We start from the raw sequence: 57,671 nt of genomic DNA on the forward strand, positions 1-57,671 counted from the left end.
TTACCAAATGCCCTGGGATTCGTCCCCGCTTCGTTAGTATAAGCGTTACTGAACACTGAAGTTACATTCGCAGCATCCTGAGTCGGCGCTGGTGCAGCCTCAGTTGGTTCAGTGGCCGTACCACCGCCGCCGCCACTGTAAAGCCTGAGATCATCAATGTAATAGGTCTCCGTAGTATTGGTGTTCAGTTCAAAGAACAGGATAATCCTGTCATACTTGCCACTCTCTGCAGCATCAAAATCAAAGGTAAGCTCCTCCCAGGCACTAGCTACCGTAGTAACTGCACCTATCTCAGTATTGATGCCTGCATCGGTCTTGTCCTCCAGTTTCAAAAGGACATTAGTGCCGGCAGTAGGCGCCCATACTTTCAACTTAAATCCTGAGTTGGTATTGAAATCAAACTTGGAATCAAAAACCAATTGGTTGTTGGCAAAAAGTGCTGAACCATTACGGTCAATCTGACCTACCTGACAAGACGGATTCACCGTATTTTCAAAATCAGGGTTCGCTACGTAACTATAGTTCGCATCATATGATTCAATTAAAGTCCCTGGATCAGTCTGGAAGGTGATATTGAGATCTGTAGCATTAAGGGACTGTTCTGTTTCAGCAGTACAGGTAGCTCCACCTGCTCCTCCATATAGCCTGAGGTCATCTATATAATAGGTAGATCCATCATTGGTATTAATATTAAAGAATAAGACAATTTTATCGAACTTATCACTGTCACCAGGAGCAAAATCAAAGGTCAGTTCTTCCCATGCATTGGCCGTAGTGGTTTCCACTCCGATCTCAACAAAGGTGTTACTGTTTGACTTGTCTTCCAGTTTTAAAAGTACAGGAGTACCCACAGCAGGCGCCCATACCTTGAGTTTAAAGCCTTCATTGGCGTTAAAATCAAGCTTAGCGTCCAGCTCAATCTGGTTGTTGGCAAATGGTAAATCAGGATTCCTTACAATTTGACCTACAAAACAAGATGAATTTACATCATTTCCTGTATCCGGATTGGCGATACGTGAAAAGGTTGTACCATCCTCAACAATGGCACTTCCAGGATCTGTCTCAAAATTCAGGTTGAAATCCGCTGCACTGAGGGACTGCCCTGTTTCTTCTGTACAATCTCCAGGCTCAGGCGGATCTACTACATCAACCGTTACTTCTACCTCATCCGTTGCCATATCAGACGCTCCTGAGGCATTGATTGCCTTAAGGGTTACTGTGTAGGTCCCGGAGGATCCGTATTTCTTCACAGGATTTATCTCAATAGAAGTAGTTCCGTCCCCGAAGTCCCATTCATATTTGGTTGCGTCTTCAGAGGTATTGATGAATTTTACCAGTCCGGTACCATCTTCAACGGTATAGGTGAAATTTGAAAATACCGTAGGTAATAAGCTTTCTACCTCTTCACATGCCCAGAATGCCAGGACAAGGATCAAGGATAACTTGCTTGCTGTTTTTAATAGTTGTTTCATAATATTTGATGTTAGTCTAGTCCGTTATATTTATAAACCCTCACATAATCCACGAGCATGCTTTGGGGGAAAACTGTTTCTGCATTAGGTGGTCCGTCGAAATTGCCTCCCACGGCCAAATTCAGGAGCATATAGAAAGGTCCCTTATCAAAAACCCAGGGGCCATCTATCTCCTCATCTTCAGGGGTGAATTGCTTGAACAATACATCGTCCACATAGAAATTGACGTATTGTGGTCCCCATTCCACGCCATAGACGTGAAATTCAGTATCCACGCGCTCGTTAACCAGGTCGTACTCCTTGAATGCCGGGTCATCGCCAAAATACCCATCTCTCGGGTTCTGAAGGCAGTTCAGATACGCATTATAGGCATCTGGCCCTTCAGTTGAAGGCGGCTCAACACATACATCAGGCGGACCGTGCAGCGCGGCACTAATTATTGAAGGCGTCCTTCCTTTATTCTCCATGATATCAATCTCACCAGCGCCAGGCCAGGGATTCGTATCAATATCTGCGCCGAGCATCCAGAAGGCCGGCCACATGCCCTGCCCGTAAGGCAATCGCATACGTGCTTCGAAGCGTCCGTACTGCTGTTCAAACTTTCCTTTGGTGGTCATGCGTGCAGAAGTATAGGAAGCTCCTTCGAATTGCTCTCTTTTTGCAGTGATTATTAAATATCCGTTACTAACGGTAGCGTTTTCGGGTCGGTAATACTGTAATTCATTATTACCCCAACCGTCTTCGTTAGGCCCTCTGCCTTGTTCCAATATCCATTTTCCAGGATTTGGTGGCCCGTCAACGTCAAACTCCTCGGCAAAGGTCAATTCAGTGAAATTCACCACTGTCTGGGTGCTTTCCGTTGCACATCCCATTCCAAGAAGGACAAGAACCAAAAACAGGGCTCGTTGGCTGAGCAAACTAAGTTTTTCCAATTTCATTTGATTTCCTTTTTTCATGGTTAATTTTTATCTGTAGAAATAAATATTGTCTAAGGTGAAGTTTGGACCGCCAACTAAAATCAGAGCTCCCAGATTATCCTTTTGAGAGGCTATGTCCCCTCCCAGCGGAATATCAAAGGAAGTCCATTCTCCAGGGGTTAGCCCCGTTAAAGTTGTCCTGAAATCCTTATCGTCTCCTATAGGGTTACCAGTATTAACATCTGTCTCAATTGTTTGATTAGCGCCAATATCCCTAATTTGAAGTCCTACTTCGGTTCCCGCCTCCTGTACAAATACATCAACATGTAAAGTAGTTAAGGCAGAAGCATCTATGGTATTATCGAAAATTATCCCCGTAAAATTGTTATTGAAGTAGGTTGCTACATTATCCCCATTGATGGTTAAAATTGTTGTTTCCGTAGTGGAACCTCCAAAACCTGGTGTAAAATTACTTTCCGTAGCATTGGCATACGCATCACTAAATATGGATTTCACGTCTTCGGCATCCCGGGCCGGAGGGGTTGGTGCAAAGGAAAACTCCCCTACTGTCAGTTCCAGGGAACCATTTGCCCTTACTCCTGCAAGGGTGGCTGTGATCTCTGTAACACCTTCTCCAATGGCGCTGATAATTCCAATCTCTGAAACCGATGCAACACTTGTATTGGAAGAAGTAAAGTCGAAATAAGCAGGTGCAGCAAAGACAGTTTCATTAACTCCATTGGCCAGGTTAAAGGTCTGTGTGGTGCCAGATATCTGCCTTTCGGTACCTACCAAATTCACACCTGTCCCGTCCACGCCATTGAAAATGGCAGGCTGGGGTTGGGCAATTGTACCTAATTTTTCAAATTTCAATTCATCGATCCAGAAGGTATAGCCATCACCATTGGCATCTGGCCCTTCCGCATACCAGAACATACCGGTTTCATCTACCAGTTTGCTCGGATCAGGGATGGGAATAATATATTTGGTCCACCCTGTACTGATCCTCAGGTCAAATTTGGTTACCAGGTATTTGCTTCCTGTTTCACGGTACGGGCTTTGCTCAAAGTCGTTACCAAAGCCAATAGCGCTGATGGTCTCAGCTTTGGAAGCTTTAGCCCAGAAGGTGAGTGCATCGTAGCCCGTAAGATCGCGTCCGCCATAATCGGGGAATATTGCCCCGGCAAAACCAAGGGATGTCCCCGGGTCAAAAGCATTGGGCACGTCAAAGCGCATAGAAGCCTCCCCTGAGTATTTCACATCCGTATCTACACTGAATGCATCAAATTTAGAACCTGCAAATGGAAGGTATTCCAGGCCGGCGCTAAAACCATCTATAAAGATATCCGGGTTATTGCCAAATTTGGCAAATTGTGCATCGTCACCGAAATCAAAGTCTCGCTCACAACCTACGCCTACAACAATAATCAGGCTGAGGAACAATGCGAGTCTTGAATATATTCGTTTTTCGTTTTTCATTTCTCTATTTTTTATTTCCCAATATTGATATGTACATAGGTTCTGATCTCCCATTCGTTACCGAATCCGAAACCAACAGGACTAATTATAGGATCTGTTGCGAATTCTTCTGCCTCATTTGGCAGGTAGCGGTTAGAATTTTCATCAAGTGTCCTCCAGGTACCACGTATACCTACCTGAGTGCTAGGCAGGATAAACCAGTCTGGTTTTCCAATGGTAGTAGAAATATCCAGCATCAACTGTACCGGGAAAGTCAGGTTAAAGTCCCTGTGGTAGTCAAATGGTCCCCAGTCGTTAATCTTGAAAGCATGCTGTACTTTAATGTTTTTATAGATCATCCTGATATCTGCACCAAGTCGCTCAAGTGTCCTTTCATCACTACCCGTAGACTGGGCATTTCCGAAATACATATTGGCAATCAGTCCAAAATCAGGCCCTAGCTTGGAAACGATCCTGGCATGGGTTTCCCAAAGGTCTTTGGCGGGCACCGAATTTGGGAAGGCAAACAACGTACGATCGCCCAGGAATCCGATGTGGGCATCCATTGCCGTTGGATGGTGCCTGAATACAAACCCCGCACTAACAGCCAGTGGGGCATCTTCCGCCCTGTCGTTATCCCATTCGTACATCCAGGTTCCGGGAGTTGGGTCCCAGGTAAGCAATAGCTCACCACCCATCATTTCACGGTTAGCCCTTACAGAGAATGGATCGTCCAGGATATTCCTCAAACGGCCCGGTCCCTGCACGTCATTAGGCATAGGCCCAACAATGGGTTTCTGCCACATGAAGTTGGGTGCGATTTGCACATTTCCGAATTGATAGGTAAAACCACTGAGGAAATTAGTCTGGTTACCACTTCCGGTATCCTTTAACTTCCAGCCGGTAAACGTTTTGGTCTGATCGTAACCACCACCGGCTACAAGGCCCATAACGGCACCCTGGGCATACCAGTTGAATTTCCCTTTAGAGTAGGTGATTTTAGCCTTACCACCCCAGTTATCGCGGGTATCTACTTTATCCGTAAATACCAGGTATTTTGTGTTGGTATCTGAAATTGGCTGGGTAGGAACAAAGTCGGGGTTATCCTCAGTGAACTGGAATTCACGCCCGTTGAGGGGTTCACCACCCCAGATTCCACCAACTTCAATCCCCAAATTGCCAAACTCTCGTTCTACATGGATGGTAGCCCGTCGTGTTCTGGGCATAGGCACCGCCAGTGAGGAAACAATAGTTCCAAAATCGTCAATATCCTCATGGAAGACACCGGTAATATTGTACTTTCCGAGTTCCCTTCTATATTTAACCAGCACTGCCGGGTTGGCTCCCCACCACAATTGAGGCCCGAAGGCAACTTTGAGCCCTTTGAAGACCCGTTTACCGTCTATTTCAAAACCACTGATCTCACCGTTATAGATGTCCAGGTTAGGTCCGTAGTTGGCTTCCGGATAGAGTCCGAAGAAGTCTCCTTCGTACCCCCAGTGATAGTGGCCTGTACGATAGAAGCCCCTCAAATCAAAACTTTTCGCTTTCCAATCGAAGGAGGCATTATAGACCTGAACCCGGGATACATCCGTAAGATCCAGAACTCCTTCATCAGTATTTACAGAAACGGTACGGCCCCTGTTTTCGTAGAATATTTCGTCTATGGGGTTAGTGGCAACATTACCCAGGATGTTCACATTTACATTGGCCCGCATATTCGCGGCTGGTTCACCTTCCACACCTACAAAATATGACTGCATATGATCGAAGCCAAGTTCACTAGGGAATTGTACTTCATCGGGATCCGCATTCTCCGGTGTGGTTATCAGGCTTCCTCCTGTATTGAATGTGGTAAACCTGGCCTGCAGGTTGCTAACCCTTACCATGCCTGTCTGCTCGCCTACCAGGGCCGCCTTATCCCCGCGGGCCTTAAGCACGGCATCCATCAGGTTGATGTTGCTGAAATAATTTTCAACAAAGTCTGCGGTCATTCCTTCAGCATAAGGGTCTAACTGATGAGCTTCTTTTAGCGCATAGTATGCGGCCCTGGGGAATAGCTGGTACAAACCGCGTGGATCTGTCTGCCCTTTGGCACAGATACCAAACCATTCCTCATTCATATTGTTCTCACCAGGGGCTAAATCAATAGCATAACCGCCATTGGCCCAGGAGGCGTTGTTGTCGTGCACATCTGCCCCTTCCCGGTCATTAAAACCATACTTCCACCAACCATCACTGAATTGGAAAGTGAAACCTCCGATGGAATTCTCTGCTTTGCCCAAACCGGCTGCATTGGCATAGATTTCCTTCCAGTTCCCTACCATATAATAGGCCTGGGACTTCTGGTCTTCAGAATTACTTATAGCATTGAAGGCATCTGCTCCAAATTCCGTAAACATTAAAGGCATGTCCAGTTTTTCCTTAACCACATCAAACATGTCGGTAAAGGAGACACCTCTGTAGGTATTGGTTCCATAGACGTCAACATCCTTGCATTCCTCGGCGATAATGTCAATAAAAAGAACATCACCGTTACAAATGGCTACCGGGTGGTTGCTGTCCATCCCTTTCATGAGTTTGGCAGCCTCGTTCATAAGCCTGTACATAGGGCGGCCACGTTTCTCTCCAATGAATTGCCTCTCCTGGTCGTCATCCGGAAAATCCTCGGTTTCAGCCCCGGCCCAGAAAAGTCCGTAGTTATTTTCATTCCCGAGCAGATACATTAAAAGTCCAGGGGTGTTTTTATAGTCCTTTACCAGGTTCTGCACTTCAGATAATAGAAATTCCTGGGTTTTCGGGTTGGAATAATCGGTGATCTCAATCCAAACTCCATCTATAGTGAGTCCATAGCGCCCGAAAGAGTGATTGAGCAAGGTATAGATGCCATAGTTTTCGTAAATATACCTGATCCATCTGGCAGGGACTCCGGTATATTGACGTATTACGTTTACGCCCATGTTTTTCAGCAGGGACATTTCAATATCCAGCCCGGCCTTGATAACATCATCTGATTTGTTCCAGAATCCTGCATTAACCGTGTTGGTGCCGATGGGAATATAATCCCAGTTCATACCATTGATCATAAATTCCTGCCCATTGACAATCAGTTTATGTCCATCCGAATTTTTTTGAACAGACACCTGATCTACCTGGGCAAATAATCCTGTACCAATGAAGAGAATTACTAAACTCAGCAATGTTTTTTTCATAGTATCTTAGTTTAAATTGAGCATTAGTTAGTTAATATGGCGCTCATCAATCAGAACCTTAGAAAACAGGGCGAATAGCACGAACCAGGGCTGGTCCATGAAATAACGAAAAGGTTGTAGTTGTGAAGCCATAGTTTTTGCTGCAGTGTTAAAGGTATCCTAATTGATTGTCAATTTCTCAAAAATGACCCCTACAAAAACTATACATGGCAAAATACTCGCTAATAATTGTCAAATTAATAAATACAGGGGCTTCAGGGTTGCCGGGGTTTTAGTTTAAAGGAGATGAGACGGGCAACCAATACTGATTGTATAGGTAATGTTGAGGTTGATTATGCCGGGTGAATAGGTAACTACAGTTGAAGAATGTAGTTTACCAGATTTTCGTCGTGATTTAAGTCCATCTTTTTTCTAAGGCGATAGCGCTTAATCTCCACACTTCTTGTTGAAATATGCAATAATTGAGCAATTTCTTTTGAAGAAAGGTTAAGCCTCAGGTAGGAACAAAGTCGGATGTCGTTTGGTGTTAAGTTGGGGTGAACACTTTTGAGCTTTCCCAGAAATTCACGATCTGCATTATTAAAGGCTTCCTGAAATAATTCCCAATCGTCGTCATGAGTGAGATTACGGTTAATTATTTCGATTAACTGGCGGGCATTCTCTTTACTATCAGATTCCAGCAATTGTTCCTTCACACGAGTTAAGAGCTCATTCTTTTTGATAATGCTCATGGTAGAAGCAGCCAGTTCATTGCTTTTATTTTTAAAGTCTTCTTTAAGCTGTTCATTCTTAAGTCGGACAATCTCGCGGTCCTTTTGAAGTTTTAGCAGCTTCATCTCCCGTTTATTGTCTTTCTCTAATTTTTTTTGTTGTCTTCGAAAATACAGAATATAGGTCCGGTGTATGAACAGTAAAAGAAGTATACCAACAATGGAATATATAACTAACATGTAATTCAATAAGTACCAGGGCCTGTTGATTCGGAATTCGTAAGTGGCTGTATTGGCGGACAGGTTATTCCCGATCCTCGCCCTTACCTTAAAGGTGTAATCTCCATAGGGCAGGTTTTCAAATGAGGCCATAGCCTCCTCTGACCAGGCAGACCATTCGGGGTACATACCCAGCAATTGATATTGGTATTTGGGCCTAATATATTTGGAGTACTCAGCCACATAAAAACTAAATGCAACATAATTATCTTCAGGGTCAAATTCTCCAGTGTTATTTGGGTTTACTGTTGTCGCGCCTGAGAAACCAGTCCTTCCGTTACCCTTTTTCACGCCTTCAATAACCACATTAAAATTACCTTCATCCTCATAGCTAATATCTGCGGTCAGGTATCCCGAACTTGTTCCGAACAGGAAGTTCCCGGTCTCGTTGGGCATGGCAATCACACTTTCATACCCCATAATACCATTTCTGTCCTTATCCGCCAGGGGTATGGTGTTAATAATGGGCGTATTCCCGAAACTATCCATAGCAATATATTGGATACCGGATTTAGTAAATACCCATAAAAGGTCATTTCCCTCATCTACGTTGAGTTTGCCGGATACATAGGTATCCTTTGTATAAGCCTTGCTAAGAAGACTGTCTCTGGAAAAGGTGCCGGTGTCAAAGTCATATGCAAAAATCCCGGCAGAGCAACCATAAATCAACTGATCCTGATATTTGACCATGCCTGAATTGTGGCAGATAAGTGTTGTATCTGTGGTTACCTCACTGGCCGTTCTGTATTGTTCATCCACCTTCACCCGGAATACACCTTTGTATTCGTGGTTTACGAAGACCTCCCCTTTAAACGCCTCAAAATACCTGGAAGAATTATCAAAACCCTCAATCTTATTCCTCAGCCCCCAATTGTCCCCTGATTTACTCAATACATACAAACCATCGTAATTGCCCTGAAGCAAAAGTCCCCGCTCTCCGGGTATACGGCCAACTTTCCAGGTTCCCGGAATTTGCAGGATACGCCTTGCCCGGTCACCTTCCACAACAAAAGTCCCGGTATGGTGCCCGCAAAAGAGGGTGCCATCAATCATATTTAGCGACCATACCTGTCCCTGTGTGCCAGGGATAAGCTGAAACTCCCCCTGAGCATGTAGATTACGGTAGAATAATCCCTGGTTGGTGCCCAAGTAAAGAATATCTTCCTTAACAGCAGCCGCGTATATACTACCTACAACCCCCCGGTTATCACGAAATACCCGGAAAGGAGATTTAAGGTTTACATAGGCAATTCCGTTATCCAGGCCCAGCCATAAGTTTTGGTCCATATCCTGAAAAAGTGCCAGAACAGTATTGTTGCGTAGTCCCTTTATCTCGTCAATTTTGTAAACTACTCTACCCCTGTCGTCAAGTATAAGCAAACCATTGGAGATAGTTCCCAGGGCTATATGCCCGTCTTCCATTTGCAGGGCACTATAAATGCTGATCTCATCGAAAAGGGATTCATCTGGCGTACTCCATTTTTCCAGCGAACTCCCTGCCATCTGATAGAAACCGTTGTTACGAGTTAATAAAATGACATTCTCCTCGATTTCAAATAAGGAAACTATTTCGTCCTGTTGAACTGGCTCATCATCATGCAGGAGTATCTCATCTCCGTTTTCTACTTTATAGAGCCCCTGCCCCATTTTCTGGAAGTAAACCTGCTGACCTATGGCAAATACTTTGGGAATTCTGCTTTCGGAATCAATTATGGAAAAGGTAGCGCTTGATTTATTGTAGACATAGATACGGTTGAGGGACTGAAACAAAAGGTAGCCGTTAACCGGAAGGATAGTCCAGAACTCCTCGTCTTCAACCAATTGATTTTTTATGGAGTGGGAAAGGCTTTTATACTGTAATATCCCGAAATCATCCGGTTCCCAGTATCCGAATTCCATATAGCAACCAGTGTATATGCGATTATCATCTACATAGACCGAGCGCATTATGGAACCATTGGGAGAGGGGTATGAAATCCATTTAGCTCCGTTGTAAACCAGCAACCCTTCATTGTTGGCTACAAAAATTCGCTTGTCTGCAGCCTGAGAGATGGCCCAGTTCTGATTTTCCGCAGCGTAATCGGCAGGTGCAAAGTTCTGGACAGGAGGAAGTTCCTGTGCCTCAATGCCTGTAAAACAAATCAGGACTATGAACAGGGATCTGAAGAATATTTTCATAGCATGCCACCAGGGTAAGTTTAAAATCCCGGTAATTCAATGGGAAGTTAAGAAAAAGCAGCTAAAGTAAGGCTATAGAGTACCCTAATGGCCTGTATTCCGGATGTAGCACCATATCAGATTTCAAAAGTCAGGCCCATACTTAGCAAGGAAGAATACTCGCTGTCTCCGGCAGGTGTCAGGCTATTCAGGAAATAGTTGAACAAACCGGAAAATTTCAATTTTTTGGTAATGGGAACCTCGGCCTTGAATTGCTGCAATATTCTATAATTATTGAAATCACGATATAAAGGTTGATAATAAATGGTATTGGTAAGGTCGAGGCGATTATCGGCAAGGCTGATCGAAACTGACAGGTAGGAACTGTTACGGTGGTTGTATAGCTTCAGGCCAAAATCATCGCTTTCTTCAACCTCATACATATAGGAATTCCCCATGTACGCTTTTATATCGTCCGTGGAAATAAATTTCAAGCGAATGCCAGCCCCCAGGAGGTTGCGGGAATTGATAGAGAGCAGTTCATTGTTCTGACTCTGCACAAAACCTTCCAGTCTCACTAAATCCGAAAGTTTCTGGTTGTATCGGACGTGAAAGAACCAGGAGTTCTGAAAATCCTGGGCCCTACTGCGGGCAAGGTTAAAATTGCCTATAAAATAAAGGATCCCTTTGTAGTTTTTAGTTTTCCACTGGGTAGATAAACCACTGCCAACCTGAAGGAGGTAGGCACCATCATTGTCGGAGTAACTGAACCAAAGGTCCGACTTCAAGACAAAGCGCAGTGAATCGGTCTGCATGCGCCTGGATTCAATGTTGACCAGCTGGCTTAATAGAATTGAATGCCATAAAAAGGCAAGTAAAAATAGGAATGTGCTCAGGGTTGGTTTCAAAATCAGTTTTGTTTTGATTGGCTGGAATTAAAGGTATTGTTTTTCCCTCATTTTCCCCGCAGGCCTTTACAAAAACCGGAAAAACAGGAATATTGGGTGACTTAAGTTACACAGTCAAAGGTATTTATATGAATATGATAATTGTCATGAAAATCACACAAATATGGGCTTAATTTCGAGCACAATTAAACAACAGAAGTAATATCCATGGAAACACTTACACCCGTAAAAGCCCGAGTATTTAAATTCGGAAACAAACAAGCAGACGGAAATGGAACAATGCGCAATCTCCTGGGAGGAAAGGGCGCAAACCTGGCAGAAATGAGCGCCATAGGCATTCCGGTGCCCCCTGGCTTTACAATAACCACAGAAGTATGTACAGAGTACAACGATCTTGGAAAGGAGACCGTAGTAGGCTACCTTAAAGATGAGGTCACGGAAGCCGTCCGGGAGATAGAAATGCAGATGGGAACTAAATGGGGCGATACCAACAACCCCCTTTTATTATCCGTAAGGTCGGGAGCCCGGGTATCCATGCCGGGAATGATGGACACCGTACTCAATCTGGGATTAAATGACGAGGCCGTAATTGGTCTGGCCAAAAAAACAGGAAATGAACGTTTTGCGTGGGATTCCTACCGCAGGTTTATTCAGATGTATGCCGGTGTGGTAATGGGGATGAAACCAGAATCCAAGGATGATGTGGATCCCTTTGAAGAAGTCATCGATAACCTCAAAGAGAAACGACATATTGAACTGGACACCCAATTTACCGTTCAGGATTTGCAGGATCTTGTATTCGACTTTAAAGACATCATAAACAAACGCACGGGCAGGCAATTCCCAACAGATCCCTGGGAGCAACTCTGGGGTGCTGTAACAGCCGTATTTGATAGCTGGAATGGGGCACGGGCGTTGTATTATCGAAAGATCCATGGGTATCCGGCCGACTGGGGAACTGCGGTGAATGTACAGGCCATGGTATTTGGCAATATGGGGAATGACTCCGCCACAGGTGTATGCTTTACCCGGGATGCGGGAAGTGGTGAGAACGTATTTAACGGGGAATACCTGATCAACGCCCAGGGCGAAGATGTGGTAGCCGGAGTACGTACACCTCAGCAAATTACCAAACTTGGATCCCAGCGTTGGGCAGAACTGGCGCAGGTATCTGAGGCCGACAGGAAAAAGGAATATCCTTCCCTGGAAGAGATCATGCCTGAAATGTATCAGGAACTGGATGGGTATCAAAAGACCCTGGAGGCCCATTACCGGGATATGCAGGATATGGAATTTACCATTCAGAAAGGTAAATTATGGATACTGCAGACCCGTAACGGGAAGCGCACAGGGGCTGCCATGGTGAAAATTGCCGTGGATTTAATGAAAGAAGGCGTTATCAGCGAGACTGAAGCTCTGATGCGCATGGAGCCTAATAAACTGGATGAGTTGTTGCACCCTGTTTTCGATACGAAAACCATAAACCAGGAAGATATTATTGCACAGGGGTTACCAGCCTCTCCCGGAGCGGCAACCGGTCAGGTTGTATTTTTTGCCGACGAGGCTGGCAAGTACAAAAATACGATCCTTGCCCGTATCGAAACTTCCCCTGAGGACCTTGAAGGGATTAACATCGCCAAGGGTATCCTTACCGCCAGGGGCGGTATGACCTCCCACGCGGCGGTTGTTGCTAGAGGACTGGGGAAATGCTGTGTATCCGGTGCCGGTGCAGTAAAGATCGATTACAAGAACAGGAAATTTGAAGTAGACGGTCGCGTATTCCAGGAAGGCGACTGGATCTCTCTGAACGGATCAACAGGTAACATCATTGACGGCAAAGTACCTACCAAGGAACCCGAACTCAGCGGTGAATTTGGCGAAATCATGGCGTTGGCAGATAAATACCGAAAAATGCAGGTAAGGACCAATGCAGATACCCCTAAAGATTCTAAAGTGGCCAGGACATTTGGCGCGGAAGGTATTGGGTTAACCCGAACCGAGCATATGTTCTTTGAAGGAGATCGTATTGTTGCTATGCGTGAAATGATCCTCGCCAGTACGGAAAAAGGTAGAAAAAAGGCATTAACTAAATTACTGCCCATGCAGCGGGGAGATTTTGAGGCCATTTTCGAGGCTATGGAAGGCTTGCCCGTAACGATACGATTACTGGATCCACCCTTGCACGAGTTTATACCTCACCAATTAGCGGCTCAAAAGGAAGTAGCAGATCAGCTGCATATTTCTGTGGCTGCGGTAACCAGCAAGGTGGCTGAGTTGCACGAATTTAACCCGATGATGGGACACAGGGGATGCCGACTGGGGAATACCTACCCGGAAATTACAGAAATGCAGGCCACAGCCATAATTGAGGCAGCGCTGAACCTTAAGAAAAGAGGCGTAAAGGCAAGACCTGAAATTATGGTGCCCCTTGTAGGTACGGTAAGCGAATTCCTGGAGCAAAAACGAATAATTCAGGAGACCGCGGAACAGGTTTTTGCCAAGCGAAAAGACCGCATTGATTATTCTATAGGAACCATGATTGAAATCCCACGTGCAGCGCTTATTGCAGATAAGATCGCAGCGCATGCCGATTTCTTCTCCTTTGGAACCAATGACCTTACCCAGATGACCTACGGTTATTCACGGGATGATGCCGGCAAGTTCCTGGGCATATACCAGAACAAGGGCTTGCTTACTTCTGATCCGTTTGAGATCCTGGATCAGGAAGGCGTTGGACAACTGGTCACCATGGGTGCTGAGCGCGGAAGGGCTACCAAGCCAAACCTCAAGGTAGGTATTTGCGGGGAGCACGGTGGAGAACCCAACTCCGTGGCTTTCTGTCACCGAAACAAGCTGAATTATGTAAGCTGTTCACCTTTCAGAGTACCTATTGCACGTGTAGCAGCGGCGCAGGCGGCTATTGCAGAGGAACAGGCTTAGGGCTTCGTTTTTGTAGGAATTTTACAGGGGCATTAATACATTTCGGTGTATTTTTGCCCCTGTATTGTTAGGTATATGTGGGAAATCTTTCATAAAAAGCGTTATCTGGCCGACTATCTCGGAGGATTTGTGGATATGCATAACCATATCCTTCCGGGAATAGATGACGGGGCAAAGACGGTGGAGGATTCCTTAAAACTTATCAGGGGATTTCAGGAATTGGGAATCAACCGGTTTATTGCTACCCCGCATATCATGCAGGATTATTATCCCAATACACCTGCTACAATTAAGAGCTCCAGGAACCTCCTGGCGAACCAGTTGCTTGCCAATAAAATGATCGATGTAGTATTGGAAGCTGCTGCCGAGCATATGCTGGACAGTAATTTTGAGAATCTTTTGAAGGAAGGGGAAGTAATGCCAGTCAGGAATAAGTATCTGCTGGTAGAAATGTCCTTCTACCAGGAAACCCGGAATGTTGAAACGGACCTGGCCGCTGTTTTTGACGCCGGTTACATTCCAATCATGGCGCATCCTGAACGTTATTCATATTTGCACACGGACTTAAAAAATTACGAAGTATACAAACGAAACGGGGTGTTATTCCAGGTAAACCTCTTGTCGCTAGCGGGCCAATACGGTAAGCGCATACAGGAGAAGGCAAAAGAACTTGCGGAAGCCGGTTATGTGGACTTCCTGGGCTCGGACGTACACCATGTACAACAGTTGGATGTGATTAAGGAAACGAAGTTATCCCGGGAAGAGTTATCCTTGTACCTGCCCTTACTAGAGCAAACAATCGCAAACTTCTATTAAGAAGCTTTACGAAATTGCCACCATTTTTTCTTCTTGTTATATCCATATCCATAACTGCCTCCATAACCGAGATCCGCAGCCTTAACATTGTTAACAATAAAGGCAAGATTAGTAATTTTTCCCTCTTTCTTAACTTTAATAGGATAGTCAATCACTCGCTTCTCGGTATAAGCAGCCTTGGTAACATATAATGTCTGATCGGCATACTTAGCTATGGAAATAGTGTCGGCTACCAGCATCATAGGTGCTGAATCAATAATAATATAGTCGTACTTTTCAGAAACCTTATCAAATAAGTACCCAAGGCGTTCACTTAGGATAAGTTCTGCTGGGTTTGGCGGTATTTTACCCGAGAATATCACATCAACAGAAATCCCTTCTATCTCGTGGCTGCTGACAATTTCATTCAAGCCTATTGATTTGTTGTGAAGGTATTCCGTTAATCCCTTATTTTGGGATCCCATTTCCCTATCTGCCTCTTTTTTCAGCTTTCCATAAAAATTTCCCAAACTGGGGTTTCGTATATCGGCCCCAATTAAAAGGACCTTTTTGTTCGAGGTGGCTATGATTAAAGCCAGGTTAGACGCAATCAGGGTTTTGCCTTCACCCGATATGCTGGAAGTAATCAAAACGGTTTTTCCAGTGGTCTTTTTAAGTTTATCCGAAAGCACATAATCTAGGTTAGTTCGCAATATCCGGATAGCCTCGGCAAAGGTTGAACGGTCTTTTAACCTTACCAGCTTGCGGTCTTTTTTACCTAGTTTTGGGAGTTCACCTAAAATCGGCACATCCCCAACAATGCGCTCCAGGTCAATCTTACTGTGAATTTTAGTATCGAGGAGGTCATTTATGTAAATAATTCCAAAAGGTATAAGCATTCCAAGAAAAATAGCGGCTAAATAGATCAGTTTTGGATCAAGACCTACGGTCCCTCCCAGGGAATATGCCGAGTCAATCACTATAATATTGGGCTCCGTAGAGGCAAAGGCAATTTGTGACTCCTCACGTTTTTGTAATAAATACAGGTAAAGCGCCTCTTTGGTTTCCTGCCTTCTTGTTATATCTCGTAACGTCCTTTCATTCCTGGGAGCTGAATACAGGCGTGAATTAATGGTAGCCATTCGCTGGCTAAGGCTATTTGCCTGCAAATTCAGGTTGTTCGTTGCGCTATTCAGGCTGGATTCGATGTTCTGCCTTAGGGTTTGCAGGGACTGGTCCAGGCTACGGACCATTGGATTGCTCTCACTGGAACTTTCCAGTATCCTCCTTCGCTGCTCCACTAGTGAGTTATAGGTTGTGGTAGCCTCAGCGATACCTCCTCCCAATTCTTCCAATGTGGGCAAAATGTCATTTCCCTGTGAAGTTTCCACGATGCCTTTTAAGGAACGGGCCATTTCCAGCTGAATTTGCACGCCCTGTAACTGACTTTCCACCTCTACCCCCTCAGACATATTCAGGGCGGATTGAGAACCGATATCCGTGACCCGCCTGTCCGATTTAAAATCCTCGGCTGTGGAATCAACCGCTGAAAGATCTGAATAAATGCTAATGATTCGCTGGTCTATAAAATCAGAAGTACGATCAGCTGTAATTCTCTTAGCATTTATCGTGCTGACGTTATGTACCCGAACCAGTTCATTAATGATATCTTTTCCTTTTTGAAGAACTGGATCTGCTAAAAAGACGTCCAATACACTCGATCCTGGCTGTACTGGTAAGATTTGCATGCGATTACGATAGGAATAGGCCGTAAAGAAAACCGAACGCAATTCAACACGGTATCGATTACCATATAAGGAGGAATAATCACTGTAGTTAGGAGTAATTACCATGCCTCCAACGGGGGTCTCCACACTGGAACCAAACTTATAAACTTTGTAATCTCCATCATATTTATTAGCTAATCCAAAGGTTTCGTTTGAGGATATCCTAATAAAAAAAGTATAATTGGACTGATTTATTATTGAATCCGGGGCTATAAAATTTACGGTAAAAGGCCTGTTTTTATAAATTTCGGAGTCGATTACCTGGCCAAGTCCAAATACTTTTAAATTTAGTCCCAAGTTCTTTACAACTTCCATGAAATTTCCTTGAGAACTTAGTCCAAGGATTTCATCTTCAATAGCATAGCTACCTTCATCTGAAAGAATATCCAGGTCGCTAAAAACATCAAACTCAGAAGACTCATTATTCCGGACTTTTATAGATGCCTGTGCCAAATATTGAGGCACATCATAACGAACAATTATATAAGCTGTTATTAGCCCAATAATTGGGGTAATAATGAACCATTTAGTTTGACGCGTATAATTTCTAAGTGATTCTTTAAATTGGGTAGTGAACGAAAACTCTTTTCTTGTTTCTTCCATTAAAAGCTAGCTTATAACGCCTATCTAGTTAACAATAAAGTTGTAGTAACTAATAGTGAAACAATAGATAAAGTTAAAGAAGTTCTTCCATCCAAACTATATTCGGATACAGCTGAAGGATTTTGTTCCACATATACCACATCATTCTGTGTTAAATAGTACACTGGAGAATCCATGGCCTGTTTAGAAGTTAGGTCGATTTTGTTATATACCTTGGTTCCATTATAATCACGAATAACCATTATATTTTCCCTTATCCCTTTTATACTTAAGTCCCCAGCCAAGCCCAAGGCTTCCAATATGGTTATTTGCTCTCCAATGACACGATAGGTCCCCGGTGCGGCCACTGCTCCCAATATCGTTACAGTAAAATTCCTTAAACGGATATTAATTATCGGATCCTTTAGGTATACAGCCAATTCCTTTTGTAAGTATTGTTTTAATTCCTCAGGTGAGAGTCCAACAACCCTGATCTTACCTAAAACAGGAAAATCAATAAATCCTTTTTCATCTACCAAATAGTTTATCTGGCTTTCATCTCCTGCGACACTGCCACTCCCCTCAATTCTTCGGAACAGATTAAAGGGTATACTGGCTTCCGGATTGAGGGTAGTGACAATAATACTGATTTCATCATCTACCTTAAACTTGGGAACAAAGGAAGTTTTGCTCATAATGGTTTCAGAATTCCGGGCATCCTGGAAATAATGAACCCTTTTTTTACCCGCACAGGAGGACAGCACTACCATGACAACAGTTATTGTAACTATCCTTTTAATAAGAGTGACTAATCGCATATGCCAAACAATGATTTAGAAATAAGTAACTACAAGTCTTGAACGGATTTTAATTCCGGCTTTAATGATTTGTAGGAAATATTTTGACGGTCCAATTTACAAAATTGTGAATTATTGGATATAAATTCTGGAACGATCTCTTTCATTAGTGAAACTGTCGCATCGGAGAAAAACATATTGTTGATACAGAGCTCATCTATTTTAGTGCGAATAGTAACATAGTCCAAATCCCGAGATTTGGATATCATTATCTTCTTATGGTGGGTAGGAAGGGTATTTTCACCACTTGCTAAAAGCTCTTCATATAACTTTTCCCCGGGTCTCAAGCCGGTTATCTTAATATCAACATCTTCCGGGTATCGCAAGCCAGAGAGGTGTATCATATTCCGGGCCAGGTCAAAGATCTTAACCGATTCGCCCATGTCAAATACAAAGATCTCTCCACCAGCGCCCATAACAGCCGCTTCCAATACCAGGTGGGAAGCCTCCGGAATAGTCATAAAATATCGTGTGATGTCCTTATGGGTTACCGTTAATGGGCCACCCATTTCTATCTGTTTCCGGAACAGCGGGATCACGGAACCATTAGACCCTAATACGTTTCCAAACCGGGTTATGATAAACTTGGTCTTGCTGGATTGCTGCATGCAGCTAATGTACATTTCGGCAATGCGCTTGGTTGCTCCCATGATATTCGTAGGATTTACGGCCTTGTCTGTGGAGACAAAAACAAAACGCTCTGCATTATGACGGTCGGCCAGATCAGAAATGACCTTAGTACCATTTATATTGATCTTTACAGCTTCATAGGAATTGTATTCCATCAGCGGCACGTGCTTATAGGCAGCAGCATGGAAAATGATCTGGGGACGGTATTCCTGGAACAAATTGTTCATACGGTTTTTGTCTCGCACATCACCCACAATGGCCACAAAATTAGTGTAGCCGGAACGTTTTAATTCCTGCTGCAAATCGTATAGGGCCGATTCCGCCTGGTCGATAATGATGAGGTGGCGATAATTGTAATGGCATATCTGGCGAACGAGCTCACTCCCTATGGAACCAGCACCTCCTGTTACCATAATAACCTTACCCTTTAACTCATCCTGAATTTTACGGTTCTTCAGGGAAATAGGGGGACGTTGCAGCAAATCTTCAATCTGTACCTGCCTGATCTGCGAAACCTTTAGTTCTCCATTGATCCATTTTTCAACCGGGGGCACAATCTTCACTTTTACAGGAAGTTGCATTAATTCCTGTACTATATCCCGGAGTTTATTCGCTTCGATCTTTTGAATGGAAACTATAATTTCAGAGATGTTGTGCTGGGACAGAAATTTATCTGAAATTTCATCAGGGCCATATACCTTAACCCCGTTTATGCTTTTACCAGATTTTTTAGCGTCATTATCAATATAACCCAAAACTTTAATGCCTCCCCTCGAATGAGAAGTAATCGTATCATACGTTATAATCCCTGATTCCCCTGCTCCATAAATAAGAATGTTTTTAACCCGTCTATAATCACGAATAAAACCGTTGTATATGGATTTGAAAAGATAACGGGAAGCTGTGAGACCCAAAAAGGATACCAAACTGAATATAATAATAATGGATAAAGGTATGGTAAACTCATTCACTAATTGCATATTCCTGTTCAGGATTACCGCAAAGATGAGCAGTATACTGGAAAGGCATATGGCATTGAAGATATTATATACATCACGTATCCCTGTATGCCGAACAACACCCTTAAACGAACCAGTAATAAAAAATGCCAGGACGGAAACACCAACAACTATCGGGAGCTGCAGGTATAGCTGTTTAAAGTCGAAGCCAAAAGACACATTAAAGCGAATAATATAACTTAGCACAAAAGCGAAAGAGATGGTACCTATATCAATACTCAGGACCAGCCATTTGGAGGCATATCGGGAAACCGTATTAGTCAGGTAATTCTTAATCATACCAAAGCTTTTTTAATATGTTCTACTGTCTTCCACAGATCTTCTTTTTCAAGATTAGATCCGCTGGGTAAGCATAGCCCTCTGTTAAACAGCGCTTCACTCGTTCCGTTTGTATAGCTACGTGCTTTTTCAAATACGGGCTGCAGGTGCATGGGCTTCCACAGGGGGCGGGATTCAATATCTTCTTTTTCAAGTTCACAGCGTATGTGCTCACGAATATCAAAAGAAGGGGTTAGAATGCAGCTGAGCCAGCGATTGCTGAAGAACCCTTGTGGTTCCTGAAGGAATTCTATCCCATCGATTTCTCCCAACTGGTCCCGGTAAAAGGCATAATTATTTCTTCGGGCCGCTACTCGGTCATCTAAAACCCGCATCTGTCCCCGTCCAATTCCCGCCAGCACATTGCTCAGGCGATAATTATAACCTATTCTGGAATGCTGGTAATGCGGTGCCTGGTCACGGGCCTGAGTGGCCAGGAATACAGCCTCCTCTTTCCAGTTTTTATTTTTGGAGACCAGTGCTCCTCCTCCTGAGGTAGTAATGATCTTATTTCCATTGAACGAGAGAATGGCAATATCGCCAAAAGTCCCACATTTCTGGAAATTAACATGACTTCCCAGGGCTTCCGCACTATCCTCCAGGACAGGGATGTTATATTTTTCTGCGACCTTATGTACAGCCTCTACATTATAGGGCATACCATAAAGGTGAACGGCCACAATTGCTTTGGGTTTTCTACCTAATCTTAAAAGGTCAGTAATGCTCTCTTCAAGCAGGTCCGGGCAGATGTTCCAGGTATCTGCCTCGCTGTCGATAAATACAGGTTCTGCTCCCAGGTAAGTAATGGGGTTGGCAGAAGCAGAGAAGGTAAAACTCTGGCAAAGCACCAGGTCTCCTTTTCCCAAACCAAGAAGCTGCAGGCCCAGATGCAGGGCCGCCGTTCCGGAACTTAAAGCTGCTACATAGGATGATTCTCCCAGATATTCGGTAATATCTTCCTCGAAACCCTTAACATGAGGGCCCAGAGGAGCTATCCAGTTGGTTTCAAAGGCTTCCCGCACATATTCCTGTTCCAGATTCCCCATATGAGGAGAGGAAAGCCAGATCCTGGTTTTAGTTATCATAGTGATTTGGGTTAACACATAATTGGGAAACTAAATTACACATACCTTACAAGAAATAAGAAATATGGCGTTATCTTTCGATTAAGAATTGATTTTGTCGATCATCGACCTTGTAAGATAAGTATTATAGCCTACTTATTTACTATGAATTGGCAAAATTGCAGTTCTCATAGCAATTCAGGTATATTAAGGTTAATTAGATAATTCATTCTTTAAATTAATAGTGCCTTTACAAAATAAGTCCATTGGGGGAATAATCGTTTTATTATAAAGAAGAAGTAATCAATAATTTATTCCTGTGTCAGGATTAATTTGTAGTTTCTTCTTCATCTAATATTTGGAATTTGACAGAAAAAATTTTAGTTACAGGGGCCGCCGGATTTATTGGATACCATACCTGTGAGGTATTGCTCCGCATGGAATATCAGGTTATAGGACTGGACAATTTAGATCCTTACTACGATGTTAACCTCAAAAGGTCCCGGTTGGATTTGCTGGGCATATCCAAAAGTATTTTCCTAGAAAATAATAAGTTGTACAAGAGTTCTTTGCATGGTGCTAATTTTCAATTTATTAAAGCCGACATTTCAGACCGTAAGGCGATGCCAAAGTTGTTTGAAAAAGGACAATTCAATAAAGTCTGCCATCTGGCCGCCCAGGCCGGGGTCCGTTACAGCCTGGAAAATCCCGAAGTTTATGTGGACAGCAATGTGGTGGGATTTCTCAACATCCTGGAAGGATGCCGTCATACCCATGTAGAACATCTGGTCTATGCCAGCAGTTCCAGTGTTTATGGGGATAGTAATGAGGTTCCCTTTTCGGAGGAAGACCGGGTAGACCATCCCGTAAGCCTGTACGCCGCTACAAAAAAAAGCAACGAATTAATGGCCCATACCTACAGCCATCTCTACAAACTTCCTACAACCGGACTTCGTTTTTTTACCGTTTATGGTCCCTGGGGGCGGCCGGACATGGCCATGTTCCTGTTTACCGAGGCTATCCTGAAAAGCGAGCCCGTCAATGTGTTTAACGAGGGGCAGTTAGAGCGCGACTTTACCTATATTGACGACATTGTTGCCGGTGTCATGAAGGTTATTGAATCTGATCATAAGGGATCAGCGGTACCCTATTCTCTGTATAATATCGGGAATGGTCAACCGATAAAACTATTAGATTTTATTGAGGCTATAGAAGGGGTCTTGGATAAGAAAGCTCTTAAAAATATGATGCCGATGCAGCCCGGGGATGTTACGGCCACCTGGGCAAACGTTCAAAAACTTAAACAGGACTATGGCTATGCCCCAAACACCCCTATTGATGTTGGTGTTAAAAATTTTATTGATTGGTACCGGGATTATTACAAGCAATAGTCTTTATAAGATTAGTAGAAATAATACCAATCATTCCTAAGCATGAGAAATTTCCTAATTAAAATACTGGAAATGACTTTCATCGGATTTTACATGAACTTAGTATAAATATCTGGGTGAATCCTTTGGTTATGGTCATATTTGCATTGCAATTTTAAATGACCATGAACCTACCCGACATTAAGCTTAATCCGGATTACCGCGTTTTGGTTACCGGTGGAGCCGGATTTATTGGTGCAAACCTATGTGAAGCGCTTTTGCAAAACGGCAACCAGGTGACCTGCCTGGATAACCTTTCCACAGGAAAGGAAGAGAACCTGAATGAAATCAGGGACCACCGAAATTTTACTTTCATTCAGGGAGATATACGGGACCTCGAAACCTGCCGGAAAGCCTGCAGGGATCAGGATTACGTACTGCACGAGGCCGCTCTGGGCTCTGTACCCCGTTCTCTTAATGATCCCATAACCTCAAATGAAGTTAATGTTTCCGGTTTTCTGAATATGTTGGTAGCTGCCCGTGACGCTAAGGTTAAAGGTTTTGTGTATGCGGCAAGCTCCTCCACTTATGGAGATTCTGAAAGCTTGCCCAAAGTGGAGGATATAATTGGCAAACCGCTGTCGCCCTATGCGATCACCAAGTATGTCAATGAGCTCTATGCCGAAATCTTTCACAGGGCTTACGGAATAAATACCATTGGACTACGTTATTTCAATGTATTTGGCAGGAAACAGGATCCCAATGGGGCGTATGCTGCAGTAATACCCAAGTTTGTTATGCAACTTATGAAGCATGAATCGCCTGTGATCAATGGAGACGGTAGCTTTTCCCGGGATTTCACCTACATCGATAACGTCGTGGAAATGAATTTACGCTGTATTGCCTCTAAAAATGAGAAAGCCTGGAACCAGGTTTATAATGTAGCTTATGGGGAACGAACCAGTTTGAATGAACTCGTGGTTTTATTGAAAAAATATTTGTCTCATTTCGATCCCGATATTGCCGGTGTCGAAATAAAATATGGCCCCGAACGTAAAGGGGATGTCTCCCACTCCCTTGCGTCCATAGACAAAGCCAAAGAATTGATGGGATATCATCCTGCATTTAATATGGAGAAAGGACTCCGGGAAGCCGTAAACTGGTACTGGAATAATTTAAAATAAATGAACAACACACAAATAGGTATTATTGGTCTGGGTTATGTGGGACTGCCATTGGCAAGGCTTTTTGCTACAAAATATCCAGTAGTGGGATTTGACATAAACGCTGAACGGGTTGCAGAGTTACAGGCCGGAGAGGATCATACGCTTGAAGTGGAAGAAGGGCTACTAAAAGAGGTTCTCAAATCAGGTCCCGACGAAAAAAATGGTCTTTTTTGTACCAATGAATTAAACAAGCTCGAGTCATGTAATGTATATATCATTACTGTACCTACTCCGGTAGATAAGAATCACCGCCCCGTGCTCACCCCACTGCTGAAAGCCAGTGAAACGGTAGGTCAGGTATTAAAGAAAGGGGATATCGTAATATACGAGTCCACGGTGTATCCGGGGGCTACCGAGGAAGATTGTGTTCCGGTCCTTGAAAAAACAAGTGGACTTACCTTTAACACCGATTTTTTTGTGGGGTACTCCCCGGAACGCATTAATCCCGGGGATAAGGAGCATACGGTAGAGAAGATCCTTAAGGTTACCTCAGGATCCACCCCGGAAGTGGGTAAAAGGGTAGATGAGCTCTATGCATCCGTTATTGCAGCGGGTACACACATGGCCCCGGCGATCAGGGTAGCGGAAGCTGCCAAGGTTATTGAGAATTCACAAAGGGATATCAATATCGCCTTTGTAAATGAGCTCGCCAAGATCTTTAACCTCATGGATATAGACACCCATGAGGTGCTGGAGGCAGCCGGAACCAAATGGAATTTCCTTCCTTTCAAACCCGGCCTGGTTGGCGGGCACTGTATTGGGGTAGATCCCTATTACCTGGCTCAAAAAGCACAGGAAGTGGGGTACCATCCTGAAATTATATTAGCGGGAAGGAGATTGAATGACAGCATGGGTCAATATGTGGCTTCCGAAGTGATCAGGCTTATGGCTCACAAGGATATCCTGATCAAGGGTTCAAGGGTTTTAGTGTTGGGGATTACATTTAAGGAAAACTGTCCGGACGTCCGTAATACAGGTGTGGTAAATGTGATAAGCAAACTTAGGGACTTCGGCACCACGGTTAGTATTTTTGACCCCTGGGCCAACCCTGAAGAAGTAAAGGAAGAATATGGACTGGTCACCTTAGAGCAGTGTCCCTCCGGACCGTTTGATGCCATAGTGCTGACCGTGGCCCACGATCAGTTCGATGCCTTAGACCTTCAGTCGCTTTTGGCCTCGAAGGGAATAATTTACGACGTAAAAGGAAAACTTAAAATTGAGGTGAATGGACGCTTATAAAACAAAAAAGGTTTTGGTTACCGGAGGAGCTGGCTTTATCGGCTCCCATGTGGTCCGCACGCTGTTAAATAAATACCCAGATTATCGGATGTATAATCTGGATGCGCTCACCTATGCGGGTAACCTCGAAAACCTCAATGATATAGAAGAGGCAATTAACTATAGATTTATAAAAGGAGATATCACTGACGAGACCTTCATCAACCAACTCTTCCAGGAGCTTAGGTTTGATGTGGTAATCCACCTGGCCGCAGAATCTCATGTAGACCGCTCTATAACCGATCCGAATGCCTTTGCAAGAACCAACATACTGGGCACTATGAATCTACTGAACGCCTTCAAAAGTATCTGGAAGAATGACTGGGAAGGCAAGTTGTTTTACCATATCAGTACGGACGAGGTATTCGGCACCTTGGGGGATACAGGTTTCTTTACCGAAGAAACAGCCTATGCCCCTAACTCACCTTATTCGGCCTCCAAAGCCAGCTCCGACCACTTTGTCAGGGCTTATGGAGAAACTTATGGACTTCCCTACGTAATCAGTAATTGTTCCAACAACTACGGGCCCAACCAGTTTCCCGAGAAGCTGATTCCCTTATTTATCAATAATATCATCAACAGCAAACCCTTGCCCGTTTACGGAGACGGTAATTACACACGTGACTGGCTCTATGTGGAAGACCATGCCCAGGCAATTGATCTGATATTGCATGAGGGTAAAATTGGGGAAACCTATGCTATTGGTGGCTTCAACGAATGGAAGAATATTGATCTGGTAATCTTGCTTTGCCGACTAATGGATGAGAAACTGGGCAGAAAGGCTGGCAGTTCTGAAAAACTCATCACCTTTGTTAAGGACAGGCCAGGGCACGATCTCAGATATGCCATAGACGCGTCCAAAATAAACCACGAACTAAACTGGAAGCCGTCGGTTACCTTTGAGCAGGGTTTGCAGAAAACGATTGACTGGTATTTTGACAATCAGGAATGGCTGGACAATATCACTTCCGGGGAATATCAGAATTATTTCAAAAAACAATACAGTTAAACAGCAAATTGATATGAAAGGCATCATCTTAGCAGGCGGTTCGGGGACACGATTATTCCCGTTGACAATTTCGGTCAGCAAGCAATTGCTGCCTGTTTATGACAAACCCATGATCTATTACCCCCTGTCAGTTTTAATGCTTGCAGGGATCAGGGAAATCCTGATTATAACCACCCCTCAGGACCAGGAAGCTTTTAAAAGATTGCTTGGAGATGGTTCCCAACTGGGTTGCAAATTTGAATATGCCGTACAGCAAAAACCTAATGGACTGGCCGAAGCTTTCATTATAGGAGAAGAGTTTATTGGGCAGGACAAAGTTGCCCTGGTACTCGGTGATAATATTTTTTACGGCAGTGGCTTTGGAAAATTAGTCCGGAGCAAGACCGATGTTGAGGGAGCTGCCATTTTCGCCTATCCCGTAAATGATCCGCAGCGCTATGGCGTTGTAGAGTTCGATAAGAATCAAAAAGTAATCAGTATAGAGGAAAAACCAGCTGAGCCTAAGTCGGAGCATGCCGTTCCTGGATTGTATTTTTACGACAATAAAGTAGTGGAATACGCCAAAAGCGTTAAGCCTTCCGCAAGGGGGGAAAAAGAAATTACCTCGATTAACCAAATTTATCTGGATAACAAAGAACTGGAAGTTGGGATCATGACACGCGGAATGGCCTGGCTGGATACGGGTACCGTGGATGCCATGGACAGCGCCACGGAGTTTGTCCGGGTTATGGAACACCGTACCGGGGAAAAAATAGCCTGTATTGAAGAGATAGCGTTCAGGCATGGCTATATTGACCGGGATATGGCCATGATGGCTTCCGAGAAATATGGTAAAAGCGGGTATGGGGATTATATTAAAAAAATAGTTTTATTAAATGAAAGAACCTCAAATAATTAACCTACCCAAAATCCTTGATCACCGGGGTAATTTAAGTTTTTTTGAAAGTAGCAATCATATTCCATTTGAAATAAAAAGAACATTTTGGATTTATGATGTCCCTGGTGGTGAAATTAGAGGAGGGCATGCCTATTGTGAGCAGGAAGAATTTATTGTAGCTATGTCAGGTAGTCTCGATGTTATACTATTTGATGGTTTATCTGAAATAAAATATTCATTAAACCGTTCTTTTTATGGTCTTTATGTCCCAAATGGATATTGGAGACATATGGAAAATTTTTCCACCAATTCTCTGGTCTTAGTAGCTTCCAGCACTTTTTATGATGCAAAAGACTATATAAGAGACAAACAACGTTTTATCGACCAAAAAGCTAATGAAAAGTTCAATATTTGAATGTTCACTTATCGATTTGCCTAAAATTCAAAACCGATCAGGCAATATCACATATGTGGAAAACAATGATTTTGTCCCGTTCAAGATAGAACGGGTCTTCTACCTTTATGATATTCCAGGTGGCCTTGGACGAGGAGCCCATGCGCACAAAAAGTGTCATCAATTTTTAATTGCTGCATCCGGGAGTTTTGAGGTATTGCTGGATGATGGTAAAGTCAAAAAAACTGTTCAATTAAACCAGCCTTACAGGGGTTTACATATACCACCGGGAATCTGGGCTTCGGAAATAAACTTTTCATCTGGAGCTGTATGCCTGGTTTTGGCTTCTCATAAATACGATGAATCCGATTATATCAGAGATTATCAGGAATATCTTGAATTATGACAAAATTTATCCATACAACTGCTAATGTGTCTTCTAAAAACATAGGTAAGGGAACCTATATCTGGCAATATGTGGTAATTTTAGAAGGTGCAGTAATTGGTAAAAATTGTAACATAAACGCGCATGTCTTTATTGAAAATAATGTAAAAATAGGCGACAGAGTTACCGTTAAATCCGGGGTACAGCTCTGGAACGGAATAACTTTAGAGGATGATGTTTTTATCGGGCCCAATGCTACTTTCACTAACGACCATGTACCAAAATCAAAACAACCGCCACAGGAATTCGAAAAAACGCTAATAAAGAAAGGAGCTTCCATAGGTGCTAATGCTACAATTTTATGTAACCTTACAATTGGAAAAAATGCCATGATTGGAGCCGGGTCTGTTGTAACCAAAAATGTAGGGGATTACGAATTGTGGTACGGGAACCCGGCAAAACATAAGGGTTATATTACTAAGAACGGAAAAGTTCTGGACCTTAACATGATTGATACTATATCAGGTGAAGCATATACCTGGAAGAAATCGCAACTAGTTACCAATGATTCTTACAGTAATTCCTTAATGGTGAAAACCACTACTGGTAAAAAAAGGACGAAAACTGTTCATAAGCTTTTACCGACCGAAAAATACGGATGTTACTTCAGATTAGTTGAACTGGAGGACGCTGCCTTTATCTTGACTCTCAGAAATAATGAAAAGCTATCCGAAAACATTCATTACACCTCTTCAGCCTTATCTGACCAGATTGGATGGATGAAAGACTATAAAGAAAGGGAAAAATTGGGCCAGGATTTTTACCTCATTGCCCTTTCCCCGGATCAAAAGGAACGATATGGGGTTTCCCGGATATACAACCTGACTGAAGATCAGTTTGAGCTGGGAAGCTGGGTGTTTAGTCCAGACGCCCCTAAGGATAAATCTGTGCTTACCGATGTTTTCATAAGAACCCTGGCGTTCGAAGAATTAGGGTTTAAAAAGTGTTTTATGTCCGTTCGCAAGAAAAACCTTCCGGTACAACGGTATATCAAGGCCTTTAATCCAGAGCCGGTGGGAGAAAGTGAAGAGGACTTGTATTTCCTCCTGGATTACCCCAATTTTATAAAAAGGAGGGAATCATTGCTAAAATTATTCGGACAAAAAGTCTGAGTAGTAAAAAACCTACACTTTAAACCAATAATAGGTACTTAGGCGAAATAACAAGCGAAATCGATTAATTGCCTTTACTTTTGGTAAAGTAAAATAAACACAACCTTTGTGAGAGACATTACAAAACAAAAGGAAATGATCAAGTTCCTTGATCTGCAAAAAATTAACAACCAGTACAGGGATGAACTGGTACAGGCCGCTACCCGGGTTATTGACTCAGGCTGGTTTCTGTTGGGCGAAGAACTAACCCAATTTGAAGAGGATTATGCTAAATACTGTGGCACCAAATACGCCCTGGGTGTAGCCAACGGCCTGGATGCCCTCCGATTGATTTTTAAGGCCTATATAGAAATGGGATTAATGTCCAGGGGAGATGAAGTAATTGTGCCTGCCAACACCTATATAGCCTCCATCCTAGCCGTTACCGACAATGGCCTCCTTCCTGTTCTGGTGGAACCCCGATTGGATTCTTATAATCTGGATGCTTCACTCATAGAAGTTGCCATAACCTCAAAAACCAGGGCGGTATTGACGGTGCACCTCTACGGGCAGAATTCCATTGATGACCAGATGCTGGAGATATGCCAAAAGCATAATCTGTTTTTGGTTGAAGACAACGCTCAGGCCCAGGGAGGTGTCTGGAAAGGAAAGCTAACCGGGGGAATTGGGGATGCAGCCGGACACAGTTTTTATCCTGGAAAGAACCTGGGAGCCCTGGGAGATGCCGGCGCAGTAACCACTAACGATAAGGAACTTTATCAAACTGTTAAGGCATTGCGCAATTACGGCTCGCACAAGAAATATGAAAACATCTACCAGGGGCTAAACTCGCGCCTGGATGAAATTCAGGCCGCCTTCCTCAATGTTAAGCTGAAATATCTACCCAAAGAAATTGAGAAGCGAAGGGAAATTGCCGAGCAGTACCTGAAGGGTATTACTAACCCTTTAGTCGTTTTGCCACTGGTACCGGATCCCCAGCAACATGTCTGGCATTTATTTGTCATCCGAAATAACAACAGGCTTAAATTGCAACAGATTCTTCTTGAAAGTGGTGTACAAACCCTTATCCACTACCCTATTCCACCACACAAGCAAGGCGCTTATTCTAATTTTAACGAAAATCATTACCCGATCACAGAGCAGATCCATCGAGAGGTCTTAAGTCTGCCTATGAGCCCTGTACTGACAGATAAGGAAGTACAGGAAGTGATTCAATTGATCAATAAATTTAAAGGATAAATACCGATCTGGTAACTGAAAGGATGTCAGGAGACCGAAGTTCTTACCGTCAGATATTCAAGGCCACCTCTATTTTTGGAGGGGTACAGGTATTCAATATAATTATTTCTATCCTCAGAGGTAAAATTGTGGCAGTACTACTAGGTCCTTCAGGCATGGGAATCGCAGGCTTACTGACCTCTTCTACAGGTTTTGTACAGTTACTTACTAGCTTTGGGCTGCGTACCAGTGCTGTAAAAAATATCGCAGAGGCCAATGAGCAAGGTAATCCTGAAAAGGTCGCACAAACCGCATCAGTGTTCAGAAAACTGGTTTGGATAACAGGGCTTTTAGGTACATTGGCAACATTACTGTTTGCTCCATATCTAAGTGAGCTTGCATTTGGAGACCACTCGCAAACCAATTCTTTTCGGTGGTTATCAGTTACACTCTTATTCACGCAACTAACCAACGGGCAATTCGTTATGTTGCAGGGAATGCGTAAATTACAAATGCTGGCCAAGGCTAATATGATAGGGTCTTTTATTGGCTTGCTAATATCTGCTCCCCTGTATTATTTCTATGGAATTGAAGGCATTGTCCCTGCCCTGATTATTGGCTCGATCTCGGCAATGGCTATAGCCTATTTCTTTGGAAAGAAAGTGACCCTTAAAACCACACCAGTGCCTAAGGAGGAAGCAATAGCCTTAAGTAAGGATATGCTGCGTATGGGTTTCATGATCAGCCTTAGTGCCTTGATTACTACAGCGGTAGCCTATCTTGTCCGGATCTACATAAGTAATACCGGGAGTATCGATGACGTTGGATTGTATAATGCAGGATTCGGAATATTGAACACCTACGTAGGCCTAATTTTTGCTGCTATGGGTACTGATTATTACCCCAGGCTTGCTGGCGTTTCTAACGACAATTCTAAGGCTACCAGACTCATAAATCAACAAGCGGAAATAGGAATTCTTATCCTTGCACCTATTTTATCTGTATTCTTCATTTTTGTCAATTGGATCATTATCCTGCTTTTTTCATCGGAATTCCTGGCAATCGATAAAATGATTCATTGGGCCGCTTTGGGTATGTATTTTAAAGTAGCTGGATGGGCCATTGCCTTTATCTTACTGGCGAAAGGTAAATCACGGCTATTTTTTTGGAACGAATTGATCAGCAATGCCTATTCTTTAGGACTTAACCTCCTGGGGTATTACTTGATGGGCCTTGAAGGATTGGGTATTTCCTTTTTGTTAACATATGCGCTCTACCTGATACAAGTTTATTCACTTGCAAGGTTCAAATTTCAGTTCCATTTCCTTAAAAGTTTCTATAGAATTTTTGTAATTCAAACTATTATAGGCGTTGCTTGTTTCTTTATGATTAGGCATCTTAGTCAGCCTTTAGTTTATGTGACTGCTATACCTGTGATATTGACCTCATTCTGGATGTCCTATAGTGAATTGGATAAACGAATAGGTCTTAAGGATATTATTAAAAATTTCCGAAAAAAAGCTAAGAAAAATAATGGTGAATAAAAACTTAGGACATAACAATTCAGACTATCCGCTAGTATCGGTAAATGTGGTTACCTATAATTCTTCTGCCACTATCGTGGAAACTCTGGAAAGCATTAAAGCCCAGTCCTATCCTCGTATTGAACTTATTGTAAGTGATGATTGCTCCGAAGACAACACTCTGGCAATTTGCCAGAAATGGATTGATTTAAACAAATCTAACTTTGAAAATGCTGTTATAATAACGAGTCCTTTTAATACAGGAATCTCCAAGAATTGTAACCGGGCCTTAAATACAGCTAATGGTGATTGGATTAAGCCCATTGCAGGTGATGATACTTTGAAATCCTCTTCCATAAAAAAATATATCGAATTTATAAATAAACATCCGGAAGCAGCTCTTATTTATTCAAACATGGATCATTATATTAATGAATTTAGGTCGGAAAATAAGATGCCTTCCAGACCGAATCAAAAAGAGAATGCATTGTATTTTTCTAAACTTCCAATCAAATATCAGATCGAGGTTCTAGCCCGAATTGTTATTATAGGCGCCCCTTCCATTTTTTTTAATCGTCAAAAAGTTTGTAATGCCGGTGGGTTTAATGAAATTAGTAGATATATGGAAGATCTGCCCTCCTATTACACATGGCTTGAACATGGTCTTAAATTTTATTACTTAAATGAGTCTACCGTTAATTACAGGCTACATCAGAACTCAATCTCTAATAAAAAAGATTCTGAACAAATGAGTTTCTCAAATCAACCATTAAGAGTTGAAAGTGTAATTCGTCAATTGTGCTATCCACATTATTCGAAAATTGAAAAGTTATTCTACAATATAGAAATGGCTTTTTTCCATTTTTATATAAAGAAAACTCCTAAATCCTATTTTGGTTTAGGTTTGAGAAAACTTTGGTACACCTTGACTGTTAAATCGGTCTCCATCAGACGAAAATCAATAAAAAGATATTATATGAAATATATGAAGGAAAATTGAATTCATTATTTGCATTAATTGTCTATTAAGTAAGTATGAACAATCCATTATTGAGCATAATTATACCTGTTTATAATTCAGAAGATTTTATACAGGAATGTATTTCTAGTATACAGAATCAAAATTTCGAAGATTTCGAAATCATTGCCGTGAACGATGGCTCTGTGGATGGCTCAGAAGAAATACTTGAAAATATGTCTGAAAAAGATTTTAGAATTAGAGTATTCACAATAGAGAATAACGGACAAGCAAATGCTCGTAATCATGGGATTAGACAGGCTCTTGGAGAGTATATAACATTTATTGATTCAGATGATTTATTGGATTTAGGTACTCTTTCATATAATATGAACATAATTATAACGGATCCATCAATTGATTTTTTGCAATACCCCAGAAAGATAGAATCCGCAGATGGCAGCTTCATTCATGTTACACCGCAAAAAGAAGTAATCGTTAAGAATGATGATTTCTTTGTTGAATGGATAGAGAGGAAATTAATTTCATGGCTGGTTTGTGATAAAATATTCAAAAGAGAATCAATAAAGAACGTGAATTTCGAATTTGGAATGGTCTATGAAGACAATTACTTCATATCAGAAATTTTAAATATTGTAAACAAGGCTTATATATCTAGCAAAGGCTGTTATATTTACAAATTCAATAATAATTCTACAACTAGAACTGAACACAGTTTAAAAAAAGATCTCGATACACAAAAAGTTAATTTAAACATATTAAAAAAAGCCATTTTAAGAGATGAACCCTTATCATTGAGGTTAAATATATTTTGTAGAACTCTGAATGTCTATCTTTCTTTAATTAAATCCTTTAACCAAAAAAATTTATGTATTGATCCTATTTTAACTTCAGAAATTCATAATTACAGCCATTTGTTTATACTAAAAAGTAATTTAAATTGGAAATGTAAACTTAGAATCACATATTTCAAGTTATTCAGGAAATTTTAATGTCATCTCAAAAACAAATATTAATAATAATTGAATCCCTTTTTTGTGGAGGAGCTGAAAAAAGCTTGGTCTCGTTGTTAAACGACATAAAACGCGATAATTTCAACATCAATATTAAAATAATTAAACAAGGAGGAGAATTCGAAGGGTTTTTACCTAAAGACATATCTCTGGAGATTATTCCTAGAAATCTTAATAGTTTAAGGTATATACAAGCAAAAATTAAATTTTTTTTGAAGCGTTTCAAGTCTTCTAATATACATCCAGCACAAAAGTTCTGGAACTCATACGGTTCAACGTTTCCGCCACTGAAAAAGCAATACGACCTTGCGATTGCATATAATCAAGGATTTTCAACCTACTATGTAGCCGAAAAGGTCAACGCTACATGTAAAATTGCCTGGATAAACACAGATTATGTCAATGCTGGATATAAATTCAAATATGATAAAAAGCAATACCAAAAATTTAATACCGTTGTTTGTGTTTCTCCGAATGTCGCTGATTCCTTTAGATCTTTACTCAAAAAATACGAAATAGGAGTCCCTTTAAGTATTATCCCAGATCTAGTGAATGAAAAATTAATCAAATCACTAAGTGAAGAATCAGTCGAAGATTACAATCATTCTTCATATAAAATATTAACTATAGCCCGACTTGCCAAAGCAAAAGGAATAGATATGGCAATTAAAGCAGCTAAATTTTTGAAAAACAAGGGCTTTGATTTTAACTGGACTGTAGTCGGAGATGGTCCTTCCAGAGACCAATTGCAAAATATGATTAGCAATAATGGTTTACAAGAACATTTCAAGCTTATTGGTTTTCGAGAAAATCCATATCCCTATCTAAAGAAATGTGATTTATATGTACAGCCATCTTATTTTGAAGGATTAGGCATTTCGGTAATAGAGGCTAAAATGTTAGCGAAACCCATAATAATTACAAACTTCGCTCCTGCTAATTTTCTTTTGGAGAATAAAAAAAATGGAATAATCTGCGAAATGGATGAGGAGGCTCTTGGCAAATCCATTATTAATCTAATAGAAAATCCATCAATCTCAGCCTTATTCAGTTCCCAATTATCAGATTGGACTTACTCGGAAAACGTTAGTAGTATTGAAAAAATCCAAAAAATATTTACCTCTTGAAAATACTAACAATTACATGCCATAATGTGTACAATCATGGAGCCAGCTTGCAGGAACATGCACTTTTGGCCTATTTAAAAGCTCAAGGGCATGAAGTTAGAGCAATCAACTATCGCCCATCCTATGAAAGTCATCATTTTAGCTTTACTAAAGTAGCACACCCTTTTTTTGGGAGGAATATCATATTTCGGTTTATCTATCGGGCCTTAAAACTGCCAATAAGGTTATATAACTTGAAAAGAAAAATATCCTTTGACCGTTTTTCAAAAACATATATCCCGGCTACCCAACAATTGTATAGAAATAATAAGGAACTCACTAAAAATGTACCGGAGGCAGATGCTTATATTTGTGGTAGCGACCAAATTTGGAATTCCTTCTTTGAGAATGGCAAAGATCCTGCCTTCTATCTAAATTTTGTGGAGGATAATAAATTAAAGATATCCTATGCTGCAAGTTTTGCTATAGACAATCTGGAACCTTCCCTAAAACCTTTTGTAAAAACAGGTGTGTCCCGACTTAATTATATATCGGTAAGGGAACAATCCGGCCTTGTAATCTTAAAAGATCTTGGTATAACAAATGCTAAACAAGTCCTGGACCCTGTGTTCCTTCTTGATAGAGAGTATTGGAAAAAATTAGCCCTGAAAAATGAAATCAATAAGGATTATGTTATGGTATATGATTTTGACTCCAATTTCAAAATACGTGAACTTGCACTAGAATTAAAACGACGTAATGGCTGGGATATTATAACAGTGAACCAAAAGATACCGTACGCAGATCAAAACCACTTTCGGAAAGGGCCAGATTATTTTTTGTCATTGATCTATAATGCCAAATTTGTAATTAGCAATTCTTTTCATGCCGTAGCCTTCTCCCTGATCTTCGAAAAGGATTTTTTGGTTTTTAACAGAACAGATAAGATAAATACGCGAATGCGCGATTTATTACAATCGTTGGATCTGGAGCATTTATTAGTCGCACATGATTGCAATGTGGCCAATTTGATTGATTTGACAATCAATTACAAAAAGGTTAAACCGAAACTCACCAAAAAGATAGCATTGTCCCAGCAGTTCCTTTATCAAGCCCTAAATAATTAAGTGCCAGTAAAATTACTTTATATAACAAATGGGATTGATGGTCCGGGGGGACTGGAACGTGTACTGTCGATTAAGGCAAGCTATCTTGCAGAACATATGAACTATGAAGTACATATTCTTACATTGAATGATAAATCAAAAAATACATTTTATAATTTTAGTGATAAGATAATTCGACATACGCTCCATATAGGGCTATCTGGGATCAGATATTATATAGGTTACATCAAGGGAATCATAAGAACGGTAAAATCGATCAATCCTGATGTTATTTCAGTCTGTGATGATGGATTAAAAGGTTTCTATATTAGGCACTTTATCAACAAGAAAATCCCCGTCGTGCTAGAAAAGCATGCTTCATTGAATCTTCATAAAGGAAAAAATTGGAATAGCTGGCATGGTAAATTGAGGTATCTTTTGTTAAAGAGTTTAATGAATTTGGGAGCTCGTTCTTATAATGCTTTCGTCGTGCTAACCAAGAACAATATGACCGAATGGCCGGGGTTAAAAAATGTAAGAATAATTCCTAATCCACTGCCCTTTTATCCTGAAGAATGCTCAAAGCTCGAAAAAAAAGTTGTCATTACTGTGGGAAATCACGGATATGAAAAGGGTTTTGATCGTCTATTAAAATCTTGGGAGATAGTTGTAAGAAGCTATCCTGATTGGCATTTACACATATTCGGAAAGATAGATTCTGGGAAAAAGAATATTAAAATAGCGGAAAAACTACAAATATCTAGTTATGTTTCTTTTCATAATCCTGAAAAGAATATTATGTCCAAATATAAAGCTTCATCCATTTACGCTTTACCTTCAAGATCAGAAGGATTTGGGATGGTAATAATAGAAGCAATGTCTTTTGGCGTCCCATGCATCGCATTCGATTGTCCTGGTGGACCTAGAGATATAATTGATAACGGTAAGAACGGGATTTTGGTCAATAATAATAATATTGAAGAATTTGCAGAAGCAATAACGACGCTTATAAGGTATGAGAACAAGAGAAAAATTCTCGGAGAGAAAGCAAGAGAAGATGTGAGAAGATATTTACCTGCTGAGATATGTAAGATTTGGGATCAACTATTTATTAACCTGATATACAATAGTTGATGGATATTCTGTTTATTACTGATCAGGTTTATCTGCATGGGGGCATTGAGAGGGTGCTTTCTGTCAAAGCTAACTATCTGGCCAAAAAAAAAGTATATCGTATCCATATAATAACTTCAGAACAAAAAAATCACGCACCTTGTTATGATTTTCATAAAAATATTCAATTTAGTGACTTAGGAATCAACTATATCAGAAACAAGTCATATTTCCATCCTTTAAATCTAATAAAACTTCCCAAGCATATAATTTGCCTGAGAAAACAAATAAATCGAATAAATCCTGACGTTATTGTGGTTTGTAGCCATAGTACGGATACGTTTTTTATCCCTTTATTATTCCCAAATATTCCAACTGTAAAAGAATTTCACTTTTCAAAGCATGCACAAAATGAAAAAAAAGAAAGGACGAAAGGATTATTAAGAAAATTAGTACAGAAATACAGCAATTACATTGAAAGCAAATATGATAAACTAGTTTTACTGAATAAGGATGAAGCTCTGTATTACAAAACTAAGAATACTGTAATAATACCAAATCCTGTGACTTTTTTTCCATCAACTGTTCCTTACAGAAGGAAAAAAATAGCACTTGCAGCTGGTAGAATTGCATGGGTAAAAGGTTTTGAATTTATGATAGAGGCATGGCATAAGGTCCATTCTGAAGTAGAAGACTGGCAACTGCATATTTATGGTGAAGGTGACCCTTATTATACCAACTCTTTAAAAGAAAAAGTAAAAGCTTTAGGGTTAGAGAACAAAATATATTTTTTGGGTAATTCTGATCATATTCAAAAAATAATGATGTCGGCAGGCTTATTTCTAATGACCTCTCATAATGAATGTTTTCCCCTAGTTTTGCTCGAAGCTCAAGCATGTGGATTACCTGTTGTTTCATTTGATTGCCCCAATGGACCTAGAAATATTCTGGATGGTGAATCCGGTATTTTAGTTCCTATGGGCAATATTAATTTGTTTGCTGATTCAGTCTTGAAATTTATACAAAATCCTGATTTTTCAAAATTACTAATAGATAAGGCTCAAGATAACGTTAAAAAATACAGTCTAACCGAAGTTATGCCTTTATGGGAAGAATTGTTCGCTAATTTGACGAATAAAAGTTTATTATCCGCTTAAGTTTATTAATTTAATGTGCTAAAGAAGAAGGTAGGATATGGATCTTTTTCGGTAATTTATATATCCTAAATTAACTTAAATGTTATTATAAATTCATCCAATAAAAAAACTGTGAATTAATTAACGAAATGATAACAGGGTATCAGATAATATATAGAAGTAGATACTAAATGATTGACTTTCTTGCTCCAAAATCGTTTTACCCCTTATATCTGAATCTGTGCCTAATATTGGTCTTGCTTACATATTTTCACACTCTGGTGGTTCCACTTAACAGTAACAAAAATTTAATGTTCATTAGTTTTAGCGGATATCTGTTGCTTATTTTTATTATTCTTTTTATAGGTCTTAGACCAATTGACGGACGCTTTTTTGGTGATACAGCAAACTATAACGCAAGATATCTACAATTACAGTTAGGATCTGAAATGAAGATTCCTGCTGATGTTGGATGGTTTTATTTTATGAAAATTTCTTCAAAGTTATTTTCCATACATACATTTTTTACCATATGTAGTTTTATTTACGTTTATCCCCTTTATAAATTATCAAAACAGTTGTTCAATTCATATTGGTTCTACTCCTTTGTGATGTTTTTGGTCTCCTTCTCGTTTTGGAATTACGGGGTTAACGGTGTGCGTAATGGAGCAGCTTGCTCACTTTTTTTGTGGGGTCTTTGCTATCGTGAAAAGAAATTTGTTGTGGCATTTTTCTTCTTGCTGGCTATCTCTTTTCACAAAACACTTATGTTACCGATTATTGCATATGTGATAACCCATTTTTACAATAATCCTAAGATTTACTTTAGAGGATGGTTACTTTCTATTCCCCTTTCCTTAGTCGCAGGTGGCGCGTTTATTCTTTTGTTTACATCATTGGGATTTGCAGATGAACGAGCGGCAGCGTATCTAACTAATCAAGATTTAGAGGGTACGTCGGCGAAAACAGGATTTCGATGGGATTTTCTTTTTCATTCTGCCTTCGCTGTATTTGCCGGCTGGTATTTTGTATTTAAACGTAGGTTCAGAGATGATTTTTACTTCCAATTGCTGAACACCTACCTGATTTGTAATGCTTTCTGGGTATTGGTTATACAAGCTAACTATTCCAACCGATTTGCATATCTGTCCTGGTTTATGATGGCTATTGTTATAATTTATCCATTTTTAAAGGGTGATTTTTTTAAAAGTCAACCTTTAAAAATGAGTAATGTTGTAGCAGCTTATTTTGCCTTTACCTACTTAATGTTTTTTGTCTATTACTAGTTTTAAAGATATTATGAAAGCCACATTAACGGTTTTTACGCCTACATTTAATAGAGCCTATTGCTTACATCAATGTTATAACAGTCTGCTAAGACAGTCAGAGAAGGATTTTATTTGGCTGGTTATTGATGACGGTTCTACCGATAACACCCGGGAATTGGTTAACTCTTGGATAAAGGAAAGTAAGATCCATATACAGTATCATTACCAGGAAAACCAGGGGATGCATGGAGGACATAATGCGGCTTATCGTCTTATAAATACACCCTTGAACGTCTGTATAGACAGTGATGATTATATGCCTCCCAAGGCAGTTGAAATTATCCTTAAAAACTGGTATCGAATCAAAGACAAGCCGGAATTCGCTGGACTCGTAGGCCTCGATGCAGATAAACAGGGTCAAATTATAGGTAGCAAGATTCCTGAACACCTGAATGAAACCACTTTATATGATCTGTACCATTTTGAAGGGGTAAAAGGAGATAAAAAGCTAGTATACAGGACGGATGTGGTAAAAAAATATCCCCCTTACCCAATTTATAAAGGAGAACGATTTGTACCTCTTGGCTATTTGTACCAATTGATTGACCAGGATTTTGTACTGCTTCCCCTCAATGAAATACTATGCATTGTAGAATATATGCCGGATGGTTCCAGCCTGAATATGCTAAAACAATACAGGAGGCATCCTAATGGTTTTGGATTTACCCGGGTATCTGGTATGAGACTTGCTAAAACTCAACAGGATTTATTCAAGAACGCGGTACATTATGTATCCTGTGCCATATTTACCAAGAATAGGGCTTTCTTAAAGGAATCGCCAAAGAAACTTGCTACCCTATTGGCAATTCCTTTTGGGATCCTTCTAAATTTATATATCCGCACAAAAACCAATAAGAAAACACTTTAGGTAAAACAAGATTATTAAGGATTTATCCAGTTAATATATGAATGCAAACAAGCCTATACGCGTATTACAGGTATTAACAATAATGAATCGAGGGGGTGCTGAGTCTATGATTATGAACTATTATCGCAATATCGACAGGACCAAAGTTCAGTTTGATTTTCTTTTACATCGGAAAGATAAAGGTGCATTTGATGACGAAATCAAAGCATTAGGAGGTCGTATATATAGGTTAGATCCAATCAATCCTGTCCGCTTTTTTAAGTACAAGAAAGAACTTAGACATTTTTTTAAGAAACATCAGAGCTATTCAATCGTTCATTCTCATTTAAATGCATTAAGCTCTTTTGTTTTGGAAGAAGCCAGAAGGCATGGCGTTAATATAAGAATCGCACATAGTCATACAGCCGTTGATCCCAAGAGTTTGAATAAATTATTGAAGAGACATACTGATCGGAAAGCTATAATTAAAAAGTATTTGCAGCATATGATACGTCAAAGGGTTGCTAGATCAGCTACTCATTTTCTAACATGTAGTTCCAAAGCTGGTAATTGGTTATTCCCAGGTGTTCCTAAAGAAAGAATTCAAATTCTTAATAATGCTATCGATTCTTCTAATTTCCAATATAATCAAGAAACCAGAAGTAAAATAAGGAAAGTACTAGGGCTAGAAGGTAAAAAAATAATAGGCCATGTTGGCATATTTAAAGAAGAGAAAAATCATATATTCCTGATTGATATTTTTAAAAATATTTGCCAAAAAAATAATGACTATCATTTGCTGTTAGTAGGTGATGGACCTTTAAAAGAAAAAGTAAAAACAAAAGTCGAAGCAGAAAAATTAACTAAGTCAGTGTCATTTTTAGGCTTGCGAGCTGATATAGCAGATTTACTACAAGGAATGGATTTATTTGTTTTTCCATCTATTTATGAGGGTTTACCCGTTTCTCTAATCGAAGCCCAAGGAGCAGGACTTACCATATTTTGTTCTGATAGAGTAACCCAAGAAGTTGACATAACTGGCTTAATTGAATTCATACCTTTGAAGAAAGATCCTGCTTTCTGGGCTGATAAGATTTTATCAGCTCCAAAATACAGCAGGAAGAATACTCTCATTGAATTACAAAAAGGAAAGTATGATATCAAAGAAAACGCAAGGTTACTTTCAGATTTTTATTTAAAAAAATATCATGACCTATTTGCAAAATAAAAGGGGTGGTTTTCCCGAAAATGCCACGGATTTTCAGGAACCTAAAGTTAATTACAGCAAAGAAGTAAAGAATAGGCTGAAGAACAAATTAAAGGACAAAGGATTGAAACCATCATATAATAGCTTCATATAAGGCATTTTAAAATCTCCTTATAGGGTGAATATGATTACAGAGCATCTGATTAATAAGATTGGTACTTCTATTATCTGTAGTACATTATATGATTGTTTTTGTAATTTGTTCAAATGGATTAATCCACTATCAAAATAAAAAATATGAGAATCCTTATTCAATTATATGGATTCTCATATTTTTTACTTTAACTTTCAAGAAGTGTAGTTATTCAAACATTTTCTTTAGTTTTCAACGCATGCATTGTTTTGAAATTCTACCGCTGCGGAACTAACACCATCTCTAAATTTAACACACTGAACATTCAATGGCGTTTTAGATACATAAAGGATCATTTCATTGTTAATAAATGTTGTATTTGGAGCATCATAATTGAAAAGGACGCTATTCGCACCAACCCTGGCATCAAAGGTATTTTCTTCAAATAACATATCTCTTCCTCCTTCAATTTGAAGGTCTCCCATCGAATTTGATATGAACTTCATTGAATTACCTCCTACCGAATTTGCAGGTGCTCCACTAGCTGTTGCATTATTCTGGCCTAAAACTACATTATTGGAAATAACAAAATTTGCATCCCCATTTCCTTCCCATCTATTACCAAGTGAAAATCCAAAGTTACTCCCTTCGGCCATTTGGAAAGTGTTACCATCAACCAGGACATTTTTCATAGTATTCATATTAAGAATACCTCTATTACTCGCAACAACGTTGTTATTTACTATTTCCGAATTTGAAAGTCCAAAACTAGGTGATCCTCCAAGACCCAAACCAATCCCAGTTATTGCTTCAATATTATTATCACGAACTAGTACTCCATTACCTGCTACATTTATGCCAACACTACTATTTGGAGCAACAATAGAGTTCCCAACTACTTGATTATCAAATACAAAATCTGTTCGGTCAAAATTATCAGCGCTACCAGCATTAATACCACTGTTGATTATTGAATTATTTCTGATAATCACACCATCTGTAGTGTAGAAACCAACACCTGAATCAATCATTTGATTATTTTCTATAATAATCGGCCCATTTCCATGAGATATTTGAAAGCCCCCTGCACTACTTGAATTATTTTCTCCATTATTTACTTTTTGGATGTTGTTTCTTATAAATACGTGGCTAACTCTTTCATATTCTACCAGATTGCCAGAATTGTCTCTACCCCTATGAGGCTCAATATTCAGATTGGAAGAAGGAGCTGTGCCAAGGGAATTGGGCATATCGATACCCCCATCAACAATCTCATTATTTTCAATGTATATATGTTCTCCGTTGGTTACAACTACGTTGGTTCGTCTGTTAGCAATTATTTTACTATTTCTGATCGTAATATTCATTGACCTTACATGACGTGGATCGTAGTAGAAGTACTCACTGGAAATATTTATACCATCCCCGGGTGACTCTCGAATAGTTAATCCATCGATAAGAATATTCTGACCTCCCCTGATTGCTAAAAGTTTTGAAAACTCATGGGTTGTATTCGTATACCCATCAGAATCTACAAATCCAGAGTTGTAATTATGCGTTTCTCGATCTCCATGAAGCGTACCTCCCGAAATAATTATATTTTGTGCCTGATAGACCTGCATCAAATGTGGCCTAAAATGTCCATTAGGTTGAATCCTAATATGCGTGTCCTCTGACATCGCTAAATGAAAGTCTGAAGGTATTAACAAAGCATGAGCAGGAGGGGAACCATTGGCAAGCACATCATCTACCTTGAAATATGCGTCCAATTTATCTATTTCAAAACGATAACCTCCTAGGTCCTTGATATATACAAAGAGACTTCGAAGTACATCCCGGTTATTTCTTGCCGTAACATCATCTACCTGCCCTTGAACCAGATCCCAACGTTCCGGGTATAGTTGAAAAATTTCTGAAGTGAGGGTTACCTCACCAGTTAACTCAAGGTCTTTGTTTAACAATTCTCCATCAATCTGGCCGCCACTAAAATTCAGTCTACCATTGATTATCTCTCCCCCTGTATACTTTAAAGTAACACCAGAAGGTAAATTCACGGTTTCTCCACCAAGATCAATACGGCAATCCAGTTCCAGGGTTCCGTTAGCTTCAAGAGAACCTAATGAAAAATTGCACGGAGTTTCATTTACCGCTAATGTTCCCTCAAAATCAACTGGTGGACCGGCTTCTCCAGGAGGATTGGACTGATCAGATCCGGGTTCCTCCCCGTTAGAATTGTTATTGTTATCAGTGTTTTCAGTTGCTTCATCAGCTAATACAGCATCTAATAAGTCTCCATCTTTGGAACAACTTACAATGACCAATAAGGCTAGGGCTAAAAAGATAGTATTTCGTCGCATAAGTAGGTTTTGTAGGTTAAAATGTATTTGATTCATGGGGTAACGAATTAACGGCAAAAAACTGATTTAACGATAAAAGGGGGCATTTTTTCGACAAACTACATACAAACCTACGAGGCCAGCACCCAAAAAAGTTGTTCTGTTTAAAAATTTTAACAAAAAAATCGATGAAATGCAGAAATCCATTCAAAGGCTTGTCAGCAAACTTTTAGAATGATATTATTTAAAGAATGCCAATCAACGAATATTATGCTTGTTAGCAGGGTTTTATAAGTATTATTAATTAGATTGTTTTTTTTTGATAAAAAATTATAACAGGGGTACTTTGAACTAAATTGTAATGCTGTTCTCCATGGATAAAGCCTATTGGAATTTAAACTCTTTTTTAAAACAATCACAAATTCAATTTTTGTTTTCCTTACTAGAAGATCAGTGAATGAAAAAAATTGTGCGGATCACCACTGTACCCATTTCCCTGGCCACTCTCTTGCAGGGGCAGTGTAAATTTATGAGCCAGCATTATGAAGTTATAGCCATATCCTCAGGTGGTAAACTACTGGAAGAAGTAGCCAGCAACGAAAATATCAGAGTGATTCCGGTTGAAATGACACGGAAAATCACTCCTTTAAAGGACCTGGCAGCATTATGGAAGCTATATCGGATCCTGAGGAAGGAAAAACCATATATCGTACATTCCCATACACCAAAAGCCGGTACGCTCGGAATGGCTGCGGCCTTTCTAGCCGGAGTACCTCACCGATTGCACACTATTGCCGGACTTCCCCTGGTGGAAGAAAAAGGGTTTAAGAGGAAAATTTTAGACCTGGTCGAAAAAATGACTTATGCCTGTACCACCAAAGTGTATCCAAATTCCATAGGGCTTCAACAAATTGCCCTGGAGAACAATTTTGCGCAGCAGAAAAAGCTAACGGTCCTTGCCAATGGAAGCTCCAATGGAATAGATACGGGCTTTTTTGATCCTAAAAAAGTAAGTAATGCTCAACGAAGCCGACTTAAAAAAGAATTAAGACTTGGAGATAATGACGTTGCCTTTGTCTTTGTGGGTCGCCTTGTTTCGGATAAAGGGATCAACGAACTTATAAGGGCTTTTGACAAATTATCTGGGCAATTAAACAATGTCAAACTTCTGTTGGTCGGATCACACGAGAAACACCTCGATCCTCTGCTCCCTCAAACTGAAAAGCGGATCCAAGCCAATCCGAATATCCTGACCGTTGGCTGGCAGCAGGATGTAAGACCTTATTTGGCCATATCGGACTGCCTGGTGTTTCCCAGTTATCGGGAAGGCTTTCCAAATGTGGTCATGCAGGCCGGAGCAATGGGTTTATTCGGAATAGTAAGTAATATTAATGGCTGCAATGAGATTATACAAGATGGAATTAACGGAAGATTTATCCCTGTGAAGAATGAAGAGGCCATATTATCTGCAATGCAAGAGTTTGTGGGTGATTTTTCAAATCTGAAAGCTGGAAGGGATCAATACAGGCAGATCATTAAAGACCGATATGAAAGAGAATTTGTTTGGAAAGAGATCTTAAAAGAGTACCAGAGCCTCCAATAATCGCCTTAAGAACTTTTACGGTTAAAATTTCTGAACTTCACAAAATCTAGAATGAAAGTCAGTATATACCTTGTTACAACATGGAATAGTTCCTGAGAGACTGCCTGCAAAGAATTTCATGTCAGAGAGTGCTAGAGAACTATTATGAAGTAATCATCATAGACGATGGCTCAACCGATGCAACTCTATTGCCAATAACTTTTCTAACAGCAACCCGGAATTCCATATCATCAGAACAACCAATAGAGGGGTAGAAGCGCAAGAAACACCAGAATAGAAAGGGCACGCGGAAAGTATCTTTATTTTTTGGATCCTGATGATTATTTAGCTTCCAATACTCTGGCATTACTAGTTGAAATGGCTATAAACCGTGATCTGGATATTCTGGCTTTCGATTCAAAATCCATAGTAAAAAGTGGAGATGACCAGGCTGTGCAGCCAGCATCTACATCCGAATTTCCTATAACAGACGGAGTCAGCTACATCGCCGATAACAATTATAAAAATGAAGTTTGGTGATACCTCATCAAAAAATTCTATATCGCAGAGAAAATACTCAAATTCACAGAAGGAAGATGGATGAAGGATATTCTCTTCAGTGCATCCGCCTTCTTACATGCTAAAAGAATAGCCAAAATTAACCTTTGCACCACAGACATGGGGTTTGGATCAATTCTGCCAAGAAAAGCCAAGTTAATTCTCATTAAAATCAAATTGTATTGGATAAATTAGAGGCTGTTAAAGCCTTTCCGTTTATCCTGAATTCACTTCCAGAAAGTCCAAATTCAAAAAAATGCTGGTCAAGGCTTAAAAGTCGTCAGGAATCCCTCGTATTTCTTATGGTGATAAGGTTTATGATATCATCATTGCCCGTATCAGAGCTTAAAGAATTAATTGAAGTGGCCAAATCTGCGGATTCATATCCTTTAAGAAATTCCGTTGTAGAGGATTATAATGGACTCATCTATAATATATTTACCAAAGTTATAAACTGTAGATACCCCGATTTTTAGGGCAGGTTTTCTACAAAACTAATATAATTATCAAGCCGCTCTCTAAAATAGGTCGATAGGTCTTTCATAGTCGATGGACTGATTTCTTCTTTCATGGTTGTAGTAATCAAAGTACTCTGCCAATAACAGATAGAGTTCCATACCGTCCCTTGGTTGGTTCAGATAGATTTTTCTCATACTTTACATTCCTCCAAAGTCTTTCGATAAAGGCATTGTCCGTGGCCCTACCCTTACCGTCCATGCTCAGGCGTATTCCCCGGCCAAGGACGTAGTTGGCAAACTCCTCGGCAATGAACTGGCTACCCTCGTCCGTGTTGAGGATCTCCGGTGTCCCGTGCTCACCTATGGCCTCTTCCAATGTTTCCCTGCACCACTTGGGCATCCATGGAATTGGACACGCTCCAGTTCAGGACATAGCGGCTGTGCAGGTCGATGATGGCCACCAGATAGAGATACCCCTGTTGCATGGGGATATAGGTGATATCTGTAGCCCAGACCTGATTGGGCCTGTCAACAGTCAGGTTTCGTAGCAGGTACGGATACGTCCTGTGGTCCTTGCACCTTCGGGAGGTATATTTTCTCGGAAGGACAGCCCTGAGGCCCATGACTTTGTAATAGAGCCGTTCAATGCGGTTCCTGCTCACTTTGTACCCTCTGTCCCTAATCAGCCAGATGTGCATGCGCCTTGCCACTTTGAAGGGATGGTGGAGATAATGTTCGTCCATCTCCCGCATGAGCCTCAGGTTCAGTTCGGTCTCGCCCTTGGGCTTATATTACAGCCCGCAACGATGGACCGACAATATTTCGCATTGTTTTACAATGCTCATCTTGGAATGACCCTTGCGTATCATTTTTCTGCGTTCGGAGAGTGGTCTCAGCGCAAGGCGTCCTTTAAAAAATCGTTTTCGACCTTCAATTGGCCTATGGCCTTTAACAATTTGTCCTTATCCTTTTCGGCCTCGCTGCGGGCATCGTTCTTGCCCAATTCAAAGACCTGTTCCGCTCCATCGAGGAAATCGTGCTTCCATGCGCTGATGTGGGTAGGGTGTGTCTCAAACTTCTGGGCAAGCTCGGCAAGGCTATGCTGCTCTTTCAAGGCTTCCAATACCACTTTGGTTTTAAACTTCGGGGTGAATTTTCTTCGTGTCATATTCAGTAAATTTAATGATTAAACTTACTGCCCTTATTTTTCGGGTATCTACAAACAAACCGAAAACCCTGTAATTTCAACTCGATTTTACAGGTTTTTAAAGACTAGTACTCAATTTACTGATTATATCTGCAGGAAGGCGTGTTTCCTTGATGAGAGCTTTTCAGAAAGAACTTAAAACCATATTCCCTGTTGGTAAAGTCTATACCTGTGATATACGACCAGAATTAAGAGAATTCTGACAGACGACAGGATTATACTGTAAAATAGTCTAACATTATGACCATTTAACAGATTATTTACCATAAGTAAAGTATCTGATTTAATTTAGTTCCAGATAAGAAGCTTGCATATGTATTCCCTTTTTATGAAGCGAATTTTTGACCTGTTAATAGCCATAGCAATGATCCTTATACTCTCGCCTATTATAGTAATCGTAAGCATGTTGCTGGCTATTTCGAATAATGGAACCCCTTTCTTTGTTCAGGAAAGGCCGGGTAGAAGAGAAAGGATCTTTAAGTTATTGAAGTTCAAAACTATGAGGGATTTTGATCCGGTCAGGGATGAACACGAACACAGTCCGTCGAGGATAACAAAAATCGGAAGTTTTGTAAGAAAATATTCTCTGGATGAGCTTTTGCAACTAGTAAATGTGATTAAAGGCGATATGAGTCTTGTTGGTCCTCGTCCATTACTTGTAGAATATCTTCCACTTTATAATGCCGAACAACGCAAAAGACATTTGGTTCGACCCGGTATTACCGGCTGGGCCCAAGTAAATGGCAGAAATTCAATAAGTTGGGATGCCAAATTTAATCATGACCTCTGGTACGTAAAAAATTTATCATTGAAATTAGATATTAAAATTTTAGCTTTGACATTCAACAAAATTTTAGATACAAAGAATATAAATGCTAGTAATACTCATACAATGCCTATTTGGGAGGGAAACAAACCACAAAAAAATTAATATTTAAAGTTATCTAAAATTTAAGATTAAGCATCATTTTTCTATTAATTGCCTCAATTAATTTATTATCGAATAAAACACAATGAATAACTCAGAATTAATAAATGCGATAAGGAGATCTAATATGGCCTATAAAGCTTATAGCAAGGAAAAATACTACTACCAGGCCTTAAGAATTAGAAGTATTAATAAGGTGATTTATACTCTGCTAGAGGATTTACAATTAAAGACTGATGACATTTATCAAAATAACAGAATCGTTGATTACATTTTTCATCTTGAAGATTGGTTTGCGCAATTTGAAGATTTAGAGAATAGACTGAAACCTACCTTAGATACTGAGTTTGTTTTCGAACGGCTGACCAACTCTTTTAGCTACCCAAAGGAATTCATAAAAAAATTGAAATAGTTTAAATGAAATACGCATTTGCCGGAGATAGGGAGATTAGTTGTGATATTTTGAAGTTTTTAATCAAAAAAGGAAACATTCCTTGTGCTCTTATTATTAATAATGGTCCTAATGGTACACATTCTAATGAATTAAAGGCCATAGCAGATTTGGAAGACCACAACGTTTTGGATCAACATAGCTTCAAAGGTAGAAGAGGAATCGAACTCTTGAAAGGATTCAAATTAGATTATATAATAGGAATACATTTTCCTGTAATTATACCAAAAGAAGTTCTAAATATTCCTAAGGTAGGCGTGTTAAACTTACATCCGGCATATCTACCATATAATAGAGGCTGGCATACTCCTTCTTGGGCTATTCTTGAAAAATCAATATATGGAGCTACTTTACATTTTATGTGCGATAAATTAGATGAAGGAGATATTATTCATCAAAAAAAAATTAAAATTCATATTACTGATACTGCTAATACACTATACCAGAGAGTATTAGACCTAGAAAAGATTGTTTTCGAAGAAGCATATGATTCATTACTAACTCTTAATCCTCCTAGAAAAACTCAAAATAATCTTGGAACATCACATACTAAAAGCGATCTTAAGAATGTTCAAGAATTAGATATTGACAAGAAGATTAGAATAAATGAATTTATCGATCTCCTTCGTGCACTGTCAACTAACAATATTAAAGAATCTGCATATTTCCTTTATGATGACAAGAAAATAAGTATTCAAGTAATATTAAATGAAATTGACTAGCGGTACCAAAAAATGTTGAGTAACGTTTTTAAAGTAAATCAAGTTGTTTAAAAAATATCTTTAGTGTTATTATTGATTTATAATTTTCAATAATTAAAGTTAAAGGTTATAAATCGATTAAATTCTTTGATTTAACGAAATACTAGGATAAGATTTCCTTAAGGAGAATTTTAAACTAACTTTGATTTCTAACTTAAAATATCAACCTTTTACCTAGACAAAATGCTCACAGCTACGGATGTAAAAAACAAAGTCAAAAAGTACATACTGAAGGAAACTCTTTCGGATGTCAACCAGATTGATGATGATACCCTGATTTTTGAAACGGGATTGCTCGATTCCATGGGGTTGCTTTTTCTTATCGAACATTTAAAAGAGGAATTCGGTGTGGAAACACAGGATGAAGAATTGGTGGTGGAGCACTTTGAGTCCATCAAAAACATTGTTGCTTTTGTAGAAAGCAAACTGTAGTCCTTCCAGAAATTCCCAGATTATGTGTGGTATTGCCGGATTTTATAATTATTACGGGGAAAACCAATCCCGTGGTGATACCTTAAAAAGGATGTTGCAATCCATCCGCCACCGGGGACCGGATGAAAGCGGTATATACCTTTCCGATTCGGCTGGCCTTGGAAGTGTGCGACTTAGTATCATTGACCTGAATACCGGTACTATGCCCCTTTCCAACCAGGATGGTTCCTATTGGATCGTCTTCAATGGGGAGATATTCAATTACATCGAATTACGTAAAGATCTGGTGAAAAGAGGCCATGTATTTCAAACACACAGCGATACAGAAGTAATTGTTCATTTATATGAGGAATATGGCCCTGATTTCCTGAATAAGCTCAACGGACAGTTTGCAATTGCCATCTGGGACAAGAAAAAAGAAGAGCTTTTCCTGGCCAGGGACAGGGTAGGAATCCGTCCCTTGTTTTATGCTGAAATAGGGAATTCACTCGTTTTTGGCTCGGAAATCAAAGCGATTATGGAATTTCCCAGGGCAGATTTAAGACTTTCCCCGCAGGCACTTGCTCAATATTATACGTTCTGGACTTCGCTTTCCCCCTTAACCGTATTCGAAGGAGTCTTTGAGTTACCTCCGGGGTCCTACATGATCTGCAACGAAAAAGGGCGGACTATTCAAAAATTCTGGGAACTTCCTTTATACTATCCGGAAGAATACCGATATAAAAACCTGGGGGAAGCTGCGGAAGCCTTTGAAAGCACCTTTGAGGATGCGGTTAAGTTGCGTTTGAGGGCTGATGTTCCTGTAGCCGCTTATTTGAGTGGTGGTATTGATTCCAGTGTTACCACCTCCTTTATCAAGAAAATTGACCACGGAAACCTGCAAACTTTTTCAATTGGATTTTCAGATAAGGATTTTGACGAATCATCCTATCAGAATATTGCAGTATCCTATTTCAATACCAGGCACTCGGCTGTTCAATGCAAGAACGAGGACATCGCAACATACTTTGATGAAGTGGTCTGGCATTCAGAAGCTCCGCTTTTACGTACCGCTCCTACGCCCATGCACCTGTTAGCAAGGCATGTGCGTAAAAACAACATCAAAGTGGTCATTACCGGTGAGGGGGCCGACGAATTGTTAGGAGGCTATAATATATTTAAAGAAGCTAAAATCCGTCATTTTTGGGCGAAAGATCCGGAATCCCGATACCGGCCATTACTCCTTAAAAAATTATATCCGTATCTCCCTCAGATGCGGAATGCGAACAGCAACGTCCTAAAGATGTTCTTTGGGTATCGGCTCTCTGATTCCAAACATCCGTTGTATTCCCATTTACTCAGGTGGAACAATTGTTCAAGAATAAGGAATTACCTTTCCGAAGATCTGAAAAACCAGACCCGGGAGTATTCCCCCCTTACCGAATTAACCGGGAAACTGGGAGACAAACTTGATGATTACGATTACCTTACGAAAGCTCAATGGATAGAGTTGAATCTTTTCATGTCCGGCTACCTCTTATCTTCACAGGGAGACCGTATGGGGATGGCCAATTCCATTGAAGGACGTTATCCTTTCCTCGACCATAAGGTCATAGAGCTCTGCATGAGTATGCATCCTGACCTTAAGCTTAATGGACTAAACGAAAAGTACCTCCTTAAAAAATTAATGAAAGGCCGTCTGCCCGATGAAATATTAAATCGCTCCAAACAGGCCTACCGGGCTCCGATAAAGAGTGTCTTTGTTTCCGAAAAAGCACCGGAATTTATCTTGGACATGCTTGGAAGCAATCAACTTTCTGATAAAGGTATTTTTAATCCTGACCATGTAGCCCAACTCCAGAAAAAAATGCACTCTGGGAACAGGATATCAGAAATTGACAATATGGCATTGACTTCAGTACTTTCAACCCAATTGATACACGAATTTTTTGTAAAAAGGAATTATAGGAGGCCTTCTTCCTATGAACCTTTGGTACTCGATAAAGTAATAATGGATCCAAAAGTGATAACAACATAAAAACCGAAAAATGAACACCACACAATTGAAACCATTTTCCAAGGATATTCTGCATATTGAGAATATAGATGCCGTTTGTGATTCTATAATTGAAAAACTGCGCAACGATGTTTTCCACACGCTCCAAAGGCGAGGCGGAGTGGTTGGAATCAGCGGGGGTATTGATTCCTCCGTATGTATGGCACTCTCTGCCAAAGCATTCGGACCAAACAAAGTAACCGGAATTATGTTACCGGAACAGGATTCCAGCGATGAAAGCAGGGAACTGGCCCAGGAATTAGCCGACAAGTTTGGGGTTGGTACGCTCGTAGAGGACATTACCACCGCTCTCGATGGTTTTGGATGCTACAGAAGGCGTGACGAAGCCATATCCCGGGTAATCCCTGATTTTGATCCGGATATTGATAAAGCTAAAATTGAAATCAAACAGAATATCGGTCAAAACCTGCCAGCCATTTTCTCCATTACCGTTATAAAACCAGATGGTGAAGTAATAAGCAAGCTATTGCCAGCCAAGGAATATCTGCAAATTGTGGCTGCTACCAACTTTAAGCAACGTAGCCGTATGTCCATGCTCTATTATCATGCAGAACGGCTGCATTATGCGGTAATAGGAACGCCCAACAAACATGAAGTGGAACAGGGCTTCTTTGTAAAGTATGGAGATGGAGGTGCAGATGTAATGCCCATTGGTCACCTGTATAAAACCCAGGTATACCAGTTGGCAAGGTACCTTGGGGTACCGGAAGGGATAATAAACAGAACCCCTACCACGGATACCTATACGGCAGAACAGACACAGGAAGATTTCTTTTATCAACTACCATTCGATCAGATGGATTTGATATGGTACGGTTGGGAAAACAACTACCCTGCTGAAGAAGTGGGTGCCGTAATGGGAAAAAGTGCGGAAGAAATCAGTAATATTTACAAGAATTTCGAAAGGAAGCGCAAAACCACTGAGTATCTCAGGATGCGACCAATTTTCTAATCGGTCTGTAGCATGAATGTTTTTGATTACTTATTTGAGAACTCCGCATCCCTTCAAAAGGACTTTGTTATCGGGGATAAGGGTTCCATTGCCTATCAAAAACTCTACAGGGATAGCCTTAAAGTTGCTTCTTACTTAAGGGAGAAGGTTGGTCAGGGTAAAAACATTATTCTGGCCAGTCCCAATTCCACTTATTTTATTACCCTATACTTGGGTATCCTGAAATCTGGTAATGTCTGCGTACCCCTTAACTACGGCATAGAGCAATCTAATCTGGATTATATCCTTGATGCTATTGATTGCCCCATGGTTTTTTGCGCATCAACCTTGCTCCGAAAGTTGACCTTTTCTGAGCTGCCAGTATTTTCCGAAGATGATCTGGCAGAAATAATCAAAAAGGGGGCTAATCCTGTATGGGAAGAGGAATTTGACCCGGATAAGATCGCCGAGATCATTTTTACATCAGGATCTACTGGTAAACCAAAAGGAGTTATGCTGAGCCATAAGAACCTTATGGCCAATACAGAATCCATTGTAGCGTATTTAAAGCTAACGGAGGCTGATATTATGGGGGTTGTATTACCCTTCTTTTATTGTTACGGACTCTCATTGCTGCATACACATCTCAGGGTTGGAGGAAGCATAGTACTGAACAATAGTTTTATCTTCCTGGGCTCTGTTATAAACGACTTGAAAAAATACAGGTGTACAGGATTTGCAGGCGTGCCTAGCCATTTTCAGGTCTTGTTGAAAAAGTCTAAAACTTTTAAAACAACTGATTTTCCTGATTTGAGATACGTTACACAGGCGGGAGGTAAGCTGCACGCCGTCTTTATAGATGAATTTGCCAGGGCATTCCCTAACGTTGACTTCTATGTGATGTACGGACAAACAGAAGCAACGGCACGACTGACCTATCTGGAGCCAAATATGATCGGCATGAGATCACACTCCATTGGAAAGGCAATCCCAGGCGTTGAAATAAAAATTGTGGGCAAAGATGGTCAGGAAGTTGGGGTACAAGAAGAAGGAGAACTTGTTGCCAGGGGAGATAATATTATGTCAGGCTATTTCCGGGATTTGGAAAACACCAAACAGACTATCAAAGATGGCTGGTTGTATACCGGTGACATTGCAATAAGGGATGAGGAAGGATACCTGTACATTGTAGGCCGACAAAAAGAAATTATAAAAGTTGGAGGCAAAAGGATTAGCCCAAAGGAAATTGAAGCTGTAATACTCAGCGTTTCCAATGTAATTGATTGCACGGTACAGGGCATTGAGGACGAATTATTAGGCGAGGCCTTGGAAGCCACCGTAGTTACGGCAAATCCGGAAGAGGAGGAAGTGCTTAAGGAAAGGATCCTTAAAAAATGTGCAAAAGAACTGGTTACCTACAAAATACCCAGGCATTTTGTCTTCAATAAATCGATGAGCCTGAGCCTTACTGGCAAAAAAATTAAGGCCCATTAAAATAACACATACGAGGGGAACATCTTATTTGATGATAATATTTGGTTAAATCCACTAATACATTTCTACTATTAAATAGTAATTCTGGATTAATTCTAAATATTTCAAGGTTGTTAAAAAATAAAGGTTGATTTAACCCAAAATACATTTAAAGCCATTAAATTAGGGGTGCTTTACAAGTATTATAATGACCCCACTCTTTAAAAAAAATAAGCCTAAGCTTATAATATTATCGTTTCTACTTTTTTCTATTGGCCAGATTTCTTTTGGTCAGATATCCTACGAACCCGCTTTCCCTGACATACGATTCAACCTTCCGGTTGAGATACAAAGTCCGCCAGACGGTACTGACCGATTATTTGTTGTTGAACAGCCGGGAAGGATCAAAGTTTTTCCTAATGTTTCAACAGTTCAAAATTCCCAGGTAACTACGTTCCTGGATATTTCATCACAAGTCTATTTTAGTTCCGGACAGGAAATCGGGCTGCTTGGTCTCGCTTTTCACCCCAATTACAGTTCCAATGGCTATTTCTATATCTATTATACCATATTAGGGAGTAATAATAGGATAAACATGGTACTCTCTGAGTTCAGCGTAAGTGGTTCCGACAATAATTTGGCTAATCCTTCGAGTGAAAAAGTACTATTCCAATTTGAAAAGAATCAATTTAATTCTAACCATAACGGTGGAAAAATAGCCTTTGGACCGGACGGGCACCTTTACATTTCCATTGGAGATGGTGGGGGTGCCGGAGATCCACAAGGAAATGGCCAGAATCTTGATACTGCTTTCGGGAGCATTTTGCGAATTGATGTAGACCTGGATGGCAATAACCCGGTAGAAACAAACCCGGATCTTCCAAATGGAAATTATGAGATTCCATCGGATAATCCCCGATTGGGTCTTTCAGGTTTGGATGAACTGTATGCCTGGGGGATCCGGAATACGTGGAAATTTTCTTTTGACTTTACTACCAACCGCTTATGGGGAGCCGACGTAGGCCAGGGCGATTTTGAAGAAATAAACCTGATTACACTGGGAGGTAATTACGGATGGAACCGGTTTGAAGGAACCAGCCTTGAAACGGCATCGACCACGCTTGTTACTACCCCGGATATCAAGCCCATATTTGAATACGATCACTCTGCTAATGATGTTTCCATTACAGGAGGCTATGTATACCGCGGAGCATTAACAGATCCATTGCTACAAGGTAAATATATATTTGGCGATTATGTTTCCGGTCGTGTCTGGTCACTGGATTACGATGAAGCCACACAAACAGCCAACCGAACAGAATTATTCCGTACCAGCGGTCAGTTTATTTCCTCTTTTGGTCTTGACCAGGCCGGGGATCTCTATTTTTCAGATTATGGATCTTCCGTACAGCTTTACCGGATCACAGGGCAAGGTGGGGGCCCTACCACGGTTCCCGTTGAGGGAGTTGGTGATTGGGCTGCCATTGGTTCCGGGATTAACGGAACCGTTGAAACCATATGTATGGGACCTGACAACACCTATTATATTGGCGGTACATTTACCCAGGCGGGTGGCATAAACGCGTCTAATATTGTCATTTACGACCAGGAGGGGTATCGGGCCTTCGGGGCAGGGGCCAATGGAAAAGTAGCTTCTATTGCACTCGCACCGGATGGTACGCTTTACGTTGGAGGTGAATTTACCCAAATTGGTGGTATTAGCGCATCCAACATAGCTTCCTGGGATGGCAATACCTGGTCTGCCCTCGGAAGTGGAACCAATGGTCCTGTTGCTAAAATCAATATAGATCCAAATGGGTTGGTCTATGTTGGTGGTGTATTTGAAACCGCAGGTGGAATTATAGCGAACAATATTGCGCTCTGGGATAATGGAAGTTGGAGTGCATTAGTGGATGCAACCAACGCCGTGGCCGGAACGAATAATGAAATCAGGGCAATCGCCTTTGATGAAAACAACAATGTACTGGTCGGTGGTAATTTTGATTCTGCAGGTGGTAATCCCGCCCCCAGGATAGCCATTTGGGATGGCACAAACTGGGATACTTTCGGTGCCGGAACAAGTGGTTTCGTACAAGCCATTGTAGTTGATAATAATTATATCTACGCCGGGGGGAACTTTTCCATTGCAGGAGGCACAACCGTAAATCGTATAGCCCGATGGGACAGGAACCTTAATACCTGGGAGGCCCTTAATTTCGGGCTAAGTGGTAATGTGAACGCCATGGCTCAGAGAAGTGGTTTTCTTTATGTTGGAGGTAGTTTTGAAACGGCTTCCGACACCGAAAACGTCAATGAAATCATGAATAATGTTGTCCGGTGGAGTGAGGCATCCGGCTGGGAAGCCCTTGGTCCCGGCTTTGATGTTGGTGTAGATACCCGTATAAATGCACTCCGATTTTCTGAAGATAACAGTCAACTTTATGTAGGTGGCACATTTAATACGGCCGGAGATAAATCTGCATCCAATATAGCCATTTGGAGCACCTTATCGGATTGTAATGCTCAATCCGTTATTCCCGAATATCAGATTAACGGAGTTTGGCAAAATGGTGACACTGAAATTACCGTGCTGGAAGGTGATCTGCTGATCATTGGCATGTTGCCAAATGAAATTGAGTTTACCGTATCAGCACCCGGGGGTGGAGTCACTAATGGAGATTTAAACCTTGGTGCTGTGAATGAACAGGATGCCGGAGTATATACCATTACTTCAACATTTGGTTGTACTGCAACACTAACGGTTAATGTTACTTTAGCTGATTCCGACAACGATGGTGTTCCCGATAGTACTGATCTATGCCCGGACACCCCTGTTGGTGAAACTGTAAACGCCGATGGTTGTGCTGAAAGCCAATTGGATGACGATAATGACGGGGTTACCAATGATTTAGACCTCTGTCCGAATACTTCAAATGGTGAAACGGTTGATGCGAATGGCTGTGCCCAAAGTCA

General features: G+C 40.7%; 45 protein-coding genes and 1 pseudogene (1 of these 46 running past the window's edge). 32 read left to right on the plus strand and 14 right to left on the minus strand.

The genetic code is table 11. The annotated features are described in order from the left end of the window. From OO016_RS14440 to OO016_RS09505, 6 genes are all read right to left on the minus strand, one after another. Positions 1 to 1,472: PKD domain-containing protein (locus OO016_RS14440; RefSeq protein ID WP_304608103.1), on the minus strand; the 1,472-nt coding region annotated here is incomplete at its 3' end. Between the two features lie 11 nt (positions 1,473 to 1,483). Next, positions 1,484 to 2,428, minus strand: coding sequence for a glycoside hydrolase family 16 protein (locus OO016_RS09485; RefSeq protein ID WP_266012978.1), 945 nt, complete (start codon positions 2,426 to 2,428; stop codon positions 1,484 to 1,486). A gap of 9 nt (positions 2,429 to 2,437) precedes the next feature. After that, entirely contained in the window at positions 2,438 to 3,868 is a 1,431-nt protein-coding gene (locus tag OO016_RS09490) for a glycosyl hydrolase family 16 (RefSeq protein ID WP_266012980.1), read from the minus strand. Positions 3,869 to 3,879: 11 nt separating this feature from the next. Next, complete coding sequence (locus OO016_RS09495) at positions 3,880 to 7,059, minus strand: glycoside hydrolase family 2 TIM barrel-domain containing protein (protein WP_266012982.1); 3,180 nt, start codon at positions 7,057 to 7,059, stop codon at positions 3,880 to 3,882. Between the two features lie 353 nt (positions 7,060 to 7,412). Then, positions 7,413 to 10,226, minus strand: coding sequence for a helix-turn-helix and ligand-binding sensor domain-containing protein (locus OO016_RS09500; RefSeq protein ID WP_266012984.1), 2,814 nt, complete (start codon positions 10,224 to 10,226; stop codon positions 7,413 to 7,415). Positions 10,227 to 10,342: 116 nt separating this feature from the next. Further along, complete coding sequence (locus OO016_RS09505) at positions 10,343 to 11,113, minus strand: DUF481 domain-containing protein (RefSeq protein WP_266012987.1); 771 nt, start codon at positions 11,111 to 11,113, stop codon at positions 10,343 to 10,345. A 207-nt stretch (positions 11,114 to 11,320) separates the two neighbouring features. On the opposite strand from OO016_RS09505, the gene ppdK reads away from it, so the two are divergent. Beyond that, a complete protein-coding gene (gene ppdK, locus OO016_RS09510; protein ID WP_266012990.1) occupies positions 11,321 to 14,053 on the plus strand; it encodes a pyruvate, phosphate dikinase in 2,733 nt (910 codons plus the stop codon). A 75-nt stretch (positions 14,054 to 14,128) separates the two neighbouring features. Continuing rightward, positions 14,129 to 14,869, plus strand: a complete 741-nt coding sequence (locus OO016_RS09515) for a tyrosine-protein phosphatase (RefSeq protein WP_266012993.1) — start codon at positions 14,129 to 14,131, stop codon at positions 14,867 to 14,869. On the opposite strand, the gene OO016_RS09520 is transcribed toward OO016_RS09515, so the two are convergent. Genes OO016_RS09520 through OO016_RS09535 form a run of 4 tightly spaced genes read right to left on the minus strand, consistent with a single transcriptional unit; the run spans position 14,866 to position 21,126 of the window. Beyond that, complete coding sequence (locus OO016_RS09520) at positions 14,866 to 17,238, minus strand: GumC family protein (RefSeq protein WP_266012996.1); 2,373 nt, start codon at positions 17,236 to 17,238, stop codon at positions 14,866 to 14,868. The two genes, OO016_RS09515 and OO016_RS09520, sit on opposite strands and share 4 nt — an antisense overlap. Before the next feature lie 20 nt (positions 17,239 to 17,258). Then, positions 17,259 to 18,035, minus strand: a complete 777-nt coding sequence (locus tag OO016_RS09525) for a polysaccharide biosynthesis/export family protein (RefSeq protein ID WP_266012999.1) — start codon at positions 18,033 to 18,035, stop codon at positions 17,259 to 17,261. Between the two features lie 29 nt (positions 18,036 to 18,064). Then, on the minus strand, positions 18,065 to 20,002 hold the full coding sequence (locus OO016_RS09530) for a polysaccharide biosynthesis protein (protein WP_266013003.1): 1,938 nt from the start codon (positions 20,000 to 20,002) through the stop codon (positions 18,065 to 18,067). Next, positions 19,999 to 21,126, minus strand: coding sequence for a DegT/DnrJ/EryC1/StrS family aminotransferase (locus OO016_RS09535; RefSeq protein ID WP_266013006.1), 1,128 nt, complete (start codon positions 21,124 to 21,126; stop codon positions 19,999 to 20,001). The genes OO016_RS09530 and OO016_RS09535 overlap by 4 nt, the downstream gene beginning before the upstream one ends. Positions 21,127 to 21,470: 344 nt before the next feature. On the opposite strand from OO016_RS09535, the gene OO016_RS09540 reads away from it, so the two are divergent. The 19 genes from OO016_RS09540 to OO016_RS09630 all read left to right on the plus strand — a co-directional run bounded on the left by OO016_RS09540 (position 21,471) and on the right by OO016_RS09630 (position 41,413). Continuing rightward, complete coding sequence (locus OO016_RS09540) at positions 21,471 to 22,496, plus strand: NAD-dependent epimerase (RefSeq protein ID WP_266013007.1); 1,026 nt, start codon at positions 21,471 to 21,473, stop codon at positions 22,494 to 22,496. Between the two features lie 164 nt (positions 22,497 to 22,660). Continuing rightward, positions 22,661 to 23,659, plus strand: a complete 999-nt coding sequence (locus tag OO016_RS09545; protein WP_266013009.1) for an SDR family oxidoreductase — start codon at positions 22,661 to 22,663, stop codon at positions 23,657 to 23,659. Then, positions 23,660 to 24,940, plus strand: coding sequence for a nucleotide sugar dehydrogenase (locus tag OO016_RS09550; protein ID WP_266013011.1), 1,281 nt, complete (start codon positions 23,660 to 23,662; stop codon positions 24,938 to 24,940). Beyond that, the gene (gene rfbB / locus OO016_RS09555) at positions 24,927 to 25,988 is read left to right on the plus strand and encodes a dTDP-glucose 4,6-dehydratase (protein ID WP_266013013.1); all 1,062 of its coding nucleotides are present in this window, start codon (positions 24,927 to 24,929) and stop codon (positions 25,986 to 25,988) included. The genes OO016_RS09550 and rfbB overlap by 14 nt, the downstream gene beginning before the upstream one ends. Positions 25,989 to 26,001: 13 nt before the next feature. Continuing rightward, a complete protein-coding gene (gene rfbA / locus OO016_RS09560) occupies positions 26,002 to 26,886 on the plus strand; it encodes a glucose-1-phosphate thymidylyltransferase RfbA (protein ID WP_266013015.1) in 885 nt (294 codons plus the stop codon). Then, on the plus strand, positions 26,864 to 27,280 hold the full coding sequence (locus OO016_RS09565) for a sugar 3,4-ketoisomerase (protein WP_266013017.1): 417 nt from the start codon (positions 26,864 to 26,866) through the stop codon (positions 27,278 to 27,280). The genes rfbA and OO016_RS09565 overlap by 23 nt, the downstream gene beginning before the upstream one ends. After that, positions 27,261 to 27,665 carry a sugar 3,4-ketoisomerase gene (locus tag OO016_RS09570; RefSeq protein ID WP_266013020.1) on the plus strand — a complete coding sequence of 135 codons (405 nt, stop codon included), beginning with the start codon at positions 27,261 to 27,263 and terminating at the stop codon, positions 27,663 to 27,665. Before OO016_RS09565 ends, OO016_RS09570 begins: the two co-directional genes overlap by 20 nt. Next, complete coding sequence (locus OO016_RS09575; RefSeq protein ID WP_266013023.1) at positions 27,662 to 28,816, plus strand: DapH/DapD/GlmU-related protein; 1,155 nt, start codon at positions 27,662 to 27,664, stop codon at positions 28,814 to 28,816. The genes OO016_RS09570 and OO016_RS09575 overlap by 4 nt, the downstream gene beginning before the upstream one ends. Before the next feature lie 135 nt (positions 28,817 to 28,951). Beyond that, the gene (locus tag OO016_RS09580; protein ID WP_266013025.1) at positions 28,952 to 30,055 is read left to right on the plus strand and encodes a DegT/DnrJ/EryC1/StrS family aminotransferase; all 1,104 of its coding nucleotides are present in this window, start codon (positions 28,952 to 28,954) and stop codon (positions 30,053 to 30,055) included. A 23-nt stretch (positions 30,056 to 30,078) separates the two neighbouring features. After that, entirely contained in the window at positions 30,079 to 31,578 is a 1,500-nt protein-coding gene (locus OO016_RS09585) for an O-antigen translocase (RefSeq protein WP_266013027.1), read from the plus strand. Beyond that, positions 31,568 to 32,557, plus strand: coding sequence for a glycosyltransferase family 2 protein (locus OO016_RS09590; protein ID WP_266013029.1), 990 nt, complete (start codon positions 31,568 to 31,570; stop codon positions 32,555 to 32,557). The genes OO016_RS09585 and OO016_RS09590 overlap by 11 nt, the downstream gene beginning before the upstream one ends. Before the next feature lie 35 nt (positions 32,558 to 32,592). Further along, positions 32,593 to 33,528 (plus strand): glycosyltransferase family 2 protein, encoded by a 936-nt coding sequence (locus OO016_RS09595; protein ID WP_266013031.1) that lies wholly within the window; start codon positions 32,593 to 32,595, stop codon positions 33,526 to 33,528. Beyond that, a complete protein-coding gene (locus tag OO016_RS09600) occupies positions 33,528 to 34,676 on the plus strand; it encodes a glycosyltransferase (RefSeq protein ID WP_266013033.1) in 1,149 nt (382 codons plus the stop codon). Before OO016_RS09595 ends, OO016_RS09600 begins: the two co-directional genes overlap by 1 nt. Continuing rightward, positions 34,673 to 35,782 carry a polysaccharide pyruvyl transferase family protein gene (locus OO016_RS09605; RefSeq protein ID WP_266013035.1) on the plus strand — a complete coding sequence of 370 codons (1,110 nt, stop codon included), beginning with the start codon at positions 34,673 to 34,675 and terminating at the stop codon, positions 35,780 to 35,782. The genes OO016_RS09600 and OO016_RS09605 overlap by 4 nt, the downstream gene beginning before the upstream one ends. Beyond that, positions 35,783 to 36,895, plus strand: coding sequence for a glycosyltransferase family 4 protein (locus OO016_RS09610; RefSeq protein WP_266013037.1), 1,113 nt, complete (start codon positions 35,783 to 35,785; stop codon positions 36,893 to 36,895). After that, positions 36,895 to 38,031, plus strand: a complete 1,137-nt coding sequence (locus OO016_RS09615) for a glycosyltransferase family 4 protein (RefSeq protein WP_266013040.1) — start codon at positions 36,895 to 36,897, stop codon at positions 38,029 to 38,031. The genes OO016_RS09610 and OO016_RS09615 overlap by 1 nt, the downstream gene beginning before the upstream one ends. Before the next feature lie 290 nt (positions 38,032 to 38,321). Next, positions 38,322 to 39,296 (plus strand): EpsG family protein, encoded by a 975-nt coding sequence (locus OO016_RS09620; protein ID WP_266013042.1) that lies wholly within the window; start codon positions 38,322 to 38,324, stop codon positions 39,294 to 39,296. 13 nt (positions 39,297 to 39,309) lie between these two features. Beyond that, positions 39,310 to 40,206 (plus strand): glycosyltransferase family 2 protein, encoded by an 897-nt coding sequence (locus OO016_RS09625; RefSeq protein WP_266013044.1) that lies wholly within the window; start codon positions 39,310 to 39,312, stop codon positions 40,204 to 40,206. A 37-nt stretch (positions 40,207 to 40,243) separates the two neighbouring features. Further along, positions 40,244 to 41,413 carry a glycosyltransferase family 1 protein gene (locus tag OO016_RS09630; protein ID WP_266013046.1) on the plus strand — a complete coding sequence of 390 codons (1,170 nt, stop codon included), beginning with the start codon at positions 40,244 to 40,246 and terminating at the stop codon, positions 41,411 to 41,413. A gap of 357 nt (positions 41,414 to 41,770) precedes the next feature. Here the strand turns inward: OO016_RS09630 and OO016_RS09635 are convergent, their stop codons facing one another. Then, positions 41,771 to 43,882, minus strand: a complete 2,112-nt coding sequence (locus tag OO016_RS09635; protein ID WP_266013048.1) for a right-handed parallel beta-helix repeat-containing protein — start codon at positions 43,880 to 43,882, stop codon at positions 41,771 to 41,773. A gap of 436 nt (positions 43,883 to 44,318) precedes the next feature. Here OO016_RS09635 and OO016_RS09640 point away from each other — a divergent pair, with 436 nt between their 5' ends. The 3 genes and pseudogenes from OO016_RS09640 (at position 44,319) to OO016_RS09650 (ending at position 46,477) form a co-directional block, all read left to right on the plus strand. Then, positions 44,319 to 45,464 (plus strand): glycosyltransferase family 4 protein, encoded by a 1,146-nt coding sequence (locus OO016_RS09640; protein WP_266013050.1) that lies wholly within the window; start codon positions 44,319 to 44,321, stop codon positions 45,462 to 45,464. Positions 45,465 to 45,731: 267 nt separating this feature from the next. Beyond that, positions 45,732 to 45,983 (plus strand): annotated as a pseudogene (locus tag OO016_RS09645) (glycosyltransferase); the annotation flags it as partial. A 200-nt stretch (positions 45,984 to 46,183) separates the two neighbouring features. Then, positions 46,184 to 46,477: a hypothetical protein gene (locus tag OO016_RS09650; protein ID WP_266013051.1), complete on the plus strand. Its 294-nt coding sequence runs from the start codon at positions 46,184 to 46,186 to the stop codon at positions 46,475 to 46,477. Positions 46,478 to 46,583: 106 nt separating this feature from the next. Here the strand turns inward: OO016_RS09650 and OO016_RS09655 are convergent, their stop codons facing one another. The 3 genes from OO016_RS09655 to OO016_RS09665 all read right to left on the minus strand — a co-directional run bounded on the left by OO016_RS09655 (position 46,584) and on the right by OO016_RS09665 (position 47,627). After that, the gene (locus OO016_RS09655; protein WP_266013053.1) at positions 46,584 to 46,859 is read right to left on the minus strand and encodes a hypothetical protein; all 276 of its coding nucleotides are present in this window, start codon (positions 46,857 to 46,859) and stop codon (positions 46,584 to 46,586) included. Beyond that, on the minus strand, positions 46,816 to 47,226 hold the full coding sequence (locus OO016_RS09660; protein WP_369413853.1) for a DDE-type integrase/transposase/recombinase: 411 nt from the start codon (positions 47,224 to 47,226) through the stop codon (positions 46,816 to 46,818). Before OO016_RS09660 ends, OO016_RS09655 begins: the two co-directional genes overlap by 44 nt. Before the next feature lie 125 nt (positions 47,227 to 47,351). Next, positions 47,352 to 47,627, minus strand: coding sequence for a transposase (locus tag OO016_RS09665; protein WP_266013057.1), 276 nt, complete (start codon positions 47,625 to 47,627; stop codon positions 47,352 to 47,354). 367 nt (positions 47,628 to 47,994) lie between these two features. On the opposite strand from OO016_RS09665, the gene OO016_RS09670 reads away from it, so the two are divergent. From OO016_RS09670 to OO016_RS09705, 8 genes are all read left to right on the plus strand, one after another. After that, complete coding sequence (locus OO016_RS09670; RefSeq protein WP_369413839.1) at positions 47,995 to 48,597, plus strand: sugar transferase; 603 nt, start codon at positions 47,995 to 47,997, stop codon at positions 48,595 to 48,597. A gap of 82 nt (positions 48,598 to 48,679) precedes the next feature. After that, on the plus strand, positions 48,680 to 49,006 hold the full coding sequence (locus OO016_RS09675) for a hypothetical protein (RefSeq protein ID WP_266013061.1): 327 nt from the start codon (positions 48,680 to 48,682) through the stop codon (positions 49,004 to 49,006). A 5-nt stretch (positions 49,007 to 49,011) separates the two neighbouring features. Further along, positions 49,012 to 49,767 carry a formyltransferase family protein gene (locus OO016_RS09680; protein ID WP_266013063.1) on the plus strand — a complete coding sequence of 252 codons (756 nt, stop codon included), beginning with the start codon at positions 49,012 to 49,014 and terminating at the stop codon, positions 49,765 to 49,767. A 222-nt stretch (positions 49,768 to 49,989) separates the two neighbouring features. Then, positions 49,990 to 50,238, plus strand: coding sequence for an acyl carrier protein (locus tag OO016_RS09685; protein ID WP_266013065.1), 249 nt, complete (start codon positions 49,990 to 49,992; stop codon positions 50,236 to 50,238). A 22-nt stretch (positions 50,239 to 50,260) separates the two neighbouring features. Next, positions 50,261 to 52,255, plus strand: coding sequence for an asparagine synthase (glutamine-hydrolyzing) (gene asnB, locus OO016_RS09690; protein WP_266013067.1), 1,995 nt, complete (start codon positions 50,261 to 50,263; stop codon positions 52,253 to 52,255). Positions 52,256 to 52,265: 10 nt separating this feature from the next. Further along, positions 52,266 to 53,246, plus strand: coding sequence for an NAD(+) synthase (gene nadE / locus OO016_RS09695; RefSeq protein WP_266013068.1), 981 nt, complete (start codon positions 52,266 to 52,268; stop codon positions 53,244 to 53,246). Between the two features lie 12 nt (positions 53,247 to 53,258). Beyond that, complete coding sequence (locus OO016_RS09700) at positions 53,259 to 54,719, plus strand: AMP-binding protein (RefSeq protein WP_266013070.1); 1,461 nt, start codon at positions 53,259 to 53,261, stop codon at positions 54,717 to 54,719. Positions 54,720 to 54,906: 187 nt separating this feature from the next. Next, positions 54,907 to 57,671, plus strand: the 5' portion of a protein-coding gene (locus OO016_RS09705; RefSeq protein ID WP_266013071.1) for a PQQ-dependent sugar dehydrogenase. Its footprint extends 1,495 nt past the window's final position; the window shows 2,765 of its 4,260 coding nt (coding positions 1–2,765); it begins with the start codon at positions 54,907 to 54,909; its stop codon lies beyond the right edge, outside the window.

The organism is Lentiprolixibacter aurantiacus (assembly GCF_026241225.1).
Taxonomy (GTDB): domain Bacteria; phylum Bacteroidota; class Bacteroidia; order Flavobacteriales; family Flavobacteriaceae; genus Lentiprolixibacter; species Lentiprolixibacter aurantiacus.

Coding starts and splice junctions, on each gene's coding strand:
- OO016_RS09485 (WP_266012978.1), bottom strand. CDS start 2,428: ATGAAAAAAGGAAATCAAATGAAATTGGAAAAACTTAGTTTGCTCAGC.
- OO016_RS09490 (WP_266012980.1), bottom strand. CDS start 3,868: ATGAAAAACGAAAAACGAATATATTCAAGACTCGCATTGTTCCTCAGC.
- OO016_RS09495 (WP_266012982.1), bottom strand. CDS start 7,059: ATGAAAAAAACATTGCTGAGTTTAGTAATTCTCTTCATTGGTACAGGA.
- OO016_RS09500 (WP_266012984.1), bottom strand. CDS start 10,226: ATGAAAATATTCTTCAGATCCCTGTTCATAGTCCTGATTTGTTTTACA.
- ppdK (WP_266012990.1), top strand. CDS start 11,321: ATGGAAACACTTACACCCGTAAAAGCCCGAGTATTTAAATTCGGAAAC.
- OO016_RS09515 (WP_266012993.1), top strand. CDS start 14,129: ATGTGGGAAATCTTTCATAAAAAGCGTTATCTGGCCGACTATCTCGGA.
- OO016_RS09520 (WP_266012996.1), bottom strand. CDS start 17,238: ATGGAAGAAACAAGAAAAGAGTTTTCGTTCACTACCCAATTTAAAGAA.
- OO016_RS09525 (WP_266012999.1), bottom strand. CDS start 18,035: ATGCGATTAGTCACTCTTATTAAAAGGATAGTTACAATAACTGTTGTC.
- OO016_RS09530 (WP_266013003.1), bottom strand. CDS start 20,002: ATGATTAAGAATTACCTGACTAATACGGTTTCCCGATATGCCTCCAAA.
- OO016_RS09535 (WP_266013006.1), bottom strand. CDS start 21,126: ATGATAACTAAAACCAGGATCTGGCTTTCCTCTCCTCATATGGGGAAT.
- OO016_RS09545 (WP_266013009.1), top strand. CDS start 22,661: ATGAACCTACCCGACATTAAGCTTAATCCGGATTACCGCGTTTTGGTT.
- OO016_RS09550 (WP_266013011.1), top strand. CDS start 23,660: ATGAACAACACACAAATAGGTATTATTGGTCTGGGTTATGTGGGACTG.
- rfbB (WP_266013013.1), top strand. CDS start 24,927: ATGGACGCTTATAAAACAAAAAAGGTTTTGGTTACCGGAGGAGCTGGC.
- rfbA (WP_266013015.1), top strand. CDS start 26,002: ATGAAAGGCATCATCTTAGCAGGCGGTTCGGGGACACGATTATTCCCG.
- OO016_RS09565 (WP_266013017.1), top strand. CDS start 26,864: ATGAAAGAACCTCAAATAATTAACCTACCCAAAATCCTTGATCACCGG.
- OO016_RS09570 (WP_266013020.1), top strand. CDS start 27,261: ATGAAAAGTTCAATATTTGAATGTTCACTTATCGATTTGCCTAAAATT.
- OO016_RS09575 (WP_266013023.1), top strand. CDS start 27,662: ATGACAAAATTTATCCATACAACTGCTAATGTGTCTTCTAAAAACATA.
- OO016_RS09580 (WP_266013025.1), top strand. CDS start 28,952: ATGATCAAGTTCCTTGATCTGCAAAAAATTAACAACCAGTACAGGGAT.
- OO016_RS09585 (WP_266013027.1), top strand. CDS start 30,079: ATGTCAGGAGACCGAAGTTCTTACCGTCAGATATTCAAGGCCACCTCT.
- OO016_RS09590 (WP_266013029.1), top strand. CDS start 31,568: ATGGTGAATAAAAACTTAGGACATAACAATTCAGACTATCCGCTAGTA.
- OO016_RS09595 (WP_266013031.1), top strand. CDS start 32,593: ATGAACAATCCATTATTGAGCATAATTATACCTGTTTATAATTCAGAA.
- OO016_RS09600 (WP_266013033.1), top strand. CDS start 33,528: ATGTCATCTCAAAAACAAATATTAATAATAATTGAATCCCTTTTTTGT.
- OO016_RS09615 (WP_266013040.1), top strand. CDS start 36,895: ATGGATATTCTGTTTATTACTGATCAGGTTTATCTGCATGGGGGCATT.
- OO016_RS09620 (WP_266013042.1), top strand. CDS start 38,322: ATGTTCATTAGTTTTAGCGGATATCTGTTGCTTATTTTTATTATTCTT.
- OO016_RS09625 (WP_266013044.1), top strand. CDS start 39,310: ATGAAAGCCACATTAACGGTTTTTACGCCTACATTTAATAGAGCCTAT.
- OO016_RS09630 (WP_266013046.1), top strand. CDS start 40,244: ATGAATGCAAACAAGCCTATACGCGTATTACAGGTATTAACAATAATG.
- OO016_RS09635 (WP_266013048.1), bottom strand. CDS start 43,882: ATGCGACGAAATACTATCTTTTTAGCCCTAGCCTTATTGGTCATTGTA.
- OO016_RS09640 (WP_266013050.1), top strand. CDS start 44,319: ATGAAAAAAATTGTGCGGATCACCACTGTACCCATTTCCCTGGCCACT.
- OO016_RS09655 (WP_266013053.1), bottom strand. CDS start 46,859: ATGCCCAAGTGGTGCAGGGAAACATTGGAAGAGGCCATAGGTGAGCAC.
- OO016_RS09665 (WP_266013057.1), bottom strand. CDS start 47,627: ATGACACGAAGAAAATTCACCCCGAAGTTTAAAACCAAAGTGGTATTG.
- OO016_RS09670 (WP_369413839.1), top strand. CDS start 47,995: ATGAAGCGAATTTTTGACCTGTTAATAGCCATAGCAATGATCCTTATA.
- OO016_RS09675 (WP_266013061.1), top strand. CDS start 48,680: ATGAATAACTCAGAATTAATAAATGCGATAAGGAGATCTAATATGGCC.
- OO016_RS09680 (WP_266013063.1), top strand. CDS start 49,012: ATGAAATACGCATTTGCCGGAGATAGGGAGATTAGTTGTGATATTTTG.
- OO016_RS09685 (WP_266013065.1), top strand. CDS start 49,990: ATGCTCACAGCTACGGATGTAAAAAACAAAGTCAAAAAGTACATACTG.
- asnB (WP_266013067.1), top strand. CDS start 50,261: ATGTGTGGTATTGCCGGATTTTATAATTATTACGGGGAAAACCAATCC.
- nadE (WP_266013068.1), top strand. CDS start 52,266: ATGAACACCACACAATTGAAACCATTTTCCAAGGATATTCTGCATATT.
- OO016_RS09700 (WP_266013070.1), top strand. CDS start 53,259: ATGAATGTTTTTGATTACTTATTTGAGAACTCCGCATCCCTTCAAAAG.